General features: G+C 34.5%; 34 protein-coding genes and 1 pseudogene. 14 read left to right on the forward strand and 21 right to left on the reverse strand.

The window, feature by feature from the left end:
• From QZ657_RS12855 to QZ657_RS12865, 3 genes and pseudogenes are all read right to left on the reverse strand, one after another.
• Nucleotides 1–625, reverse strand: a pseudogene (locus QZ657_RS12855) (class I SAM-dependent methyltransferase); the annotation flags it as partial.
• Nucleotides 626–631: 6 nt separating this feature from the next.
• Nucleotides 632–1,732 (reverse strand): AI-2E family transporter, encoded by a 1,101-nt coding sequence (locus QZ657_RS12860; protein WP_291967340.1) that lies wholly within the window; start codon nucleotides 1,730–1,732, stop codon nucleotides 632–634.
• A 3-nt stretch (nucleotides 1,733–1,735) separates the two neighbouring features.
• The gene (locus tag QZ657_RS12865) at nucleotides 1,736–2,386 is read right to left on the reverse strand and encodes a DUF4159 domain-containing protein (protein ID WP_291967342.1); all 651 of its coding nucleotides are present in this window, start codon (nucleotides 2,384–2,386) and stop codon (nucleotides 1,736–1,738) included.
• Between the two features lie 34 nt (nucleotides 2,387–2,420).
• On the opposite strand from QZ657_RS12865, the gene QZ657_RS12870 reads away from it, so the two are divergent.
• Nucleotides 2,421–3,212 (forward strand): DUF1223 domain-containing protein, encoded by a 792-nt coding sequence (locus QZ657_RS12870; protein WP_291967344.1) that lies wholly within the window; start codon nucleotides 2,421–2,423, stop codon nucleotides 3,210–3,212.
• A gap of 2 nt (nucleotides 3,213–3,214) precedes the next feature.
• Here QZ657_RS12870 and QZ657_RS12875 read toward each other — a convergent pair whose 3' ends face one another.
• Together QZ657_RS12875 and tsaD are read right to left on the reverse strand one after the other, a co-directional pair.
• The gene (locus QZ657_RS12875; protein ID WP_291967346.1) at nucleotides 3,215–3,922 is read right to left on the reverse strand and encodes a 16S rRNA (uracil(1498)-N(3))-methyltransferase; all 708 of its coding nucleotides are present in this window, start codon (nucleotides 3,920–3,922) and stop codon (nucleotides 3,215–3,217) included.
• A gap of 15 nt (nucleotides 3,923–3,937) precedes the next feature.
• Nucleotides 3,938–4,966: a tRNA (adenosine(37)-N6)-threonylcarbamoyltransferase complex transferase subunit TsaD gene (gene tsaD / locus QZ657_RS12880; protein WP_291967348.1), complete on the reverse strand. Its 1,029-nt coding sequence runs from the start codon at nucleotides 4,964–4,966 to the stop codon at nucleotides 3,938–3,940.
• A 65-nt stretch (nucleotides 4,967–5,031) separates the two neighbouring features.
• Here tsaD and QZ657_RS12885 point away from each other — a divergent pair, with 65 nt between their 5' ends.
• The 4 genes from QZ657_RS12885 to QZ657_RS12900 all read left to right on the forward strand — a co-directional run bounded on the left by QZ657_RS12885 (nucleotide 5,032) and on the right by QZ657_RS12900 (nucleotide 12,594).
• Nucleotides 5,032–9,480 carry a translocation/assembly module TamB domain-containing protein gene (locus QZ657_RS12885; protein ID WP_291967350.1) on the forward strand — a complete coding sequence of 1,483 codons (4,449 nt, stop codon included), beginning with the start codon at nucleotides 5,032–5,034 and terminating at the stop codon, nucleotides 9,478–9,480.
• Between the two features lie 162 nt (nucleotides 9,481–9,642).
• Entirely contained in the window at nucleotides 9,643–10,629 is a 987-nt protein-coding gene (gene pfkA / locus QZ657_RS12890) for a 6-phosphofructokinase (RefSeq protein WP_291967352.1), read from the forward strand.
• A gap of 24 nt (nucleotides 10,630–10,653) precedes the next feature.
• Nucleotides 10,654–11,655, forward strand: coding sequence for a type I glyceraldehyde-3-phosphate dehydrogenase (gene gap / locus QZ657_RS12895; RefSeq protein WP_291967354.1), 1,002 nt, complete (start codon nucleotides 10,654–10,656; stop codon nucleotides 11,653–11,655).
• A gap of 87 nt (nucleotides 11,656–11,742) precedes the next feature.
• Nucleotides 11,743–12,594 (forward strand): N-acetylglucosamine kinase, encoded by an 852-nt coding sequence (locus QZ657_RS12900; protein WP_276473100.1) that lies wholly within the window; start codon nucleotides 11,743–11,745, stop codon nucleotides 12,592–12,594.
• Nucleotides 12,595–12,598: 4 nt separating this feature from the next.
• Here the strand turns inward: QZ657_RS12900 and QZ657_RS12905 are convergent, their stop codons facing one another.
• Together QZ657_RS12905 and QZ657_RS12910 are read right to left on the reverse strand one after the other, a co-directional pair.
• Complete coding sequence (locus QZ657_RS12905; RefSeq protein WP_291960885.1) at nucleotides 12,599–12,979, reverse strand: RidA family protein; 381 nt, start codon at nucleotides 12,977–12,979, stop codon at nucleotides 12,599–12,601.
• Between the two features lie 17 nt (nucleotides 12,980–12,996).
• Nucleotides 12,997–15,681 (reverse strand): putative LPS assembly protein LptD, encoded by a 2,685-nt coding sequence (locus tag QZ657_RS12910; protein ID WP_291967356.1) that lies wholly within the window; start codon nucleotides 15,679–15,681, stop codon nucleotides 12,997–12,999.
• Between the two features lie 179 nt (nucleotides 15,682–15,860).
• Between QZ657_RS12910 and QZ657_RS12915 the strand changes: the two genes are divergently transcribed.
• From QZ657_RS12915 to QZ657_RS12955, 9 genes are all read left to right on the forward strand, one after another.
• On the forward strand, nucleotides 15,861–17,153 hold the full coding sequence (locus tag QZ657_RS12915) for an N-acetylmuramoyl-L-alanine amidase family protein (protein WP_291967358.1): 1,293 nt from the start codon (nucleotides 15,861–15,863) through the stop codon (nucleotides 17,151–17,153).
• Between the two features lie 47 nt (nucleotides 17,154–17,200).
• Nucleotides 17,201–18,166 carry an MlaD family protein gene (locus QZ657_RS12920; RefSeq protein ID WP_291967360.1) on the forward strand — a complete coding sequence of 322 codons (966 nt, stop codon included), beginning with the start codon at nucleotides 17,201–17,203 and terminating at the stop codon, nucleotides 18,164–18,166.
• Nucleotides 18,167–18,277: 111 nt separating this feature from the next.
• A complete protein-coding gene (locus QZ657_RS12925) occupies nucleotides 18,278–19,603 on the forward strand; it encodes a (Fe-S)-binding protein (protein ID WP_291967362.1) in 1,326 nt (441 codons plus the stop codon).
• Nucleotides 19,604–19,611: 8 nt separating this feature from the next.
• Entirely contained in the window at nucleotides 19,612–20,403 is a 792-nt protein-coding gene (locus QZ657_RS12930; RefSeq protein ID WP_291967363.1) for a (Fe-S)-binding protein, read from the forward strand.
• Between the two features lie 18 nt (nucleotides 20,404–20,421).
• Nucleotides 20,422–20,904, forward strand: coding sequence for an ABC transporter ATPase (locus QZ657_RS12935; protein WP_291967364.1), 483 nt, complete (start codon nucleotides 20,422–20,424; stop codon nucleotides 20,902–20,904).
• Between the two features lie 94 nt (nucleotides 20,905–20,998).
• Nucleotides 20,999–23,908, forward strand: a complete 2,910-nt coding sequence (locus QZ657_RS12940; RefSeq protein ID WP_291967365.1) for a glycoside hydrolase family 3 N-terminal domain-containing protein — start codon at nucleotides 20,999–21,001, stop codon at nucleotides 23,906–23,908.
• 19 nt (nucleotides 23,909–23,927) lie between these two features.
• Entirely contained in the window at nucleotides 23,928–25,067 is a 1,140-nt protein-coding gene (gene bshA, locus QZ657_RS12945; protein WP_291960873.1) for an N-acetyl-alpha-D-glucosaminyl L-malate synthase BshA, read from the forward strand.
• Nucleotides 25,030–25,506 (forward strand): hypothetical protein, encoded by a 477-nt coding sequence (locus QZ657_RS12950; RefSeq protein ID WP_291960871.1) that lies wholly within the window; start codon nucleotides 25,030–25,032, stop codon nucleotides 25,504–25,506. The genes bshA and QZ657_RS12950 overlap by 38 nt, the downstream gene beginning before the upstream one ends.
• A gap of 120 nt (nucleotides 25,507–25,626) precedes the next feature.
• Nucleotides 25,627–26,808, forward strand: coding sequence for an OmpA family protein (locus QZ657_RS12955; RefSeq protein WP_291967367.1), 1,182 nt, complete (start codon nucleotides 25,627–25,629; stop codon nucleotides 26,806–26,808).
• Between the two features lie 117 nt (nucleotides 26,809–26,925).
• Here QZ657_RS12955 and QZ657_RS12960 read toward each other — a convergent pair whose 3' ends face one another.
• The 14 genes from QZ657_RS12960 to QZ657_RS13025 form a co-directional block, all read right to left on the reverse strand.
• On the reverse strand, nucleotides 26,926–27,603 hold the full coding sequence (locus QZ657_RS12960) for a hypothetical protein (protein ID WP_291967369.1): 678 nt from the start codon (nucleotides 27,601–27,603) through the stop codon (nucleotides 26,926–26,928).
• Nucleotides 27,600–30,974, reverse strand: a complete 3,375-nt coding sequence (locus QZ657_RS12965; protein WP_291967371.1) for a PQQ-dependent sugar dehydrogenase — start codon at nucleotides 30,972–30,974, stop codon at nucleotides 27,600–27,602. Before QZ657_RS12965 ends, QZ657_RS12960 begins: the two co-directional genes overlap by 4 nt.
• Before the next feature lie 198 nt (nucleotides 30,975–31,172).
• Nucleotides 31,173–32,150: a UDP-GlcNAc--UDP-phosphate GlcNAc-1-phosphate transferase gene (locus QZ657_RS12970; protein ID WP_291967373.1), complete on the reverse strand. Its 978-nt coding sequence runs from the start codon at nucleotides 32,148–32,150 to the stop codon at nucleotides 31,173–31,175.
• A gap of 22 nt (nucleotides 32,151–32,172) precedes the next feature.
• Nucleotides 32,173–33,888 carry a carbamoyltransferase gene (locus QZ657_RS12975; RefSeq protein ID WP_291960863.1) on the reverse strand — a complete coding sequence of 572 codons (1,716 nt, stop codon included), beginning with the start codon at nucleotides 33,886–33,888 and terminating at the stop codon, nucleotides 32,173–32,175.
• A gap of 27 nt (nucleotides 33,889–33,915) precedes the next feature.
• A complete protein-coding gene (locus QZ657_RS12980) occupies nucleotides 33,916–34,827 on the reverse strand; it encodes an NAD-dependent epimerase/dehydratase family protein (protein ID WP_291967375.1) in 912 nt (303 codons plus the stop codon).
• Nucleotides 34,824–35,597 (reverse strand): glycosyltransferase family 2 protein, encoded by a 774-nt coding sequence (locus QZ657_RS12985; RefSeq protein ID WP_276494018.1) that lies wholly within the window; start codon nucleotides 35,595–35,597, stop codon nucleotides 34,824–34,826. The genes QZ657_RS12980 and QZ657_RS12985 overlap by 4 nt, the downstream gene beginning before the upstream one ends.
• Nucleotides 35,598–35,615: 18 nt before the next feature.
• Complete coding sequence (locus tag QZ657_RS12990; RefSeq protein WP_291967378.1) at nucleotides 35,616–36,695, reverse strand: glycosyltransferase family 4 protein; 1,080 nt, start codon at nucleotides 36,693–36,695, stop codon at nucleotides 35,616–35,618.
• A 79-nt stretch (nucleotides 36,696–36,774) separates the two neighbouring features.
• Entirely contained in the window at nucleotides 36,775–37,998 is a 1,224-nt protein-coding gene (locus tag QZ657_RS12995) for a glycosyltransferase (protein ID WP_291967380.1), read from the reverse strand.
• Nucleotides 37,999–38,003: 5 nt separating this feature from the next.
• Nucleotides 38,004–39,035, reverse strand: a complete 1,032-nt coding sequence (locus QZ657_RS13000) for a hypothetical protein (protein WP_291967383.1) — start codon at nucleotides 39,033–39,035, stop codon at nucleotides 38,004–38,006.
• 226 nt (nucleotides 39,036–39,261) lie between these two features.
• The gene (locus tag QZ657_RS13005) at nucleotides 39,262–40,329 is read right to left on the reverse strand and encodes a glycosyltransferase (RefSeq protein ID WP_291967384.1); all 1,068 of its coding nucleotides are present in this window, start codon (nucleotides 40,327–40,329) and stop codon (nucleotides 39,262–39,264) included.
• Nucleotides 40,330–40,444: 115 nt separating this feature from the next.
• Nucleotides 40,445–41,311, reverse strand: coding sequence for a glycosyltransferase family 2 protein (locus tag QZ657_RS13010; protein WP_291967386.1), 867 nt, complete (start codon nucleotides 41,309–41,311; stop codon nucleotides 40,445–40,447).
• 30 nt (nucleotides 41,312–41,341) lie between these two features.
• Nucleotides 41,342–42,172 (reverse strand): O-antigen ligase family protein, encoded by an 831-nt coding sequence (locus QZ657_RS13015; RefSeq protein WP_291967388.1) that lies wholly within the window; start codon nucleotides 42,170–42,172, stop codon nucleotides 41,342–41,344.
• A 448-nt stretch (nucleotides 42,173–42,620) separates the two neighbouring features.
• Nucleotides 42,621–43,787, reverse strand: a complete 1,167-nt coding sequence (locus QZ657_RS13020) for a glycosyltransferase (protein ID WP_291967390.1) — start codon at nucleotides 43,785–43,787, stop codon at nucleotides 42,621–42,623.
• Nucleotides 43,787–44,491 (reverse strand): CatB-related O-acetyltransferase, encoded by a 705-nt coding sequence (locus QZ657_RS13025; RefSeq protein WP_291960845.1) that lies wholly within the window; start codon nucleotides 44,489–44,491, stop codon nucleotides 43,787–43,789. Before QZ657_RS13025 ends, QZ657_RS13020 begins: the two co-directional genes overlap by 1 nt.
• Between the last annotated feature and the right edge of the window lie 72 nt (nucleotides 44,492–44,563).

Genomic DNA, 44,563 nt, shown 5'->3' on the forward strand with positions numbered 1-44,563 from the left:
TTTTAATATCCAGTAGTGGTCCGGTCTTTATAATTAGGTTAGCAGATTTTGTCAGTAAAAGGTGCATGTTACTAACTACGTTGGGTTCGCAATCAGATAGATAATATACTTTATTGTTTTCTTTATCTCTTCTAGATGGGTCTACATATAACCAATTGTAAGTTTTTGAGGTCTTCTCTAAAAAGGCTAATCCATCTTCAGGTATACATGTAATATTTAATGCCCCCATTTTTCCAAAATTGTATTTGGCAATTTGGGATAGTCCTTTGTTCTTTTCGATATGGGTAACTTGTTCTACCTTCTTGGAGAATGCGTATGAATCTACCCCAAAACCACCGGTGATATCAATTAGAGATTCGCCGGCAATAATTTTGGCTTTATAATTTGCCGTAATCTCTGATGATGTTTGTGAAAGATTTAGTTTGTTGGGGTAATATATATTATTGGTATTGTACCATTTGGGTAATTTTGTTTTAGCCTTAACTTTTGATTCAATTTGTTCAACTAGCTCTTTCTGGGTTACGTTTATAAACCTGGGTTTTGATAAAATAATTTTATGAACATCGGTCTTAAGATTATCATCAATAAACTTCTGTACTTCATTGTTTAAAATATCTATATTCACGAATATTTAAAGATTATGGGTCAATGATTTTACAATTTGGTTATCGGACAGGAATTCTTTTAAAATTACTTTAAGTGCCGTATAGCCGGGTACGGCTACGATCATTCCTACGGTACCAAATAACAGACCGGCAATAATGATTACCAAGAAAATTTCTAGAGGATGAGACTTTACGCTATTTGAAAAAATAAACGGCTGAGAGAAAAAATTATCTACTAATTGCCCAATCAGTAGCCCTATGAATACATAGCCCGTTTTTGGTAAAATTACTTCACTAAAATCTGATCCTAGATTGCTGGTCATGGTCAATGTCAGCATTATAACACCACCTATTATTGGTCCTATATAAGGTATAATGTTAAAAAGTGCGCAAAGAAATGCAATTACTACCGCATTCTCAATACCAACTATTAATAGCACTATGGTATAGATAACAAATAGAATAAAAATTTGAAGCAGTAGGCCAACAAAGTATCTTGACAACAATCCGTTTATCTTGCTAATGGAATTGGTAGTTCCTTTCTTTTTATCAATAGGAACAAATATTAATAACCCGTGTTCAAATAATTTGCTGTCCTTTAAAAAGAAAAAAGAAATGAAAAGAACTGAAAATAAACCAATACTTGCCGTACTCAATATATTTAAAAAAGAATTTAAAAAATTTGGAATAAAGCCTATATCCAAACCTTGTAATATATTTTGTTCTAATCCAGAATCATCAATTACATCTTCTACTATATGCGATGAAAGTCCAAGGTAATTCGTGATTTGATGGTATAATGTATTTAAGCTGGTTTGTAGTTCATCAATATCAAGTAACGAAAGGTTTTTACCTTGTTCTGTTAATAATGGAATAAACAAAGCTACAATACCTACCAATACACCTACCATTAAAAGCATGGTAATAATAACTGCAAGTATATTTGGCAGTTTTAGGCGCAATCTAAAAAAACGTACCAATGGGCTGCCTATTAGTGCCGTTACGGCGGCAATTGCTAAATATGCTATTACAGATTGTATTGTATATAAAAAATATAATAAAAGGGCTATACCCACTAATACAGCTATAGCTCTTAGTATGCCTTGCGAAATAGTTTTTGAAGTCATTGATCAATTTTTAAAGGCATAAGTTATAATATTCGCTCCCATTTGTAACGCTTTTTTTCTTAATTCTGCCGGATCGTTATGTACTGTAGGGTCTTCCCAGCCGTCACCTAAATCAGATTCTGACGTAAATAATAAAATGACTCTATTGTTTTTTGAAATGGCGAATGCCTGTGGTCTTTGACCATCATGTTCATGAATTTTAGGAAGTCCTTTTGGGAAGGAATATGTGTTTTTGAATATTTGATGATCAGCACCTAGCTCCTCTAATTCCATATCTGGAAAAAGCCTTTTTATTTCTCTTGTTACATACGGTTTCATTCCATAATTATCATCGATATGTAAAAATCCACCGGATAGAAGGTAATTTCTTAAGTTTTCTAGTTCCTGATCAGAAAACACAACATTACCATGCCCTGTCATATGTAAAAATGGATATTGAAAAATGGAGCTGCTGCCAACTTCTACCGTTTTTGGTTTATTGATTAAGGTGGTGCCAATATTATCGTTACAAAATTTTATCAAATTTGGTAGTGCCGTTGGGTTTGCATACCAATCACCACCACCTTGATATTTTAAAATTGCTATTTCTTGTGATCTTAAGTTAAGGCAAGTAAACGTAACCGTAAGTATAAGATAGATAGTAAGGTTTTTCATTTTATTTCGAATAATAAAATATAATCACATTATTATGATTGATAAAAAGATTTGTGTTTCTATATTTTTAATAGTTGGTTTATTGTTGTCAACCATTATTTGGGCTCAATCGAGTAAAGATAATAAAGTTGATGCTGCATTGTTTTCTGAACAACCGGAAAAATTAAGTAAAGGTATTGTAGTGCTTGAGCTTTTTACCTCTCAGGGTTGTTCCAGTTGTCCGCCTGCTGATGAATTGTTGCAAGAAGTTAAGATGACTTATCCTGATAATGTGTTCGTGCTTAGTTACCATGTTGATTATTGGAACTACATAGGTTGGGAGGATCCATTTAGTAAAAAAGAGTTTACGGAACGGCAAAGCAGTTACAATAAAAAGTTTGGTTATAACGGAAACTATACACCTGAATTAGTGGTCAATGGAAAAGGACATTTGGTAGGTTCTCATAAAGCTAAAGTTGTTAATGCCATTAAAAAGTATTTTACTACAACATCGGAGAGCCAAATTCTAATTAAAAATTTTAAGCGACAAGAGAATCAAATATATTTTGATTATAATATTATTGGTAATACATCGGCTAAAACCGTGAGAGCTGTTCTGTTATTAAAAGAAAGAAACACACAGGTGAATAGGGGAGAGAACAGGCAAAAAACTTTAGTGGACACAAATATTGTTATTACCGAAAAGACTATTGATATTAATGATGATAATCCTTTTGGTTCATTGGCTGTTCCTTCAATTGTTAAAGAAGGAGAAGAACTTGTTTTAATGTTAATAGTGGAAAATGCAAGAGGCGATATTCTGGGCGCCGTAAAAAAGGATTTTTAAAGTTACCCATTGTTTATTGTTGCAACAATAGAACAGGCTACAATTGCGGCGGTTTCTGTCCTTAATCTTGTTTTGCCCATGGCAACAGGGGCATAGCCTTTCTGCATGGCATTTTTAATTTCTTCTGGAGAGAAGTCACCTTCTGGCCCAATTAAAATTGTAACATCTTTATCTGCGGCTACCCTTCTTTTAAGCTCGTGGCGCTCCGTATCTTCACAATGGGCTATAAATTGCAGTTCTGTCATTGGTATTTCTAAAAATTCCGAAAAGCTAATGGGTTCGTTTAATTTAGGTAAATACGTTTGCAACGATTGTTTCATGGCAGATTCTATTACTCGCTGCATTCGTTCTAACTTTATGACTTTGCGTTCTGATCTTTCGCAAATGATAGGCGTAATTTCGTCAATACCGATTTCCGTGGCTTTTTCTAAAAACCACTCAAACCGATCGTTCATTTTTGTAGGTGCTACAGCTATATGTAGCCAATGAGATTTTGGGTGGGTTTTCTTAGATGATACAAGCTCTACTTCACATTTTTTTAAATTATCTCCAATTATTTTTGCTTCAAATAAATAACCATTGCCATTGGTGATCCATAATTGATCGCCATTTCTTTTTCTCAACACTTTAATGATATGTTTGCTTTCATTGCTGTCGAAAATGAAAGTTGTATCAGTGGCCGTGATGTTTGGGTTGTAAAATAATTGCATGTGGGTCGTTTTTAACTAGGATATAACGTACCTCGCTTTAGCCGTAATATCTTGCTTGGAAAATTTCTCGTTCTTAAATTTATAATAGCCTACAATACCGATCATGGCAGCGTTGTCCGTACAGTATTCAAATTTTGGAATATAGGTTTTCCATCCAAATTTTGCTTGTGCTTCAACTAATGCATTTCTAATACCGGAGTTAGCAGAAACCCCGCCGCCAATAGCAACTTCTTTAATGCCAGTTTGTTTTACTGCTTTTTTAAGTTTTTTCATCAATATAGTTATAATCGTATATTGGATTGATGCACAAATATCTTCCAAATTGTTCTTGACAAAAACAGGGTTTTCTTTTGTTTGTTTTTGAATAAAATATAGGATATTGGTCTTTAAGCCGCTAAAGCTAAAATCTAAATCTTTAACATTGGGTATGGTAAATTCAAATTTGTGAGGGTCGCCCTTAACCGCGTGCTTATCAATTAATGGGCCGCCGGGGTAGGGCAGTCCTAAAATTTTAGCGCTCTTATCAAATGCTTCGCCAACGGCATCATCCAAAGTTTGTCCAATAATTTTCATATCAAAGAAATCGTTCACCTGAACAACTTGTGTGTGCCCTCCACTTATGGTCAATGCCAAAAAAGGAAAAGACGGTGCCGTCATACTTTCGTCATCTATAAAATGAGCTAAAATATGGGCTTTCATGTGGTTAACTTCAATTAGCGGTATATCTAAACCTAAGGATAAAGATTTTGCGAATGAGGTGCCAACAAGTAATGAACCCATAAGTCCTGGTCCGCGTGTAAATGCTATGGCTGATAATTGTTTTTTATCGATATTTGCTTTGGCTATTGCTTGATGAACGACTGGGACAATATTTTGTTGATGTGCTCTAGAGGCAAGTTCTGGTACAACCCCTCCATATTCTTCGTGAATAGCCTGGGTGGCCACAACATTACTGAGCACCTTATCGTTCTTTAAAACTGCCGCAGAAGTGTCGTCACAAGAAGATTCTATAGCAAGTATATAAATTGGATCGGGTTCAGGCATAATTGGAATAAAATTTGAATAACAAAGGTAAAACATAAAGACCTATCAAAAAACTGAGAAAAATATTGGTTAGAACATTATTGGTGCTTTTGCTGATATGTGTTTTGGGTACCATCATTTTTTCCCTGCCAGTGGTACAGACCTTGTTGGCACAGTTTGCTACGAAAAAAATTAACGATCAATATGGTACACATATCAATATAGAACGTCTAAAGGTTTCCTTAATTTCTTGGAATACGGGACTAGAGGGTGTTTTTATAGAAGATTATAAGCAAGATACTTTGTTTTATGTCAATGAGCTTAAGACCTCTATTTTGAGTATAGGTAATTTGGTTCAGGGAAATTTGGAATTTGGGGATATTGAGGTAGATGAATTAAATTTTAAGCTAAAAACATATTTTGGCGAAAAGAATACGAATCTTGAGGTTTTTGTTGATAAACTAGATGATGGTAAATCCAGAGCGCCCGGTACGCCGCCTTTTAGGTTGTCTTCTTCATATGTAGATATTGAGAAAAGCAGGTTTAAATATATCGATGAAAATCTAAATAACGCCACTGTTTTAAACTTTGACAGTCTTAATATCAATGCCGGCAATTTTTTAATTCTTGGCCCTGAGGTATCTGCAGATATTCAGGAGATGTCCTTTTTTAGTAAACGAGGGTTAAAGGTAAATAAGTTGGCAACGAACTTTAAGTATACAAAGCAACAAATGCGCTTTGATTCTTTGAAGATAAAAACGCCACTTTCCGCTCTAGATGGCAACTTGGTTTTTAATTACAACCGAGAAGATTTTGCCGATTTTTTAAATAAGGTAAATGTTGTTGCTGAGTTTAAGGAATCCAAGGTGGGTTTTGATGAAATTAATTTACTCTATAATGAATTTGGTAAGGGTAAAGAAGTAACCTTTAATGCCAACGTTAACGGAGTTTTAAATGATTTAAATACGGATAATCTTTTTTTGTTTTCTGACGATACAGGTATACGTGGTAATTTCAATTTCAAAAACCTTTTCAATAAGCAAAAACCGTTTAGCCTAAGTGCTGACATGAAAAATGTAACTAGCAGTTACTACCAATTAAATGCCTTATTGCCCAATTTAATAGGTAAATCATTGCCGTCTACTTTTAGCAAATTGGGGCAATTTACAATTCGTGGTAATGCGTTTGTTACCAATTCGTCCGTTGATGCAAAAGTAAACCTCAATACTGCAGTGGGCAGTAGTTATGCGGATATTGTTCTAAGTGATTTTAATAATATTGATAACGCTACTTATAAAGGGTTTATATCTTTAATAGATTTTGACCTAGGGGACTTTGCCGAAAATAAAAACTTAGGAAAAACAACCCTGGATTTTAATGTTGAGGGAAAGGGATTTGTTAAGGAAAAATTGAATACAGAGGTCATAGGGCAAATCTACTCCATTGAATTCAATAATTATAACTATCAGGATTTGCGAGTATCAGGTATTATAAAAGATCAGCTGTTCGATGGTTCGTTGATTAGTAATGACGAAAATTTTAAATTTGATTTTAAAGGACTTGCCAACGTTGCCGAAACCCGGAACAATTTCAATTTTATAGCTTCTGTGGACTATGCGGATTTAAAAAAATTGAACTTTATCAATGATAGTGTTTCGGTGTTCAAGGGTAATGTAAGTATGGATATTACGGGTACTACCTTAGATAATATTGTTGGTGATATAAATTTTACCCAAACAAGTTATCAAAATGTCAACGATACCTATTATTTTGAAGATTTCGCGGTAACATCAAACTTTGGCGAAGATCGCGAGCGCACTATAAATATAAATTCTCCTGATATAATTACGGGGTTTATGAAAGGGAATTTTAAGGTGCGGGAATTGGGTAGACTTGTGCAGAATTCTTTGGGAAGTATTTATACTAATTATAGGCCTTTTCAAATATCCAACGGCCAGAATCTTTCTTTTAATTTTAAAATATATAACAAAATTGTTGACGTATTCTTTCCTGAAGTTCGTTTTGATCCCAACACTTTTATAAAGGGAAATATAGTTGCGGATGAAGGTGATTTTAAGCTCAATTTTGCATCACCAAGTATAGAGGCCTTTGGTACGGCTGCAGATAGTATTGAGGTAAGGATAGATAATAAGAATCCCCTGTTCAATACATTTGTCTCGGTCGGTGAATTAGATACGCCTTATTACAATTTTAAAGATTTTAACCTGATCAATACCACCTTAAAGGATACTTTGTTCTTTAGGTCAGAGTTTAAGGGGGGTAGTGAGTTTAATGATTCCTATAATCTAAACTTTTACCATACGTTTAATAAGGATAATAAATCTGTAATAGGCCTTAAAACTTCAGATGTCAATTTTAAAGGCAACAAATGGGTATTGAACAAAGATGGGGATACCAAGAACAAAGTCATACTAAATAGGTCACTGGATAGCATTATGATTCAGGAAATTGTAATGAACAATGAAGAAAAAGAGCAGATTCGTTTAAAGGGACAATTGGCAGATTCTACTTATAAAGATTTACAGCTGCAATTTAAAATTGTATCCTTGGATAAGATCACGCCTGTTATAGATAGCTTAAAATTACAAGGTGAAGTCAATGGTACGTTGAATGTTTTACAAAAGGACGGAATCTATTTACCTTCATCTAATTTAAATATTGATCAATTTGGTATTAATAATATTCCGCTAGGTGATTTGGCAATTAATATTATCGGTAATAAAGACTTAACGGAGTTTCAGGTAAATTCTCAGCTATCGGATAATAGCGTAGAAAAATTTAGTGTCGTAGGTAGTATTGAAAATAAGGGAGAAATACCAAAAGCAAACTTAATCGCTAATTTTAATGATTTTGGGTTAGAGCCCTTTAGCCCCTTAGGAGAAGGTGTTATTGATAATATTAGGGGTAATATTGACGGTAGGGTAAAAATAGATGGTAATGTAGATAACCCCAATTTTAATGGTTTATTGACTTTGGATAATGCCGGTATTGCCGTGCCTTATTTAAATGTTGATTATGGTTTTGCTCCACGTTCAAGGGTAGTGCTGGAAAATCAAACATTTGATTTTGAAAATATAGCGTTGCAGGACGTAGCTAAAGGCACTCGCGCAAATTTAGACGGTACCATTACCCATAGTTTTTTTAAGGATTGGGTCTTAGATCTTAATGTAGATACCAAAAATGATAAATTCTTAATACTTAATACGGAGTTTAAAGAGGGAGAATTGTATTATGGTACTGGTTATTTGAATGGAACGGGGCGTATTTATGGTCCAACTACGGCGTTGAACATTACGGTCGATGGATCTACGGCAAAGGGCACATCACTTAAAATACCTTTAAGTGACGTGGTAAGTGTAGGAGATTATTCTTTCATTAATTTTTTGGAAAAGAAAGATAAGTTAAGAATTGAAAACCAGCGGCAACTAAAAGACTATCAGGGTCTTGAACTAGAGTTTAACCTTGATGTAACGCCCGATGCCGAAGTTGAAATTGTAACCGATACCAAAACAGGTAGTTCCTTAAAAGGTACTGGTGTAGGTATTATTTTAATACAGATCAACACTAATGGTAAATTTGAGATGTATGGTGATTATGTAGTTGTAACGGGTGAATTCAATTATAAGTTTGGTGGTATCATAGATAAGAAATTTACAGTAGAGCCTGGTGGTACTATTAACTGGGATCAAAAACCTTTAGAGGCAATTTTGGATATGGAAGCGGTATATTCGTTAAATGCAAACCCGGCCCCTTTGCTTGATGATGCCGGATTTACAAGAAGGATTCCTACTGATGTAATTATAAGCCTTACGGGGCAACTACAAAAACCGGATATTGATTTTGGTATTGATTTTCCAGGTACAAATTCTATAGTAAAATCAGAACTGGAATATCGTCTTCAAGATCCCACGGTAGAAGAAAAGAATGCAATATTTCTTTTGGCACAGGGAACTTTCGTAAACTCCCAAAGTGGTATTAACCAGCAGGCAATAACAGGTAATTTGGTCCAAAGCGCATCAAGTATTTTAAATTCCATATTAAGTGGGGGTAACGATAAGTTTAATCTTGGTCTATCTTATGAGCAAGGTATATTGGATCGATCGGCAGATATAGAAACAGATGATAGAATAGGGGTAACGGTATCCACCCAAATATCGGATAGGATACTGTTCAACGGTAAAGTAGGGGTGCCGGTTGGTGCATCTAGTGAAACATTGGTTGCCGGCGATTTTGAAATTCAGGTATTGCTGAACGAAGAGGGTACCCTAAGTGCCAATTTTTTTAGTAGACAAAGTGAAATACAGGCTTACTTATCCGATCAACAAGGTTCTACACAGGGTGCCGGTATTTCTTATGAGGTAGATTTTAATAATTTTAGGGAACTTTTTCAGAAAATTTTAGCTACTAAGCCAAAAGTAGAGGAAGAACCTGTAAAGATAATTGAAACACCATCTTCCGTAATGGGCAACGACAGCCTTATTCGTTTTTACGATAAGCCCAAATCATTGAAATGATAATCGAATTCTTCTACTTTTGTGAATAAATAACAAATTTTAATAATTTGATTATGAATATGTTAAAGCGAAATCCTTTTCGTTGATTTTTTCTTAAAATGCGACTGAGTTTTATTCCTATTTAGACTTAGATTTCTTAATTTCGTTGGCTTAAATTTTTCCATGTCTTCAGAAATAAAAAAAATAGCAGTACTGACTTCAGGAGGTGATTCACCAGGTATGAACGCCGCCATAAGATCAGTTGTTCGTACGTGTGCCTACATGAAGGTAGATTGCGTTGCGGTCTATAGAGGGTACCAAGGTATGATAGAGGGGGATTTTAAACCCATGGACGCACGTAGCGTAAATAACATTATTAATAAGGGAGGAACCATTTTGAAATCTGCCCGTTGCGATGATTTCAGGACTCCAGAAGGTCGTAAAACAGCTCATGATCAGCTTGTTAAGGCGGGTATTGACGCGTATGTGGTTATTGGTGGTGATGGTAGCTTTACAGGTGCCATGATTTTCAACAGGGAATATAATTTTCCAGTAATCGGTATTCCCGGTACTATTGATAATGATATTTTCGGTACCACGTTTACGCTAGGTTTTGATACGGCATTGAATACTGTTGTAGAGTGTATCGATAAAATTAGGGATACGGCAAGTTCACATAACAGACTGTTCTTCGTAGAGGTAATGGGTAGGGATGTTGGGCATATTGCCCTTAACGCCGGCGTTGGAGCAGGAGCTGAGGAAATTTTGATTCCGGAAGAAAACTTAGGATTGGACAGGTTGCTGGAGTCTTTAAAAAGAAGTAAGGAATCTGGTAAGTCGTCAAGTATCGTAATTGTTGCGGAGGGAGACAAGTCTGGTAAGAACGTTTTTGAACTAAAGGAATATGTTGAAGAACACTTGCCCATATATGATGTTCGTGTCTCCGTATTAGGGCATATGCAGCGTGGTGGTGCACCTTCTTGTTATGACCGTGTTCTAGCCAGTAGAATGGGGGTTAAGGCCGTAGAGGCATTATTGGAAGGCAAGACCAATTTAATGGTGGGTATTCAAGACAATAAATTAACATTAACGCCTATCAATAAGGCGATTAAAGGGCATACAAAAATTGATAAGGAGCTTATACGAGTTTCGGAAATAATGACTACATAATATTAAAAATTAAAAATAGAGAAAATGTCAAATTTGAAAATAGGGATTAACGGTTTCGGTAGAATAGGTAGATTAGTGTTCAGAACTACTATTAAACGTGGTGATGTTGATGTAGTTGCTATCAACGACTTGTTAGATGTTGAGCACTTGGCTTATTTATTAAAGTACGATTCAGTTCACGGTAAATTCGATGGTACTGTTGAGGTTGAAGATGGTCAATTGATCGTAAATGGTAAGACAGTGCGTATTACAGCAGAAAGAGATCCTAAAAATATTAAGTGGGATGCTGTTGGTGCGGACACCGTTGCAGAATGTACAGGTATTTTTACAACCTTGGAAACGGCTCAATACCATATTGATGGTGGTGCTAAAAAAGTAGTTATTTCTGCTCCTTCTAAAGATGCTCCAATGTTCGTAGTTGGTGTAAACCACAAAGATGTAAAAGCAAATGATACTATAGTTTCCAATGCTTCTTGTACTACAAACTGTTTAGCGCCATTGGCTAAAGTTGTTAATGATAACTTTGGTATAGAAGAAGCTTTAATGACAACGGTACACGCGACTACTGCTACACAAATGACTGTTGACGGACCTTCTAAGAAAGATTGGAGAGGTGGTAGAAGTGCTATGTTGAACATTATACCTGCATCTACAGGTGCAGCTGTTGCCGTGACCAAAGTTATTCCTTCGTTAAAAGGAAAACTTACAGGTATGGCCTTTAGAGTGCCAACTGCAGATGTATCTGTGGTAGATTTGACCGTAAAAGTTAAAAAGGAAACATCTTTAGATGAAATTAAAAAAGCTTTTAAAGCTGCTTCTGAAGGTGAATTAAAAGGTGTGTTGGGGTATACTGAGGAAAGTGTTGTTTCTCAAGATTTTATTGGTGATCCAAGAACTAGTATTTTTGATGCAGGTGCTTGTATTGAGTTGAACCCAGGTTTTTTTAAGTTGATTTCATGGTATGATAACGAAGCTGGTTTTTCCAATAAAATGGTAGACCTTATGCAACACGTAAATACCTTATAACCTTCATTTTAGTATAACATAGATATATCCTGAAAATGAGGCGGTTTTTCCTTATTTTCAGGATTATTTTTTAAAGACATTCGGTATATGATTTTAATAGTAGATAGTGGTGCAACTAAGTCTGATTGGATTGCATTGGACGAAAATGGCGAACAACTTTTTTTAACACAAACTTTAGGCTTAAGTCCGGAAGTATTGACAAAAGATGTTATTGAAGATCGTTTAGCGAATAATTTTGAAATTTCTAAAAATAGAGAAAAGGTAACCCATCTTTATTTTTACGGTGCAGGTTGTGGAACCGATCGTATGAAGTCTTTCTTAAAAGCTATTTTTAAAGACTTTTTTCCTAATGCAAAAGCAGATGTAAAAGAAGATACGTATGCGGCTATTTTTGCAACGACTAAAGTTGGCCATCAAGGTATTGTCTGTATTTTAGGTACAGGTTCTAATTGTAGTTACTATGATGGTAACCAATTATTTCAAAAAGTGACCTCATTGGGTTACATACCTATGGATGACGGAAGTGGAAACTTTTTTGGGCGTAAGTTGATCCGTGACTACTATTTTCATAAAATGCCGGCAGATTTGGCACATAAATTTGCGAAACAACATGATTTGGATCCAGATGTTATAAAGGAAAATTTGTATAAGCAGCCCAATCCAAATACGTATTTGGCAACCTTTGCCCGTTTCTTGATCGAAAATAAAGATCACCCGTATTCTAAAGGAGTTATAGATAAAGGCTTTCAGCAATTCATTAATAATTATGTAATGCAGTTTGAGCTTGCTACAAAAGTGCCGATTAATTTTGTAGGAAGTGTTGCGTATTACTTAAGAGAAGAATTGACTTCCGTACTTTTAAGAAACGATTTAATAGTGGGTGTAATTCGACAAAAACCTATAGAAGGTCTTGTGGAATTTCATAAAGCGAATATGTAAACCATTATTTTACGGCAATCATAGAAATTTCAACATTTACGAACTTAGGTAAGTTTGCAACTTCTACGGTTTCTCTTGCTGGTGCGGTATCAGCATTAAAGTAAGAAGCATATACCTCGTTAACTTCCGTAAATTGATTCATGTCACTAAGGAAAATCGAGGACTTAACAACATTTTCAAAGGTCATTTCAGCTTCGGTTAAAATGGCCTTTAAATTTTCCATAGATTGTTTTGTTTCAAGCTTAATATCTCCAGAAACCAATTCTCCTGTTTTGGGGTCTAAGGGTATCTGTCCTGATATATATAATGTTCCGTTACTTAATGTTGCCTGATTGTAAGGTCCAATAGGAGCTGGAGCGTTTTCGGTATTTATTATTTTCTTCATGCTAGCTAAATTTAGAGTTAGTTTTGACTTCGGTTTTCCCACTTAAGATCTTTAAGTATAGATGAATCTATACCTATAAAGAAATACCATCTTTTATAGGTTCCAAAAGGCGTCCAATTAAAGCGCATGGTAAAACTTTTCAAATCTCTTTGAAAACGAAGTTGGGTAAGGGTAAAACCTTGGTTTTTAAAGTCGTAACCGGATGAGCCGCCAACAGACCATCTTGGTGCTAATTCAATATCTCCCGAGAACATAAGTGAATGACTGCTAAATTCACTTTGTCTTGCAGAATTGCTATAGTTGGCCGAGTATGCCAATCTAAAGTTCCAAGGAATTTTTGTTCCAAAAATGGGGTTTTCTACATCTGCATCTTTTTCGTCCCTTCTTACGGGATTAGCGTTAAAGTCATCTGCCCTACCAAATAGGTCGTCTTCTCTACCACCACTTTGTGCCACATAATCGAAAGGGTCTAACTCTTCTTCTTCGTCCCTATTTTTATCGTCTTTTTTGCCGAACATTTCGCTGCTTATGGCGTATGATATATTCGCATTTGCCCTTGTAAGTCTAAACAAGCTTCCACCGTTATCGATATTCCAAGTATCAATTCTTCTTCCATTGTTGTCAATGGCATAGGGGTCAAGCCCTGCAGAGAAGTTAATGGACATTTTGTTGTCAAGTATATTGGTACCTCCGTTTATACTAAGCGGATTCAGTTTCAATGAGTCCGATTCAAAATTATATCCACTTGAAATATTGAAATTGCTTAATAGGGATATTTTTTTAGGTTCAACCTTAGTGGAATCTTTGTCCCTAACCTTTGCTTCTAGTGTGTTGGCCAAAGAAAAGCTTAAATTATTAGATTTTCCTAAGGACGGTGCACCGTTAAGTGTACCTTGAAAACGGCTATATTGAACTTCAACATCATCTCCTATTAAATACTCATCATAAAACTGTTCAAAAGAAGGGGCGTAACCATAGCTTAAAGATGGTCTCATGGTGTGCCTGATCGCTTGAATCTTTTTGTCTTCTCCAAAATTAAACGTTCCGTACAGAGTAGTACCTACACTGGCGCTAAAATTATAGGTGTTGTACCTGTCAAAACCACTTACGGTATCAATGACAACTTCTTCCAATTCATTGTCATAACTTCTGTTATAGGTTTCCAGTGCCCAAACATCTTCATAACTTCCGCCCATACTTACACTAAAAAATTTTGCTACTTTAAAATTTGTGGCTACCGGTATACTATGGCTTACTCCTGCACGGGCATTATCGAACATTTTTGTGGTCAAAAAATCTTCGTCGTTCGTGGTCAACCTGTTCTGTGCGTTTACATTATATTGAAAGTTGATGTTGTCTATAATCCCTTTTTTTATTCCATCTCGTTTTACAAACGGATATATACGCTCTACACTTGCCTGAAAGGTAGGTAAGGTCATGGTTATATTGTCTGTGTCCGATTCTGTTGCCGTTGCAGAGGTAAGCTGAGAATGGGTAGCGGTTAAACTCATGTTCACCGATGGGTAATTGGGGAACGTTTTAGAATATGATATAGATGATGATAAAGTGTTGTTTTGCGTGTTAGGTAAATTTCGTTGTTGCAAGGAATTTCTATAATATTCACTACTACCCAGGTTTACAGATGCCGAGAATCTTGAATTGGGACTCGATTTTGTATCCTGCGAATGAGAAAATTGAATGTTGTAATTTCTGGATAGGCTATAATCACTAAATCCTTTTTGACTGGTTACCTGGTTCTCGAACCTTAAGTTGATATTACCTCTGTATTTATATCGTTTGGTATAAATAGATGCTGTTCTAAAGGCATAACTGCCATTGGTATAAAAATCTCCGGATAGGGTTATATCTGCATAGTCGCCCAGCGGAACATAGTATCCCATATCCTGAAGGAAATAACCTGTATTGGGGTCATTACCGAACGAAGGCATCAATACCCCTGCCGATCTGCCCTGAGAAAGTGGAAAATAAGCAAACGGCATGGCAATAGGCGTAGGTACATCTGCAATATATAAATTACTGAAACCGGCAATTACTTTTTTCTTGGGTACAAATTTTGCCTTTCTGACCCTGATATAATAATCTGGATTTATAGTATCCGTTGATGTGGTAAGTTTTCCTTCGCTTAAAAAGTAAACCGAGTCATTTTCTTTTTTGGTAATTTCTGCATAAACCTTCATTGCATCACTGCCCAAGGCACCGGCAGCAGCCTGTTGTTCCGTTCGGGAATTCCAGATCAATGCTTTTTGTGTATCGAAATTAAATCGAATAGAATCTGGTATTACAATGTTTTCCCCCTGTTTAAAATAAGGTAATTGCGTATAATTGCCCAAAGAATCTACCATTCTACCGGCATAGACTTCATTTTTTATATAATCCATTATAATGATACCGGCCTTTAATTCTGTATCTTGATAGTAGATTTCTGCTTCGTTATAGAGGTATATCTTATTTTCTTTTTGACTTAATTTTACGTAATCTTTGGCTTTGTACGTTATCTTGTCTAATAGTAAAGGGGGCTTTCGGTTCAATGAATCTGCAGCTAGGGAATCGTTTGCTATAGAGTCTTTTATAGCGCTTGGCGGAAATAATGGCGCTATTATTGTATCTCTTTCAGCTTTTATATTGAGCGGAGTGATTTTTCCTTCTTGACCGATGGCAAAAAAACCACAGACAACAACCATGAATAGGAAAAGTAAGTATTGTTTGTTTGATTGCAAGGCTATATATCCTATTTTTGTAAAGGTTTGGCGGTCCAATGAGCCGTTATTTGAGATGTCAAACTTACATATATTTTTTAATCTGTATGTAGGGTCTTACAATAAATTTAACCATTATAAGGGCGATAAAATCCCTAATACTTATGAAAATTAAACTCTTTAGCATTTCTTTATTTTTAACTACAGCGTTATTACTTCTGTCTTTTAAGGGTCCTGGCGAAGAAATTCAATCAGATGATCCATTTATAGTTGTTCTTGATGCAGGGCATGGTGGGCACGACCCCGGTAATTTAGGTAATGGCTATCTAGAGAAAAAAATAGCCTTGAACATTGTTTTAAAAGTGGGAGAAATTCTTTCAAAGAACAAGGATATAAAAGTTATTTACACACGAAAGGACGATACTTTTATAGATTTATATGTAAGGGGTGAAGTTGCAAATAAAGCCAATGCGGACCTGTTCGTATCTGTGCATTGTGATTCTCATACCTCAGATGCCCATGGTGCTGGTACTTTTGTATTAGGTCTACATGCCAACAAACAAAATTTTGAAATTGCCAAGAAAGAAAACTCGGTAATCTACTTAGAGGATAATTATGAGAACAGATATGCGGATTATGACATTAATTCACCTGAATCCGTTATAGGTCTTACCATAATGCAAGAAGAATTTTTAGATCAAAGTGTGGCATTGGCTTCAATGATCCAAGAAAATTTCTCCAAGAAACTTAAAAGAACGGACAGAAAGGTAAAGCAGGCAGGCTTTATAGTATTGCATCAAACTTTTATGCCAAGTGTTCTGGTTGAAACAGGATTTTTGACCAATAAAGGTGAAGGTGCCTATTTAAATTCTACAAAAGGCCAGAATGAAATGGGAGATGCCATAGCTAAGGCAATTTTACATTACAAAGAAGGTGTTCAGCCAGCTTCGTTAAATGTAGCGCCAACAGTAACAAAACCTACTGTGCCTCCTGTTAAAGAAGAAGTTGTTGAAAAGGTAGAAGAGAAAAAAGAAGCTGTTGTTGAGCCGATCACGGAAGTTGTGGCCAAAGTTGATGAGCCAAAGGAAATTGAAACTACACTTGAAAAAGGAACCGTAGATGAAGTGGTGGAAGTGCCGGTTGTGAAGGTAAAAGAAGCAATAGACGACAAAGAAGTGGCAAATTCCATTGTTTTTAAGATTCAATTGATGGCAAGCAGTAAGAACGTTCCACTTAATTCCGGTAATTTTAAAGGATTGTCTAACTTATCTCAGGAGCCGTATAAAAATTTGTATCGTTATATGTATGGAGAGACAAGGTCATATAGAGAGGCAAAAATGATGCAGAACCAAGCTCAGGAAAAAGGGTATAAAACTGCTTATATTGTCGCTTATAAGCTAGGAGAGAGAATTCCAATTCAAAACGCAATTGACGAGGTTTCTAATTTTAGACCATAAAGTGTAAATTTTATTCATAATTTTGAGAGGACTTAAAATAAATTTGCTTGAAACTATCTAGAGAATTAAAAACAGGAATTATCGTTATTGGTGGCCTACTATTGTTCATTATGGGGTTCAGCTATTTGAAGTCTACCCCTATTTTTGATAATAGTAAAACCTTTTTTGCTATCTATCCTAATGTTGGTGGCTTACAATCTGGTACAACGGTTTCTATAAACGGCTTTAGTGTAGGTAAGGTCAATGATATTAAATTTTTAGATGAGAAAGGAAATTTATTGGTAACGTTTACGGTTGGCAATGAATTCAAATTTTCTAGAAACAGTACGGTTGAGCTTTATGATACCGGTATTATTGGTGGTAAGGGCTTGCAAATTAAACCAATTTTTGATGAAGCTTTGGCACAATCTGGAGATACGTTGCCTACAGAAACAAGACCGGGTATTACTGACTTGGCACAGCAAAAACTAAATCCGTTGGTACGTAAGGTTGAATCTGCCATATCTGATGCAGATTCTGTTTTGGTCAATGTTAATTCTGTTTTGGATGAAAAAACTAAAAAAGAATTGAAAGAGGTTGTTGGAGGTCTAAATACATTGATTACCAGTCTTAACGGTAGTGCTACTCAGTTAAATTCTGTTTTAGATGTAAATAAGGATAAATTGAATAATTCCTTTGAGAATTTTGAGCAGTTGACCGCTAATTTTGCAAAACTTTCAGATTCGTTAAACTCGGCAGGATTAGGCAGAACCCTGGCTAGTTTGGAATCTACTATGGCTAGTTTGGACCAGGTTACTGAAAAAATAGAAAATGGTGATGGCTCACTTGGATTGCTTATGAACGATAAGGAACTGTATGATAACTTAAATAATGCATCACGTGAGTTGGATTTACTGTTGCAAGATTTTCGTTTAAACCCAAAAAGGTATGTTAATGTTTCTGTTTTTGGTAAAAAGCAGAAAGAGTATGAGTTGCCAGAAAATGATCCAGCAACAAATGCTATAGAAAACTAAATAACATCGTGGCGTGTCTGCGAGAAATTGAATTAAATACATAATTATTACTTCGACACAACTGTCGGAGGCATTAAAATCTCGACTATCGAGTAAAGAAGACTAAATTATATGCAATATCTCCCAAATGTAATTTTTGTAATACTGCTTATCGCAGGTATTGGTTTTTTCGTGAAGAATGTTTCAAAATTGAAGAGGAATATTTTTTTAGGAAAAGAAGAATCTTTAACGGACAATAAGCCACAGCGGTGGAAAAACATGGCCATGATAGCCCTTGGGCAATCAAAAATGGTAGTAAGGCCTATTGCCGGTGCCTTACATATTATCGTCTATGTTGGTTTCGTAATCATTAATATAGAAGTATTAGAGATTATTTTGGATGGTATTTTTGGCACACATAGAATGTTTGCCGTGCTAGGACCTGTTTATGACTTCCTTATCGGTTCTTTTGAAATACTTGCATTACTTGTAATAATAGCGGTAGTACTATTTTGGGCTAGGAGAAACGTTATTAAACTAAAACGATTCTTTAAACCGGAAATGGAAGGCTGGCCAAAAAATGATGGTAACCTTATTCTTTATATAGAATTGGTGTTAATGGTACTTTTTTTAACCATGAACGGTGCTGATTATCAATTGCAACAAATGGGCGCAGCGCATTATGTTCAGGCTGGTGCATTTCCAATTAGTAGTATGATAGCTCCTGTTTTTGAAGGTATGTCCATTTCAAGTTTGGTATTCTTGGAAAGAGCTGCTTGGTGGTTGCATATTGCTGGAATTCTATTTTTCCTGAACTACCTTTATTACTCAAAACATTTGCATATTTTACTTGCATTTCCAAACACATATTATGGTAAGTTGACACCTAAGGGACAGTTCAAAAACTTACAGTCCGTGACAGATGAGGTTAAAATGATGATGGATCCAGATGACGATCCTTATGCTGAACCTGCTGAAGATGCAGCCGTTCCAGATAAGTTTGGTGCTTCTGATGTGCAAGACTTAAGTTGGGTTCAACTTCTTAATGCCTACACATGTACGGAATGTGGGCGTTGTACCAGTGAGTGCCCGGCAAATCAAACCGGGAAAAAATTATCTCCTCGTAAAATTATGATGGATACACGTGACCGACTAGAAGAAGTTGGTAAGAACATCGATGCAAACAACGGTGAGTTTAAAGATGACGGTAAGCAATTATTGAACGACTATATAACCCCTGAAGAATTGTGGGCATGTACATCTTGTAATGCATGTGTACAGGCTTGTCCTATTAGTATTGATCCTCTTTCTATAATTATGGATATGAGACAGTATTTGGTCATGGAACAATCTGCAGCTCCTACAGATTTAAATAACATGATGGGTAATATTGAGAATAATGGAGCACCTTGGCCATTTAACCAAATGGACCGTTTAAATTGGAGTAAAGAATCTTAAAGATAGATATGGCAAGTGAATTAAAAGTGCCTACAATGGCAGAATTTTTTGCGTCGGGAACTGTACCTGAAGTGTTGTTTTGGGTAGGTTGTGCTGGTAGTTTTGATGATAGGGCAAAGAAAATAACGAAAGCTTTTGTGAAAATTTTGAACAAGGCCAATGTTTCTTTTGCTGTATTAGGTACAGAAGAGAGTTGTACGGGTGATCCTGCAAAACGCGCAGGTAACGAGTTTCTGTTTCAAATGCAGGCAGTGACCAATATAGAGGTTTTAAATGCCTATGAAATAAAGAAAATAGTTACGGCATGTCCTCACTGTTTCAATACCATAAAAAATGAATATCCGGGCTTGGGCGGCAACTATGAAGTGGTTCACCATACACAGTTTCTAAAAGACCTATTGTCTGAAGGTAGAATTTCTATGGAAGGTGGGTCCTTTAAGGGAAAGCGTATTACTTTTCATGACCCGTGCTATTTGGGTAGGGCAAATGGAATATATGAAGCGCCTAGGGACTTAATAAGAAAACTAGATGCCGAGCTTATTGAAATGAAAAGCTGTAAGCAAAGAGGTCTTTGTTGTGGAGCAGGTGGAGCACAAATGTTCAAGGAACCTGAAAAGGGCGATAAGGATGTTAATATAGAACGTACAGAACAAGCTTTAGAGACTAAACCGGAGATAATAGCTGCAGGTTGCCCATTTTGTAATACCATGATGACAGATGGTGTTAAGAACAAAGAAAAGGAAGCAGATATCGCAGTAATGGATATTGCCGAAATGATTGCGGCCGCCGAAGATCTATAATTTAAAAAAAAGTAAAATTTGCTAGTAGAATTTAATACGTTACCTGAGACTGCAAGAGTTTGGATATACCAATGTAATCGATCGTTTTCTGAGAAGGAAATGGATGAAATTGATGCAGATTTAAAAACTTTTTTAACTTCTTGGACAGCGCATGGCAATGATTTAAAAGCAGGCTACGAGATTAAATATAAACGATTTATTATCATAGCCCTAGACCAAACATTACAAGGTGCTACAGGCTGTTCAATAGATGCATCTGTGCATTTTATTCAGGCATTGGAAAAGAAGTACGATGTCTTGTTGCTGGACAAGATGAATGTATCCTATAAACAGGGTGAATTTGTAGCTTATAAAAGCTTAGTTGATTTTAAGGCTATGGCGAAACAAAAAGCGATTTCAAAAAACACAATCGTATTTAACAATCTGGTTGCCAATAAAGGGGAGTATTTGCAGCATTGGGAAGTACCTGCGTCCGAGAGCTGGCATGCTCGTTTTCTTTAACATAATTTCTTCTTAACTGTCGGAATTTATTGGGTTTTATCGATGAAATGCAATAATTTCAATCCATAATAGTTATCTCAGTACATATTTTTTTATGCGCTATATTTTTATTCTTATTTATGGGTTGTTTTGCTGTTCTGTTGCATTGGCTCAAAACCCTTTAGTAACTAAAGACAGTACCGATCAACAGAGATGGGTAGATGCTCAGTACGCTCAAATGAGCCTTGATCAAAAATTAGGTCAGCTATTTATGGTAAGCGTAGCTTCCAATCAAAGTAAGCAAGCAACAGATATAATCAAGAACTTAATAGTAAAAGAGCACTTAGGCGGAGTAATATTTTCTAAGGGCGGACCTGTAAGACAGGCGAAACTTACCAATGATTATCAAGCGGCTGCTAAGATTCCATTACTCATAGGTATGGATGCGGAATGGGGACTTTCCATGAGATTAGACTCTACATACGCATTTCCTTGGAATATGACTTTGGGTGCTATCCAGGACAATTCTATTGTTGAAAAAGTTGGTTATCAGATAGGCAAACATGCAAAACGCTTGGGAGTGCATATTAATTTTGCTCCTGATTTGGATATTAATACCAATCCTAAAAATCCAATTATAGGTAATCGTTCCTTTGGGGAAGATAGGGATAATGTGGTTGCAAAAGGTACCGCTTTTGCAAAAGGAATGGAGCGCGCCGGGGTTTTGGCCAACGGTAAACATTTTCCCGGCCATGGCGATACAGAAGTAGATTCTCACCACAATTTACCGGTAATACCGTTTTCTAGGAAAAGGCTGGATAGTCTGGAACTTTACCCATTTAAAAAATTAATAAATTCTGGCTTAAGTAGTATTATGGTGGCTCATTTAGAGGTGCCTGCGCTTGAAATGAAAAAGGGACTGCCTTCTTCATTATCAGAACAAATAATATCTGGCATTTTAAAAGAACAATTGGGGTATAAAGGATTAATTTTTACAGATGCCCTGAATATGAAAGGGGTATCTACAAAAGGTAAAGATGGCAGTGTTGAGTTAGATGCGTTTATGGCAGGTAATGATATGTTGTTAATGCCAGAGAATATAGTTAGTGCTAAGGAAAAATTGGCAAAAGCTTATGACAAGGGTAAGTTGACCGAAGAGCGATTGGCATATTCCGTCAAAAAGATTTTAATGGCAAAATACAAAGCAGGGTTAAATAAGTATAGGCCTATTGGTTTGAACAATCTTTACGAAGACTTAAATAGCCTTGAAGATGATATTATTTATGAGCAGGCTATTGAAAATGCGATTACGGTTGTAAAGAATAAGCTAGATATATTGTCCATTAAAAACCTTGACAATAAGAAAATTGCTTACGTTAAAATGGGTGATTCTGATAATGGAGCATTTGTAAAAGGCTTAAGGAATTATGCAGATGTTACCGTGGTTGAAGCAAATGATATCAATACTCTAAAAGCTAAATTAAAAGATTTTAATTTGGTTATTGTGGGGCACCACAAAAGTAATGACACTCCATGGAAATCATATAAATTTTCTACTAAAGAATTAAACTGGTTACAAGCAATAGGTAACGAGCGTACTTCAAACTTAATACTTTGCGTGTTTGCCAAACCTTATGCTTTAACCGATATCAAGTCTTATGATATGATCGATGGCGTGGTCATGTCTTACCAAAACAGTGAGATAGCTCAAGAGAAAACTGCAGAGGTTTTGTTCGGAGCCGTCAGTGCTACCGGTAAATTGCCTGTTTCTGCACATGAGGAATTTCCTGTGAATACCGGTGCTCAAGTAAAATCTTTAAGTAGATTGGGCTATAGCATACCTGAACGTGTTGGTATGAGCTCAAAAGGACTTAAAGAGATTGATGAATTAATGAGCCATGGTTTGGATAGTTTAATGTTTCCGGGTGCTCAGGTCTTAGTAGCTAGAAAGGGAAAGGTCATCTACCAGAAAAGTTTTGGTAAACCTACCTATGATAGTAAAGAAAAGATAACCAATGATTACCTATATGATCTTGCATCATTGACTAAAATATTGGCAACCCTGCCTATGGTAATGAAAATGGAAGAAGAAGGTAGAATAGGTTTGAACAATACTTTTGAAGAGTTGGTTCCAAATTACTCAAATACCGAAATTAAAAATGTGACCGTTTTAAAAGCACTTTCCCACTATGGTCGTTTGCCTGCTTGGATACCTTTTTACATTAATACGCTAGACGAAAATAAAAAACCATCAGGTGAATTTTATAGAAACAGGCCGCTGCCTGGTTTTTCAACAAAAGTGTATGATAATCTTTATTTGGCAGATGCTTACAAAGATTCCATTTATAATAGAATTGGTAGGCAAGATTTAAAGTCTAATAGATATCGTTACAGTGATGTACCTTATTATGTGATGAAAAAGGTCGTAGAAGAAAGCTACGGTCAAAGGTTAGACGACTTAACCAGTAATTTTCTTTTTAAAAGAATAGGGGCAAACCGTACTACATATAACCCACTAGAGAAGTTTAATAAAGCTATGATTGTACCTTCAGAAGAGGACAATTATTATAGATACGGTACCGTACAAGGTTACGTGCATGATATGGGAGCGGCAATGCAAGCCGGTGTTGGCGGTCATGCGGGCCTTTTTAGTAATGCCAATGATATTGCTAAAATTATGCAGATGTATCTTCAAGACGGTTATTATGGCGGCACTAAGTTTTTTGATTCTAGAACCGTTAAAAAATTCAATACATGTTATTTTTGTGATAATAATGTGCGTAGGGGTGTAGGTTTTGATAAACCTCAGTTGCAACATAGCGGTCCTACTTGTGGTTGTGTATCTAGAAAAAGTTTTGGTCACAGTGGTTTTACCGGTACCTATACTTGGGCAGATCCAGAAGAAGAAATTGTGTATGTGTTTTTATCGAATAGAACATATCCTTCCGCTTCTAATACGCTTTTAGTTAAATCTGGGTTAAGAACAAGAATTCAACAAGCCATTTACGATTCAATTCTGAATTAAAAAAGGTAATTTTGTTGTAATGAAAATAGCAATAGTATGTTACCCTACTTTTGGTGGTAGTGGTGTTGTAGCAACAGAATTAGGAATTGCATTGGCGAACAGAGGTCATGAGATTCATTTTATTACTTACAAACAACCCGTTCGTTTAGAACTGTTGAGTAACAAGATATTCTTTCATGAAGTTCATGTACCGGAATATCCACTCTTTCATTATCAACCTTATGAACTTGCATTGTCAAGTAAGTTGGTAGATACGATAAAGCTTCATAAAATAGATCTTTTACATGTACACTATGCCATACCTCATGCATATGCAGGGTATATGGCGAAAAAGATGTTAGAAGAAGAAGGTATTTATGTACCTATGATTACCACGTTGCACGGCACTGATATTACTTTGGTAGGTAAACACCCGTTCTATAAACCGGCAGTTACGTTTAGCATCAACCAATCTGATGTGGTAACCTCTGTTTCGGCCAGTTTAAAACAAGGAACGTTGGATACTTTTGATATTCAGGGTGATATTGAGGTCATTCCCAATTTCATAGATGCAAAAAAATACAGCACTACTTTTACTGATTGTCAACGATCTAACATGGCTACGGAAGAAGAGCGTATTGTAACACATATTAGTAATTTTAGAAAGGTAAAACGTATACCTGATGTTATAAAGATTTTCAGTAAAATTCAATTAGAGATTCCTTCAAAACTAATAATGGTTGGTGAAGGTCCTGAAAAGGCTGGTGCTGAGCGATTATGTGAAGAATTGGGTATTTCTGATAAAGTAATTTTTCTAGGTAATAGTAATGAGATAGATAAGATTTTATGTTTTTCTGATTTGTTTCTCTTACCATCACAATCGGAAAGCTTTGGACTAGCTGCCTTAGAAGCCATGATAAATAAAGTTCCGGTTATTTCTAGTAACGCAGGCGGTATCCCAGAAGTAAATACAGAGGGTGTTAGCGGATTTTTAAGTGATGTTGGCGATATTAATGATATGGCGGCCAAGGCAATTACCATTTTAAAGAATGATAGTGTTTTAGAACGCTTTAAGCTGAATGCTTTAAAAGAAGCTCAGCGTTTTGATATTCAAAAAGTTGTGCCTTTATATGAAGAGGTTTATGAGAGAGCTTATAACGGAAGATTCAAAAATGCTTAAATATCCTATTTGTCTTTTATTGGTCATAATACTTCAATTAAATTCTTGTAAAACAACGGCCCAACACAGTTTACAGGAATCTAATAATAAGGGAATGGAACTTCTTTTAAATGAAAATTATAGCGGCTTTGAAAAAGAAGAATATATTCTTATAAAAAGTCAGAAAGAGTTAAATGCTTTTTATGGCAAAATAAATCGCACTAGAAAACCGGGATTAACACCTCCAGAAGTAGATTTTAATTCTGAAATGATTTTAATTTGGTGCGGAGATAATTCAGCATCAAACTACGCTAATTTAACGTTAAACGAAGATGATGAGTTTTTAGGGATACGTAAACTTAAGTCTAAGACTTCTAAAGAGGAAAGTAAGCTAGTGGTCAGCCCTTTTAGCATCTATAAGCTACCGCTAAGCGCAAAAAGTTTAAAAATAGAAAAGTAATTAGTCGATAATTCTTCTACATTCAACTATCGGACGATTTTAATTGCTGTATACGGTAATAATTTGCTAAGGACCTTGTATACAATTAATTTTACGTTTTATCACCCCAAATTATATATTATGAAAACTACTTCTATTTTCAGTTTTTTAGTCTTTTTTATGCTTTCATCTTTATCTTTTGCCCAAGATGAACTACAAATTACGGCAAAGGATAGTATTGTTCAAAGCTCTTGGATTTTTGGCGTAGGCTTAAATGCCGTTGATGATTCAGGTAATGTTTTTGATGAACTTTTAAATTTCACGGATGAATGGAATCTTGTTCCTTATCCATCTAGAGTAAGTATAGGTCGTTATTTTAAAAGTGGTCTGGGCTTAGAAGCAATTGGTACGTATAACCAGTATAAAGAGGGCAAAAATGTTGATGGAGAAATTTTAACTGAAAACATTAGTTATTACGGCATTGATGGAAGAATAACGTATGATTTGAACAAAATAATCGGTGAAACAGGCTGGTTTGATCCTTATGTTGGTATCGGTGCCGGTTATACGGACGCCAATAATAGGGGTAGGGGAACCTATAATGCTATTGTAGGTTTTAGAACGTGGTTTTCAGATAGATGGGGCTTAGATTTAAATGCCACCGGTAAATGGGCTATGAGTGAGAGTGAAGGTGTTTCAAATCACTTACAGTATGCAGCAGGTGCAGTTTATCAATTTGGGATTGAAAAAGGTCTTTCTAAACGCGGAGAAGAGAAGTTGGAACTATTGGCGGCCATTGCCAAAGAGAAACAACGACAAACAGATTCTATTAATGAGGTTAACCGTTTAAAAGACGAAGCTTTACTGGCAGAAAGACTTAAGAAACAAAAAGAAGCAGATGCCTTGGCTGCTGCCGAGAAAGCAAAAATTGATGCAATAAATAAGCGTAAAGCAGAAATTAAATCTAAAATTGAAGATTTAGGTTATGTATATTTTGATCTGAATTCATCTTATCTAAATTCATCTTCTAAAAAAGTGTTGGAATCTTTAGCAGATGTATTGATCGAGATACCTACTTTAAAACTAAAGATAACCTCACATACAGATTCTCGAGGAACATCTAAATATAATGATTGGTTATCTCAACGTAGAGTAGATAAAACAAAGGAGTATTTAATATCTAAAGGTGTTTCAGAAGAAAAACTGACAACCGAAGCCTATGGAGAGTCTATGTTACTTAATGATTGTAATGACGATACGTATTGTCCAGAAGAGAAACATGCGGTAAACAGACGATCAGAGTTTATTATTCAAGAATTCTAAAAGATTATTTTATAAGAAAAGCCCGATAAATGTTTATCCATTTATCGGGCTTTTTTGTTTATATCAAATTAAACAAGAGTACTTTTTTCTTATGTTTTAACTTAAGTTCCTCTCCTCTTATCCTACGCTAAAATTAAAAACTTCAGAAGTTGATTCATTTCCTACACTATCTTTAGTTACAACTTTCCAATAGTAAACTTTACCAGCCTCAACCGGAATGTCGTTGAATCTAGTTTCGGTAAGATCTGTTCCATAGAGTTCAGGGTCTTTCACTTCTCCAAAAAATAAATCGTAAGAAATAATATCATTATCTGGGTCTTCTGACGCCCAAATTAAATTGACAGTTGTACTCGTTTGTGATATTGTAGCACCACTAACTGGCGATATTGCCGTGGCAGGATACGGTATAGTAGATTCTAACCCGGGTCCTTCATTGTAAAAATTCCAGACCTCACTAGAACTATTGATGTTACCTGTCACGAACCAAGAATAGGCGACACCTCTGTCTAATACAATAGCAATATTTGTGTCATTACTTGCAATTAATTCAGTTTGTGAACTTAAGAGATTTGTTAAATGAACGGTGTACGGACCATTGTCATTGTTATCTTCCCATTTAAAAACTAGTTCGCTCTGTGTTTCGGAAACGATAACGCCTTCGGTGCATTCAGAATCATTTTCGGGAAAAATAAGCGTAATGTTTATTTCGTCATTGGCATATTCCAGAACATCTGAATCTACACCGCATGACTGAATTAATAAAAATAGAAAAACTAAAAATCCGCTTCTTTTCACTGTTTTATTAGTTTGAAGGATTTATTATAACCATCATTCTTCAATTTTAAAAAATAAATGCCCGAACTTAAATAGCTGGTATTTATTTCAATAATAGATTGTTCAACTTTAAGATTGCTAGAATGTAGTAAAACTCCCGCTTCGGTAAAAATAGCTATTTCAAGCTTATCTATTGTAAGAGATTTTAAATCAATTGACAGTATGTTGCCCACAGGGTTGGGATAGATTATTGGCGTATTTCCTAAATATATAGTTTCTTCATATTTGCCTTGGCAAAGCTGACCAGTACTAACGCTAATATTGTTGATGTCTTCATTAAGTGGCAGGGTAATTTGAGATTCTTTAGTTTGAAAACTTTTACCGTTAACTTGAACGGTATATTCTTCTGCACCATTCATATGAATATTGGCTTCATTTGTTAGAGCATTAAAATCTAAAAATACACTCAAGGGTACAGGCTCGGTTATGACTATTTTAGAACATGTTTGATAATTTGAAGAATTGATAGGGGATATGCATAAATTATAATCCCCGTTCGCTAAATCTTTTATAGATAGGGTTTGGGTGAAGGGTATTGTACTATTTACGCCCTCACCGGTAATAGTTGCCGAAAATTCTTCAGTAGTTATGGATTCTATTAAAACTGAGCCGTTTTCGGAACCAATACAAGAAGTACCGGTAGAAGTTATCTTAAACTGATTGTTAGGGTATGAAGCAGCTATGCATCCATTTTCATCCACAACTTCTCCGTTGGGTGTATTAGGGCAATTATCATCAGAATTCAATACTCCGTCGCCATCATCATCGTTATCACCAATATTAATAGTATCAATGATTAATGTAAAATTTCTGGTACATCCTTCTACCGTAGTAAAGGTGTAAGTACCAGCCTGTGCTTGGCTTACGTTTTCTATTAAATAATCATTTTCAACAATATCGCCCCCGGGAAGGGTGATTGTAAAAGGGGTATTGTTGGGTAAAATGCTTAAGGTAATATCCTCACCTTCAGTAATCGTTAAGTTGTCACTGCCACTATCCCAGCTACCATTTATGAAATATTCTGGAATTACGTTTTCAGTAGTACAAAAAACTTCTGCCCATATAGCAATATTGTTGGCGTTCACATTTCCCGCTACATCAAAGTTACCGCCAACTAGAAGCTGGGTTTCATCCTTTATAAGTTGTAAGGTGTTTACTCTGGTATTTACACCTACATTGGTATCCGTTCCTAAAGCTTCCCAACCACTTTGTTCGCTCCAGCGGGCAATATTGCTCATTACTTTATCAATAGATCCATTATCACTTGCAGTATCAAATGTACCTCCTACATAAATGTACGGGCCACTATGGGTAATAGCATTTATGTTTCCACTTACCCCTGTTCCCATAGCTTGCCATGTACTACTGTTTTTATCATACCTGGCTATTCTATTTACTGTTTTGTCCTCGGCAATGGCAAAGTTGCCTCCAACATATAAATAATTACCTAAAGATTCTATTGCTTGTACAAATCCGCTGGTGCCAGAACCCAGGGCAGACCAATTAATACCGTTCCATAGAGCGATTCTATTTGCGGCAATACCACCGGCAGTGTCAAAATTACCACCCACATAAACCTGACCGTTGTCTTCTATATGAATGGATCTTACTTCATTATTAGTTCCTGAAATAGTAGTTGTAGCATCTGTAAGCAGGCTCCAGGTATCATTTTCCCATTTTGCTATATTATTGGCATTTAAGCCACCAGCAGTAGTAAATACACCGCCAACGAACAAAACTCCATCTTCATTAAAATCTATTGTAGAAACTTGACCGTTGGTTCCGGAACTCAAAGATGACCAAGTGGTACCGTTCCATTTTGCTATATTATTGGCTTCAATACCATTTACTGTTGTAAAATCCCCGGCTATATATAATGTCCCGTCCGTTGCCATTGCAGTAGTTAATATAGATCCTTCTACAGCGACACCCAATGTGGCCCATTGTTCGTTTGTACTTAAAGTGGCCAAATTGGATACATTTATTCCCCCGGCACTTGAGAATGAACCTGCTATGTAACTTAAGTTATTTGAAGAAGTTATAATAGTTTCTACAATTCCATTTGTTCCTGAGGATAGTGATTTCCATTCACCAATTCCATTTACAGGTGTTGTCACGGGACCGGTTACAGTTTCCGTAATTTTAAAAATTTTTACATTTTCTCCGTAATCGGAGAAATATAACTCACCAGCTTCATCTTCACCAAATGAGGAAATGAACTCTCCATTGGTTTTAAAAAGTAGTTCATTGGATATGGCGCCGTTCAATGGATTATATTCAAGAGCCCACACACGCCCTGAAACATAGTCACCATAAATGTATTTGTTTTTTAAACTGTTGCTAGTTAAGGAACCATTGTAGGTATAGCCGCCGGTTATGGAAAGGTCAGATGCATTGTGGTCATAGAAGAAAATAGGCTTAATATCAGGTGATGTAGCAAGTAAGGTTTCATTTCCATAGCTAGGTTCTGTATTGGCTTCAAACTTGTTCCAACCATAGTTGCCGCCTTTGGTAATAATATTAATTTCCTCATAGGAATTTTGACCTACGTCCGCTCCCCAAAGGTTACCGGTAGGGGCAAAAGAAAATTTCCATGTATTCCTTATTCCCCAAGCATAAATTTCATCTAATCCTGATAGGCCCACTCTTGGGTTGTCACTTGGTATTTCATAATTGCCATTAGGTAATTCTGGGTTTGATTCAATTGGGTTGCTTCCGTCTAAATCAATATCAATTCTAAGTAAGCTACCAAAAACTGTGTTTAAATTTTGTCCATTTCCTTGCGGGTCGCCACCACCCCCGCCATCACCAATAGAAATATATAAGTAACCATCAGGACCAAAAGCGATTTTGCCGCCATTATGGTTGGAGTCTGATTGATTTTTGGTGTATTGTGCAATAATTGTTCTAGATGAAGAATCGATCAAATTAGGATTGGAACTATCTACGGTATAACGCGCAATATTAATTCTGTAATTACTGGGTTGATCAATATAGTAAACAAAAATATAACCGTTAGTAGCATAATTGGGGTGAAAAGCTAGACCTAAAAGTCCAATTTCCTGGCCGGAGCTATACGCTACATTAGATGAAATATCTAAAAATGTAACCAGTTCTTGGGTGGTTACATCTTCTTTATTTGGAAAAACTTTTATGAAACCTGGCTGCTCAACGACGAACATACGATTGGTACCGTCCACACTAGCTTGGATTTCAGTAGGGAAATTGAATGAAATGTTCGGGAAAGCCTCCTTATAAGATAATTCTTGGCTATGAGCGAACAAGAATACCAAACAGAAAATAAAAAATAAAAAGTGCTTGTGATTAACCATGAAATATTCGGGGGTATTGATATTAAAATCACTAATTAAAACTACAGCTTAGTTTATGATTATCAATAAGCTATGCGAAAGTAATAAATAATTGAATTTAAAGAATCAATTTAACCGAAGCGGTCAAAAAAAACTGTTATAGCATACTAAAAAATATGCTAATGAAATAGGACTTTTAAAGTAGTTATGATTAGTAAATTATGTGTTTTGTTCTATAAAACTAGGTTTCATTTTTTTATTTAAAAAAATGTGAACTACGATTAATACCAAAACTAATGGTACGGCCGTAAGTAATTGTAGACTTAAACTTTCGTGTATTACCAATAGCACAATGATGTTAACTAAAATCTGTGTTATAGCGTAACCACCAGCAACGGTCAAGTGATTAACAGATCTTAAATGTACAAGGTTTTGATAAAGATGACTTTTGTGTGGTTTAAGAATATTCTCCTTTTTTATTAATCTAGAAATAATGGTAACACCTCCATCAACCAAATAAACGGCAATGAACATAAATGGTAGGGGCGTATTCAAATTAAAAGAGAATAGCAATAGTAAGAAGGTGATAAAAACTCCAATAGAAATACTACCAATATCGCCTGCAAAGAAAATGGCTTTTTTCCTGAAATTAAAGAAGCCAAAAACCAAGATACCTAAAATTCCAAAAACTAAAATTTGATAGTCAATTAGATTAAATGAGTAGTTCAATACCAAAACGGAAAATAACACAGCTAAGGAATAAAAGCCTGTAATACCGTTTATGCCGTCCATGAAATTATAGATATTTATAATTCCAAGACAGAAAATTAGAAATGGCAATATCCAGAAAATAGCATTGTCAAAAAGGTTTAGTTGATAAAAAACTAAAATAACAGCAATTATCTGTGCCCCCAATCTGCTTAGTGTACCAAGAGTTTTTAGATCATCTACAAAGCTTATAAAGGCAACTAAAAATATTGCGGCATATAAAAAGGGTAGTGGTAAGGATTGCGTAAAAAAATAAATGAATAAGGATATTACGAAAAGTATACCGCCCCCTCTAATAGTATTTAGCGTATGTGAACTTCTATGATTGGGCACATCTTCAATCCCAAATTTTTGCGCTATTTTAATGTATAAATAGGCGCAGAAAAATAGAATTAAAAATGTGACTACAAAAAGAGTAATTGAACTCATTTATTTTCCTTGTGGTTGAATGTTATCTTTCTACTACGATATTTTCCATAACCAAAACATCCATAGCCGTTCTTTCAAAACAAGCGTAGGCTTCAGCTGGCGTGTTCACTATTGGCTCATTTTCGTTGAACGATGTATTAAGAAGAATAGGAACACCTGTCTTCTGTCTAAAGGCTTCTATTAAGTTGTAATATCTTGGTGAAACCTCTTTATCTACACTTTGTAATCTACCTGTACCATCAACATGTGTAACAGCGGGTATTTCTTTATGTTTTTCTTTTTTAATAGGAAAAACTTTTTCCATGAAAGGCACATTTGAATCATATTCAAAATACTCACCCACATATTCCTTTAAAATGGACGGAGCAAAAGGTCTAAAACTTTCTCTACGTTTTATTTTAAGGTTCAATAATTCTTTAGCTTTCTCATTTCGCGGATCGGCAATAATAGATCTGTTACCTAATGCTCTTGGACCAAATTCTGCCCTACCTTGATACCAGCCTACTACAGAAGGTACAATTAGCTTATCTGAAATGTAATCATACAATTCTGCATCTTCCATTTTTTTATACGAAACACCTTTGCTTTTTAAATATGCTTCTATTTCATCATTATTAAAATGAGAACCTGTTGAAGCAGATTTTTGCTCTCCGGCTCTTGGAAAGTCTAAAGTTTGATTGTAATGGTATAGTGCCGATCCCATTGATATACCGGCATCATGACCTGCTGAAGGTATATATAGGTTATCAAAATCCGTATTTGCAATTATTTTTCCGTTTGCAACAGAGTTTTGGGCAACCCCACCTGCAATACAAATATTTTTACTGCCCGTAGCTTTTTGCAAATGGTTTGCCATATGGAAAATTACATCTTCAGTAGCTGTTTGAACGGACTTCGCCAAATCTTTATGATATTGCGTTAACTCTTCTTTTGCACCTCTAGGTGTTCCAAAAAGCTCTTCGAATTTTTTGGTGAAGAATGGCTCAACTATAGGTTGATTGTTTTCATACAACGCTTTGATCTCTCCAAAATATTGTTTTTTCCAAGTCCAAAGACCTTTTTCTTTGAATTTAATCAACTTCTTTACCTTGTCTACATATTTTGGCTCGCCATATGGTGCTAGACCCATTACTTTATATTCGTCTCCATAATGCGGGAAACCTAAAAAGTGAGTGAATGCCGTATATAAAAAACCTAATGAAACCGGATAATCTATAGAATCTAATACTTCAATTTTATTGCCTTTTCCATAAGCGAACATTGTAGTTGTAAAATCACCTGATCCATCAATTGATATAATGGCAGATTCTTCATACGGGCTAGCAAAAAATGCCGATGCTAAATGTGCCCTATGATGTTCTACGTTAACTAATTTGGCATTGATAATATCTTGGGGAATATTAAATGCATTTTCAAATTGTTCGGCCATAGAAGAAATATCCTTTCTATTTTCCCAACGGTTTTTTAATAATGATGTTCCGGTCTTTAAATTGGTAAGGGCATATAAAGCCTTCTTGTCAATTTTAGCTTTAGGGTCCCTACCTAAGGTTATATAATCTACCTCCTCTAAGGTAGTATTGGCCTCTTTCAAACAAAACTTAATGGCCTCGGCAGGAAAGCCGGCCCAATGTTTTATTCTTGTAAAACGCTCTTCTTCTGTAGCGGCAATTAATTTACCATCAACAAATATGGCTGCTGAAGAATCTGCGTGGTGTGTGTTTAATCCTAAAATTATCATTATTTATAGTTTTAAAAAGGTCTTATTTTAATTTATCCATAATTCAACGTTCGTCACTACTTTTTTTGGCCGCCAACCTATTGCAGTAGCCTTATCTGAACTGAACGTTAAATCAGTTGTCATTTGTTTTAATTTTTTTGTTGAAAAAGGAGCTTCTTTTTTTAAAATCATTTCAATAGAATCTCCAATTTTCGCAATTCCCTTGGCTAACCAAAGAGGCATATTTTTAACTCTTTTTTTATTCTTCTTTTTAGAAATTACATCAGATAATTGATGAAAACTTGCATCAAAACCATCCGTTAAATTATATACGCCACCAATAGTAATTAACGCTGTTGAAAATTCTGCTAGATCTTCCGCTAATACTACCGATCGTTTTGCATTACCGTCCGCAATATTAAAATATCGTCCCTTTTCTATTCCGGTAATCATCTTACCTAAATTTCCAGGAGCATTTTTTCCTATTATTAAAGGTGGTCTTATAATAGATACAGTAATCTTTTGCTCTAAACCCCATTCCGTAATAATTTTCTCAGCTTCAATTTTTGTTTTTCCGTAACTATCCGTGGCTTTTAATTCGTTTTCTTCTGTTATGTTTGATCCATCTTTAGCACCGTAAACTGCTACACTGCTAATGAACATTAATCCTTTTATTCCTTTATTTTCTATACCTTTAAGAAGATTAACTGTTCCATTTACGTTTACATTATAAAAATCGTCTTCATCGGCCTTCGTTTTGGGTATACTATGAGCTTTACCGGCAATATGAATAACATAATCTATATCCTGTTCAATTTCAGGTACTTCTGCCTTAATGTCACATCTTATATCACTATTGTCTCCTCTTCCTAAGGTTAATACATCATGCCCTTTGCCGCTCCAGTGTTTAACAAAATAGCTACCTAAAAAACCGTTACCACCAGTTATTAGAACTTTCATTTAAGAAATTGTTTTAATTTGGGTAGTAATCTATATACGGGGTAGGCCGCTGAAACTTTTAAGTCATTAGCTTTAAACGCTTCTACGCACTCTTTATTTCCTTGTAAAATATTTTTTAAACTTTTATTTGTAGCACCACCAAGTCTCATTCTAACCATAGGTGAAGGTATGTACTTACCTTTTATTTTATTACCTTCCAAAAAGCGTAACATTAATTCAAAGTCGGCAGCAAGACCAAAGTTTAAATTAAAATATCCTAATTTTTTATAAACTGAATTTCTTACAAAAAATGATGGGTGTGCAGGATGCCAGCCTTTTCTAAATGCATTTTCTTTATAAGGTCCTGTGATCCAATTTCTAACTACTTTGTCCGTATTTAATTGCTCCACATAAACTAGATCACCGTAGACACAATCTATGTTAGGGTCTTCAAACGCTTCAACCACATTTTGTATTACTTCCTCAGAATTATAAAAATCATCAGAATTTAAAATACCTAATATTTCACCATCGGCTAATTTTAAACCTTTGTTCATGGCATCATAAATGCCATCATCTTTTTCTGAAATAAGTTTAGAAACCCTATTGGGCATATGCTCTATTATAGAAACTGTATTGTCCTTAGAGTTACCATCTATAATAATATGTTCAATATTTTTATAGGTTTGGTCATTAATACTTTTTACACAGTCACCAATAAATTTAGAGCTGTTATAAGTACCTGTTACAATACTTACCAATGGTTTTATATCTTGCTTTTCTGTATTCATTACAAAATTTATATAAACTTATTGGTTTATTAATTCTTTATAGAAATCAAATGTTTTTTGAAATGTATTTTTCCAAGTAAACCTTTTGACATTTTCTAATCCCTTTGTTACTAAATCGTTTCTATAGTCTTCATCCAGTAACAATTTTATGTGACTTGCTATTAGTTCCGGAGACTCTTCTTCCAATAGAATACCGCTTTCTTCTACAACTTCTGGTATGGAAGAGGTATTCATTGCAATAATTGGGCAACCAGCGCTTTGAGCTTCTAACAACGGAAGTCCAAAACCTTCATACGATGAAGGGTACACCAAACAAAGTGCTTTATTATAAAACTCGTTCAGTTCTGCGTTGGATACACCATTAAAATGGACGTAATCATCTGTCTTTAATTTAGAGTTTATATAAGTTTGTTCTTTCTCTGTCAAAGGGCTACCACCAATAATGGCCAAAGGTAAGCCGCTTAATTTACTGGCCCTAACCGTTAGGTTGAAATTCTTGTATATGGCTTTACGGTCTCCTACATATAAAATAAAGGGCCTGCCATTAAAATAGTCTTTGCTACTTAACTCTTTTTTATCAATCTGATAAAAATGTTTTCCAACACCGTGCGGAATAACTACTGTCTTCTTTTCAGCTAGTTCTGGAAAGAAGTGGAGCATATCTCTCTTTGTATTTTCCGATACGCAAATAATACCGTCTGAATGGGCTAAAGCTTTTCTTTTTTGATTGGTATGTGCGTACAATTGAATACCAGTGAAAAAATGTTCATACGTAAAATCATGAACGGTGGTCACATTTAAATGTTTAGAATTCTTTGAGTATCTATAATAGCTAGAATGAAATATAGCTTGTTCATTCAATTGAGCAAGTTTTGGATTGGTGTATCTACCAACTAATCCAGGACTTTTGCCTAATTGTCTAAATTTTGAAAGATTCAATTCTTGCCTAAAAATATTGGAAGATTTTTCTGAATCATCAAATAAGTATATGCTTAAGCCCTCTTCTTCTTTAATTCTTTTTAAGATCTGATACCAATAATTTGATATACCCCCTGCATCTTGTAAAGAAAATATAATGTTATCTAAAATTAAGTTCATTAAAGGACTTTTTCAATTTTCAATTATTGATTTTGAAAATATTAGTTTTTATTATAAGGCTAATACGTAATGTCTAACGTTAATTTAAAAGAGATTGGTATAGTTCGTCGTACTTTTTTAACTGAAAACTTTTGTCGAACTTTTTAATTGCGTTATTTCTAATGGTTTGCGAATGCTCTTTTTTAAATGTAGCGCCCATTTTGTTAAATACTTTATATGCTTCTAAGTAATTTCCTTGTTCTATGATAGCGCCGTTATAGTCTGTTATTTCTTCTACACTACCCCCTGTTTTATAAGTAATAACCGGTGTACCACAAGAAAATGCTTCTAGGTTTGTGGTGGGGTAGGTGTCCGCATATGTTAAGTTCATGAATACATCTGCCAATGAGTATAACTGAATCAATTCTTCTTTAGAATCGGTTCTTTCTATTCCAATAATATTTTCAGGTAATACCTCTATCTGTTGTTTTGATAGACCTACAAGTATAATTTTTTCGTCGTCTTTTAAATGTGGTGCAATTTTTATAAAATCTTCCCATCCTTTGGTTTTGTCCCACACACTTGCAACACCTAGTATAATTTTAAAATTGTTCCAGCCTCTTTCAACTTTATAAGTTGAAGTATTTTTAGGCTCAAAAGTTGAAACGTCTATACCATTTGTTATGGTATGGATAGGGTAGTGGCGTAAAAAGGATTGTTCTACCTTAGTGCCCAACCATTCAGAAACCGGTACTAACGTTAAGTTTTTTACTCCCGTAAAAGAAGCTTTCTTTTGTGCGAAATTTTTTGAAGAACGATCTACCAACCAACTTTTAGGATATGTATACGTTAGTGGACATTTGGTACAGGCCGTTTTGTATTTTTCACAATCAATATATTCAAAATGGGTACAGTGCCCAGTAAATGACCAACAATCATGTAAGGTCCATACTACTGGTATATTTGTTTCTTTTATAAATTCAAATAATAATTCATAATTAATATAATATCCGTGAATGTTGTGCAGATGAATTAAATCTGGTTTTAAAACTTTCAGCTTATTTAAAAAATCCTTTGTAGCTTTTTTAGAACCAAGCCCATGTTTGTCAAAAATTCGGGTATTTAGTATATGCAGATAGTAGTCCAGCTTTGTTCCTATTGGGTAGGTGCTGTTACTGGTATCTCTTTGTATGGGACCATGTGCAATATGAGGTTCATTTTCATGAGACTCTAGGTAATCGCTAATGTTCACACAAATTTTACCTGTAGAACCAAAATTAGATTCTACATTTATTTGAACTATATTTTTTTTGCGTAATGCCAAACGTTCTATTTAGTTTTTAGACCCACCATCATTAAAAACTTTGATCCAAAATCTTTGAACATGGCAATGTAGTCTTTCTTGTAGTTAGATTTTCTTAGTAATGCATGGTGTACCGTTTTCAAGTATTCGTCTTCTGGTAATAACGTAAAATCATTTCCATTGGTAAGCATACCAAATAATTTATCTAAACCGGTATTCTTTTCATTTGGTAGGTGCCAAATAGCAAGATTAATATCATCGGGCTGAACATTTCTAAAATAGTTTCTGTTCGTCCACAAACGTTTTATGTACTTATCCATGCCGGCCATTAATGCTTTGTGTTTGTAAAAGTAATAACTAAGTACGTGGGCTTCTTCATTAAATTTTATTCTTCCTTCTTTGTGGCGCTTTAACATATCGTCAAAAAGTTGAGGAAAATCGTTTGAAACATTTTTGATAAAGGCTCCTTTGGCAAATAGAAGCTCACCACCGCTATAATATGGATTTTGGTCTACTACCACGCCAAAGTCCTTAAAAATCTCTTTCATATTATCACCACTGACTCCATGGATCATATAATCGGTTTCATGGTCTACTACGTAGGTAATAGCCATTTCTTCCGCCTCTAGTTCTTTAAAGGCGTTATCCATTGGTTGGGTAAAAATACAATCGGAGTCCAATAGTAGAAAGCCATCCTCATCTTGCATACGGGTAGCCATATGATCAATAATGGAGAATTCAAAATATTGGTTTCTAAATTTACCAAAGTAGTTATTTGGTAATGGATATTTATTACTTAATGTAATAACCTCAATATTATTTTCTTTAAAAAAGATGCTTAAATCCATACCGTCAATGGTAGGTATATCAGCAGTATTCGTAAAAATTAAATGGGTAGCATTTTTATTGAAGCGTAAAGAAGTTTTAAAAAATAGAACAATACAGCGCCAATAAACCGCTTGGAATTCTGGTGTAGTAGAATCTCCTTTATTGTTTGGATATTTTGATTTTTCAGATGATGAATCTAAATAAACCCAGGTGGCTATATATTTGGTCATGCTTTTATTTTGAGACAAATTTTAGATAAAAAAGACGAATACTAAGTATTAATCGGTATATAGAATATATAATAGATGTAAAGCTTTTATAGTATCAGTGGATTAATTTTCTTACAATGTATACATCATTACGCTTTGCATATTTTGCTGATATTGGCTAGGAGAATTAGACGAAATACTTAAGTTTTTGTTATTGATTTGTTCCGTATAAATTTAATTCTGTCACCTAAATCAACGGTTTATTGCCATCAATTAGATTTTCTATAACTTTTTTCTGATAATTTGGGTTGTAATATGTATCAATAACTTTATAGCAATTTTCTCTGACCTTTTGTCTATTCTTCGTATTACTTATCCACCACATTATGGCGTTTTTTAAACTTTCCACATTATCTTGTTCAAACAAGATGCCATTAACTTTATGGGTTATAGCCTCGGCCTCTGGCATTTGTTCCATAAGATTGGAATGCGTACAAACTGGGGTGCCATAACTTAAAGAATGTATGGCGGTCAAGCCTACATTGCCAGGTGAAACACAAAGGTCACTTACTGCAATTAAATTATTATTAACAGCTTCGTCATAGCTTTCACCATAAAAATGATAACAATCATCATTCAGGTTTTCCGAAGCTAATTTTTCTAATCTATCCATTTCGCTCCCATTACCAACTATCAACAAGTTGACAGGAGTATCTTTTTGAATTAACGCGATTGCTTCTATAAGTAATTCTAATTTTTTGACCTTAGTCAATCTACCTATGAAAATTAAAGTAGGAAGTTCAGATTTAGCAAAAAAATGTAGAATTTCCGATTTGTTCAATGAAGGTATTAATTCTCTATATTTCTTCTGTTTTTCATAATCTAAGGAATTAAATAAAATATGAATACTGTCTGGATCTATACCATTTTTGCTTAGAATACTTTTTCCATGTTTTTCATAAACTAGGTGTTTATTACAGATTTTTAAAAATGATTTTCTAGCCAATAGTTTTATTCCCTTCTCATTGCCATACATTCCATGACCTTTAGAAACAATTTCTATATTATTGATTCTTGCAAACAAAGTGATAAGCCAATTACTTAGAATGTTGAATTCACCTAATAGAATAATGGTTTGTGGCTTCTTTTTAATCCAGTTGAAAATATTGAAGTTCTGCCATACTAAGTACTGTTTAATATAAACATTCTTTAATATGTTAATTTTATGGGCATGAGGTCTTAATTTTTGCTCATTGAAATTGATTGTCTTTATACCACTTGAAGATTCTTTGCCGAAAAAAAAGTTTAAATCCATTTTTTCGGATTCTAAATATTTGGTCCATACATTTTTTCGGTATAAAGGAGCAATATTATTTAGAAAAAGAACCAGAGGCTTTTTGTTTGACATCATAAAATTTTAATTGATCAAATTACCTTAGGTTAGATAATTTAACATATAAGTTGGGTAGTAGTAATTTAAAACCCGCGCTCAATAGAACAAAAGGTACTCTTAAAGGAAAGTGCCTTTTCATTAAGTTAAAATTTGAGCCAAAATCAAGAGCTAAAGGACTTTTTAGTAGTGCTAACCTTTCTTTAAAAGTTTTTTCTGGAAAAACTTGGTAAATGTCAGAATGGTCATCTGTACACGTTCCACAATAATCTTTGGTAATTAGAACGGGTATATTTTTGTCAACGGCCTTAAGTGTATAATCATAATCTGCTACACCGTGAACATAGCCCTCAGATAAGATACCTATTTTAGAGACCACATCATTACTTACCATCATAATATTGGCATTGCCTAAATCACAGCTTTGGAAATTTCCATTAGGTTGAACAAATTCATATTTAAACAAAAATTTGTTCGTTAGTTTGGCACCACCATAACTTAGTAAACCCGTGTCTATATCTTTTGTTGACCCCAAGTAAATACCGCCCATACCAAATTTTTCTTTGGAATGCTCATGGGTTTCTATTAATTGTGAAAACACATTGGAAGACACAAAGGTGTCATCATTTAACAATAAATAAGCATCGTAGTCCTTTTTAACTGCTTCGCGCCAAGAATTACGCATACCACCTGCCCAAAATAAATTTCCATTACCCTGCAGTACTGTTGCTTCAGGATATTTTTCCTTGACTGCATCTCCTGTGCCATCTGTAGAACCATCATCAGTAAGGTAAATCTTTAAGTTTATACTTTTTGAAACAGTGTTTAAAGCCTGCATCAAATTTTCAAGTGCATTTAAAGTTTTTTCCTTTCTATTGAAACAAGTAAGTAATACAGCAATTTTCATTTAATTATTTGAACTGATTGTTATTTACAATTAACTATTTTGTTCATTGTTTATTGTTTGATTGTTGATAATATATTGCGTGACAATACCTAAGAAAAAACAGTAAAAAACGAACAGAGGAAAATATCCGTCAAATATCGGTTCAACAAAAAACAGTAAATAAAAAGAAAGCCCATAACAGATAAATGCGGTATTCAATAAAGCGTTTTTAGGAATTAGAAAGATTGCTTTTTTAATATATACGGCATTTTTTATGGTAAATATCAACAGTAGAATAAATGATAAAGTACCACCAACCCTTGCAATATCAAACCAAAGGTTATGTGAAAACCCAAAATCCGCTACATCCCAACCTAATGGTTTTTCCCATAAATTAACTATTGATTTAGACCAACGCTCTGTTCTACCACCAGCTGTAGCCGCACCGTATTTTTTACTCTCCATTCTACCTGCAAAAGCACTCATAATATCTGAGTCTTTGTCAAAGGAAACGTAACTAATAAATACGTTAAAAATTAAAAATAGTACGCCAAACAAAGCTGCATTTTGTTTTACTGTTTGTCTACGAATTAAATAAACCAATGATATTACAAATGTTATAAAGAATATGGAAAGTTGCGTTCTACTGCCTAATCTTAATACACTTACGACTGATAAAACGAAGGTAGTAATCATTAAGATTTTTAAGGGCAAACTAAATTTCTTGAATCCAGCTACTAAGAATGCAGGTATACTCATATTTAATACAAAATAAGCAGCCATATTGGTTGCGGGTATTGAATCACCGCCCCAAATCATTGGGATATCTCTTTCAATTACTACAAAACCTTTGTCATAAATAGAAGTTAAAACAGATGCCATAGCGGGTAGTGAGAAAATTAAACCACTTGCAAATAGTAAATAAAATAGCTGAGTATAATTTAGAATTTTGTTGTTGAAAGTCTTACCTATAAGATAAAAGCCTCCTGGAAAAAGCGCATAGATTAAAATAAATTGAGACCCTAATTCTAAGTTAAACGTGTAAAATACTGCATAGCAGAAAGAGAACAATAATAATAAGGTAAAATTAAAATCTAATTTATCCTTAAAGCGTTTATCGGTAAGAATACTTATTATCAATAAGGCTCCAAAGAGATATCCAAAATTAAAGGATCGATTAGATAAGTTAAAAAAAGGATAACTCTAATATATCCTATAGAATTTATAATTGAGTTTGACATTAGAATGGTATTACCTAGTTTGAAGTAATGTTATAATAGTATAAATTAAATAACGAAGTACTAATTTTCAATGGATTTCAGAATATAATTTATTTACGGAAAAAAAATAACAGTCTCTGTATAAATTTATGTTTAAATATAATGAATGACTCTGTAAGAGATATTGTTTTTTTATTGTAGTCAATTATATCAAATGCCTTAATCTTAGTTTTATTAATTGATTTGATAGTAGTGTCATATAGAAAAAAATTAGAACCCTCTATGCTTTTTATAATGTTTAAGTCATGAGGTTTAAAATTTCTACCAAATGTTTTTAATATTTTATAATTGTACTTTGAAGAAGTCAGTAGATATCGCTTATTTTTTTCTATAGGTTTAATACCATATAAATCAATTGATATATCTTTTTCGTTCATGTCCAATTCATTGCAAATACTAGCATTTTCAAAGTATACGTCGTAAATTGAACGTGATTGATTTAAAGTGCTGAAATTATATTTTTTGCCAGAATTTAAAAGTATTGGAACTTGGTAATAGGTATTTGATACATCCATGTTTGCACCTTCATCACCAAAATTTGTGGTCAAAGAAATTTTTGGATAGATAAAAAATTTGTTTTGACTTACAGTAAATGCTATAAAGTGTTTCAACCAAGATTTTTCAGACCAGTTGGTAACATAGGTGGGTATTCCTTTTAAACTATTTATATCTAGTTTTTGATTATACCATTCTAAGAAATATTTTATTTGCTTTTCAGTCCAAGCTTGGCCCCAAGACGATGCAAATTGAAAATAATAATTATCGTAACCATCTTCTAAAGCTGTAAAATTTTCTTGTTTATGAACATTGTACTGATGGTTGTAAAGTGAAATACCAGCAATACTATCATCATCTTTAGAGAATTCTAGAGCTTGTTTGGAATAATTGTAAAAATCCGGCGATACAAAAAGGTCATCTTCAAGCATAATCATACTACCATATTCACTTGCAAATGACATACTTTTTAAAATATGTTTTCGTAAACCTAAGTTTTGTGGTTGATATTTGACTTTTTTGTTTCCATTTTTCCACTTAAAACTATTAGCTACATCAAGTACATTTTGATTATTGTCAGATTTATCAATGCTAATAATAAGATCAATATTATCATTAGGGTATTTGGCTTCGCTTATTGAATTTAAAATTCTACTTAACGAATCGGGTCTATTAAAAGCAATAATTACGATTACAGGTTGAAGTTTATTTTCAGACGTCATTACTTATCGATATTGTTTATAAACTTTTTTATGTCAGAAAAAAGTAAAGAATTCTTTTTGATCCATTCTTCGGATTTTTGCCACCATTTAAATTCTAACAAAAATGCAGTTTCATTTTGTTCAAATCTATAGCGGATATGTTTTGCCGGTACACCACCAACTATGGAGTAGGGTTCTACATCTTTATGTACTAATGATCCGGCGGCTACTATACACCCGTCACCTAATTGAACACCTTCAATAATATTTACAGAAGCTCCAACCCAAACGTCGTTGCCAATGTGGGTTAGATACGGTTCTTTATTGTCAATTGGTTCAGGCTTTTCTTCAAACAATTGTTTTTGTGTGTAAGAGTTTTTGAAATCAGTAGAAAAAAAAGAAGGATGAGTACTAACAAAATCTTTAGTTGGGTGGGTACCATGAATGCTTTTTACATCTGGACCGATGGAGCAATAATTACCTATTTTAACATTTTGTAAATGAGTATTTTTTGAAATATATGATGCAAAACCTAATTCGCTTCCAATAAAACTACAATTTTCACCGACCAAATTTTTACCATTTAGTTTAGAAGAAAGACCTATTTTGGTATTTCTACCAATTGTGTGCTTTTTCCAATATTTTAAATACAGCCTTATTCCTAAAAAACTTAAATTTTTAAGGATATTATTAGACAAAACAAACTCTTTGATTCTATCTGGCATTTTTAAGGTCTTTCAACTATTGGTTAATATTTTATTTATTATTTTTTTAACAAAGATGTAACTCTTTTAATT

The organism is Maribacter sp. (assembly GCA_020629415.1).
Taxonomy (GTDB): domain Bacteria; phylum Bacteroidota; class Bacteroidia; order Flavobacteriales; family Flavobacteriaceae; genus Maribacter; species Maribacter huludaoensis.

Excerpts from the sequence above, each read along its gene's own strand:
- QZ657_RS12860 (WP_291967340.1), bottom strand. The coding sequence starts at position 1,732 with ATGACTTCAAAAACTATTTCGCAAGGCATACTAAGAGCTATAGCTGTA.
- QZ657_RS12865 (WP_291967342.1), bottom strand. The coding sequence starts at position 2,386 with ATGAAAAACCTTACTATCTATCTTATACTTACGGTTACGTTTACTTGC.
- QZ657_RS12870 (WP_291967344.1), top strand. The coding sequence starts at position 2,421 with ATGATTGATAAAAAGATTTGTGTTTCTATATTTTTAATAGTTGGTTTA.
- QZ657_RS12875 (WP_291967346.1), bottom strand. The coding sequence starts at position 3,922 with ATGCAATTATTTTACAACCCAAACATCACGGCCACTGATACAACTTTC.
- tsaD (WP_291967348.1), bottom strand. The coding sequence starts at position 4,966 with ATGCCTGAACCCGATCCAATTTATATACTTGCTATAGAATCTTCTTGT.
- pfkA (WP_291967352.1), top strand. The coding sequence starts at position 9,643 with ATGTCTTCAGAAATAAAAAAAATAGCAGTACTGACTTCAGGAGGTGAT.
- gap (WP_291967354.1), top strand. The coding sequence starts at position 10,654 with ATGTCAAATTTGAAAATAGGGATTAACGGTTTCGGTAGAATAGGTAGA.
- QZ657_RS12900 (WP_276473100.1), top strand. The coding sequence starts at position 11,743 with ATGATTTTAATAGTAGATAGTGGTGCAACTAAGTCTGATTGGATTGCA.
- QZ657_RS12905 (WP_291960885.1), bottom strand. The coding sequence starts at position 12,979 with ATGAAGAAAATAATAAATACCGAAAACGCTCCAGCTCCTATTGGACCT.
- QZ657_RS12910 (WP_291967356.1), bottom strand. The coding sequence starts at position 15,681 with ATGGTTGTTGTCTGTGGTTTTTTTGCCATCGGTCAAGAAGGAAAAATC.
- QZ657_RS12915 (WP_291967358.1), top strand. The coding sequence starts at position 15,861 with ATGAAAATTAAACTCTTTAGCATTTCTTTATTTTTAACTACAGCGTTA.
- QZ657_RS12925 (WP_291967362.1), top strand. The coding sequence starts at position 18,278 with ATGCAATATCTCCCAAATGTAATTTTTGTAATACTGCTTATCGCAGGT.
- QZ657_RS12930 (WP_291967363.1), top strand. The coding sequence starts at position 19,612 with ATGGCAAGTGAATTAAAAGTGCCTACAATGGCAGAATTTTTTGCGTCG.
- QZ657_RS12940 (WP_291967365.1), top strand. The coding sequence starts at position 20,999 with ATGCGCTATATTTTTATTCTTATTTATGGGTTGTTTTGCTGTTCTGTT.
- bshA (WP_291960873.1), top strand. The coding sequence starts at position 23,928 with ATGAAAATAGCAATAGTATGTTACCCTACTTTTGGTGGTAGTGGTGTT.
- QZ657_RS12950 (WP_291960871.1), top strand. The coding sequence starts at position 25,030 with ATGAGAGAGCTTATAACGGAAGATTCAAAAATGCTTAAATATCCTATT.
- QZ657_RS12955 (WP_291967367.1), top strand. The coding sequence starts at position 25,627 with ATGAAAACTACTTCTATTTTCAGTTTTTTAGTCTTTTTTATGCTTTCA.
- QZ657_RS12965 (WP_291967371.1), bottom strand. The coding sequence starts at position 30,974 with ATGGTTAATCACAAGCACTTTTTATTTTTTATTTTCTGTTTGGTATTC.
- QZ657_RS12970 (WP_291967373.1), bottom strand. The coding sequence starts at position 32,150 with ATGAGTTCAATTACTCTTTTTGTAGTCACATTTTTAATTCTATTTTTC.
- QZ657_RS12975 (WP_291960863.1), bottom strand. The coding sequence starts at position 33,888 with ATGATAATTTTAGGATTAAACACACACCACGCAGATTCTTCAGCAGCC.
- QZ657_RS12980 (WP_291967375.1), bottom strand. The coding sequence starts at position 34,827 with ATGAAAGTTCTAATAACTGGTGGTAACGGTTTTTTAGGTAGCTATTTT.
- QZ657_RS12985 (WP_276494018.1), bottom strand. The coding sequence starts at position 35,597 with ATGAATACAGAAAAGCAAGATATAAAACCATTGGTAAGTATTGTAACA.
- QZ657_RS12990 (WP_291967378.1), bottom strand. The coding sequence starts at position 36,695 with ATGAACTTAATTTTAGATAACATTATATTTTCTTTACAAGATGCAGGG.
- QZ657_RS13000 (WP_291967383.1), bottom strand. The coding sequence starts at position 39,035 with ATGACCAAATATATAGCCACCTGGGTTTATTTAGATTCATCATCTGAA.
- QZ657_RS13005 (WP_291967384.1), bottom strand. The coding sequence starts at position 40,329 with ATGGATTTAAACTTTTTTTTCGGCAAAGAATCTTCAAGTGGTATAAAG.
- QZ657_RS13010 (WP_291967386.1), bottom strand. The coding sequence starts at position 41,311 with ATGAAAATTGCTGTATTACTTACTTGTTTCAATAGAAAGGAAAAAACT.
- QZ657_RS13015 (WP_291967388.1), bottom strand. The coding sequence starts at position 42,172 with ATGGCATCTGTTTTAACTTCTATTTATGACAAAGGTTTTGTAGTAATT.
- QZ657_RS13020 (WP_291967390.1), bottom strand. The coding sequence starts at position 43,787 with ATGACGTCTGAAAATAAACTTCAACCTGTAATCGTAATTATTGCTTTT.
- QZ657_RS13025 (WP_291960845.1), bottom strand. The coding sequence starts at position 44,491 with ATGCCAGATAGAATCAAAGAGTTTGTTTTGTCTAATAATATCCTTAAA.